This is a genomic window from Aquabacter sp. (assembly GCF_965279295.1).
GTDB lineage: Bacteria > Pseudomonadota > Alphaproteobacteria > Rhizobiales > Xanthobacteraceae > Aquabacter.
In genome coordinates this window covers 676192-731186 of the sequence record NZ_CBDIHQ010000018.1, presented here as the reverse complement: position 1 = coordinate 731186, position 54995 = coordinate 676192, and the positions used below count along the sequence as shown (strand labels likewise).

Below are 54995 nucleotides of genomic sequence, written 5' to 3'. Positions count from 1 at the left end.
TGCTGCGCATTGCTGCCTCCAAACCGATGACCGGAGCAAATTGCGCAGATCAAACACGCCCGCGCAACGCCGTTTGGCGTCAGGCGGGCGAGGTTGGATCAGTTCCGTCCGGCGTCGGTACTGGGATCCCAGCAGATGGCGCCGACGAAGCACTGGCCGTTTAGCGTGGGCACCCACTGGGGCTTGGTGACGTCACCGGCCGGGCAATAGCCGACGTCCCTGACATAGCGGTCATAGGTGGTCGAGCCGGTCGCGAGCAGCGCCGCCCCCGAGCGGGCCATCAGGCTCTGGACCTGCTCGCAGCTCATCTTGCGGCTGTCGGGCATGCCCGCCTGCGCAAGCGCCGCTAGCGGCATCAGGCACGCGGCCGTTGCCGCGCACCCCGAAACCCAATGAATGATTCTGGACATTGTGTTCTCCTTGGGAGCGTTCGCCCCGCTCAGCGCCCGCCGCCCAGGTTGCTGGGGTCGACGCAGGTGGAGCCGATGGCGCACTGCTGCTGATCGCTGGTCTGGACCCATTGTTCCTTGGTCACCTGGTCCGCGGTGCAGGAGGCGGCGTCCTTGACGTAGCGATTGAAAATGTTCGGTCCGGTGCTGAGCGTCACGGCACCCTGGCTGTTCACCATGGCGGTGGCTTGCGCACATGTCATGTTGAGGGTGTTGGGAAAGTCCTGCGCGCTGGCGGCGACCGGCGCCGTCACACTGAAGGCAAGCAGAATCAGGGAGAGGCGGCTTGATTGGCGCATGATTGTCCTCCGAGTCGGTGCGTTTCGCTGGCTTTCGATACCATCTGCGTCCTGATAAGGATCGCGTATGAGCGACGATATTCCCTTCAATCGTAAGTTCGACGTTGCCGCAGGGCAGGTGGACCAAGTGACGCCGAACGTAAGGCGTATTCTTGCACCCAATCCCTCGCCGTTCACATTCACGGGTACGTGCACCTATATCGTGGGTCGCGGGCGCGTCGCCATCATTGATCCGGGCCCGGATGATCCGGTTCACGTCGCCGCCTTGCTGGACGCGGTGCGTGGGGAAACCGTGACCCATGTGGTCATCACGCACACTCATCGCGACCATTCTCCAGCCAGCGCCGCCGTGGTGGCCGCGACCGGCGCGACCACGGTGGGCGAGGGGCCTCATCGCCCCGCCCGCCCGCTGCGCGTTGGTGAAGTGAACCCGCTGGACGTGAGCGCGGACGTCGATTTTATCCCTGATATCGTGCTGAAGGACGGCGACGCTATTGAGGGCGACGGCTGGTCGCTGCGCGCCGTGGCGACTCCGGGTCACACCGCCAACCATCTGGCGTTCGCGCACGAACAGGAGAATCTTCTGTTCTCGGGCGACCATGTGATGGGCTGGGCCACCTCCATCGTCGCGCCGCCTGATGGTTCGATGGGGGATTACGTTGCCTCCCTCGAAAAGCTCGCCCTGCGCTCCGAGCAACTCTATCTGCCCGGCCACGGCCCTGCGATCACCGATGCACCGGCGTTTGTGCGTGACTATCTCAAGCACCGCCGCAGCCGGGAGACCGCGATCCTGCGGGGTCTCGATCGTGCCTCCACCATCCCGGATCTGGTTCGCGGAATCTATATCGGCCTCGACCCGCGCCTCGTGGGCGCAGCGTCCCTGACAGTGCTGGCGCATCTTGAGGATCTTGTGGGCCGGGGGCTCGTCTCGACCGAAGGCGAATTTGCTATCGATGCAATTTTCACGCGAGCGCAGTGAGGACCAGCCAATTGGCCCAGCGCGCATAACCTTCGAGCCTCAGGATAGAGTATTAGCTGATTTAGCCCTCCAGGGTTGTGGGTGATTGGCAGGAACGCTTTGCGAATCTTAAGTTAAAGAAGGGCGAATATTTATTTGTCTACGTATTATAAATTGGTATCTCTGCGTAAATAGTGAGCGTGAAACTTTATTGTAGGAATAGGCGTTCAACTTCTCACAGGCCTGCCTATGGGGAGTGAAAAATGTCGTCCATCCCTTCCGTCCTGCCGCTGAGTTTTGGAGTTTGCTGGCTGATGGTTTCATTGGCCTGCTGCGCGGCACTTTGGGGAAGGTCGCCTGTTAAAGACGAGCGATTCCTGGCACCGACACTGGCGGATCATTACGAGCCTTGGGACAATAATCCCGGTCATTGGAAGGTCGCAGCCGCTTTCAATTCGGAAAGCGCACCCGAATTAGGCGTCACAACGTCAGTCGAATTGCCCGCAGCTTTGCCGATTTCGCCGTCGGTGGCATTGGATGAGAGCGCAATGCCCACAACGGTGGTTCCCGGATTGCGCGTGGTCTGGCTAAATCCGCATCCCCGACGTGCGCCGACGCCGGCGGCAAGCCTGCGGCAGGCGCGGTTCGATTCCTACCAGGGGGAGGCTCAGGGACGCTTTCTGCGCTCTGCCGACAAGTCCGCCATCAACCTCGATATACGCCAGGCGTTTTCGCCCAGATCATGAACGCCGTAGCGTGACGCGGAGCGCACATCTACGCGCGCCCCGCGTTGGGTCGGGCGGACGCGGATGACGATGTCGTTGCGAAAGCCGATGATCGGCGTCTGCGCAACGGCCTCGATCTGGCCATCACGGACCCCGCCGCGCGGTGGCACCGCATCCAGGATGTGCCAGCGCCGCGCTTTGACCAAATTAAGCACCGCATTGAAAGCTTCTTCGGGCGTCGCGTCGAGATCCACCGGCTTGATGCCGGGATAGGCCATGCGCTGAAGCGCGCTGGCGGTATCTCCAGGGTAGGTCACCGGGTTGGCCGCGCTTGGCCGGGCGAAGCCCATGGCGCGGTAGCGCGGGGGATCGACGACGTCGGTGGACAGGTCGGTGAGCGGGGGAAGCATGAGGCCACGCGCCAGCACTGCCGCCGGCCCGGTCAACAGTCCCAGCGTAATGAATAGCGCCCCAATGGCCTTGCCGAGCCCGCGCCAGCCGCTCTCCCAGATGCTGATGCAGGCGGCGATAGCGATGAGCCCCGCAACAAGCGCCATGCCGAGCCCCACCGCCAATGTCGCAACCGCCGGCTCAAACGCCAGGAGGTCGGCGCGATAAAGGGCGGCCGCCAGCGCGATGACCGGAATGGAGAACAGCGCCAGCCGCAGGCTCCATGTCGCGAGCGCGGAAGACCGCTCCTCCACATACAGGCTGCGCTTGATCAGCATGCTGCCGTCTCCAGAAGGCGCGCGGGCAAATCGTCGATGGAATCCACCACCAGATCCGCCTCATAATAGAGATGTTCAACCGGCGCAGGGCCAGTGCGCACCAGAATGAATTTTGCCCCGGCGCTATGTGCGGCCGCAAGGTCGTGCGCGCTGTCGCCGACCACCGCCATGGTCGCCGGCGGTAGGGAGAAGCGCGCCGCCACGGCGCTGATCATGCCGGGACCCGGCTTCGAGCCGTATCCCGAGTCATAGCCGTGCACCGCATCGAGATAGGGCGTGAGGCCGAGGGCGTCGGCCTGCTGCCGGGCATTGGCCTCCGCATCATTGGTGACGACCGCGAGGCGCAGGCCGGCCTCATGCAGCCGGGCCAGCACCTGCGCCGGCTGGCCGATGGGCGTGAGGTGCCGCATGCCCGCTTCGCGGAACAGCCGGTCGATCAGGCCAAGGAACTCCGCATCGGCGGGCCGGCCCAGCGTCTGCGCCCAGAGCGGGCCGTAATGGGCGGAGGAACCGGCGACGAGCGGGGAGGAGGGCAGGAAGCGTTCCTCTTCGGGCAGATATTCGCTCACGTCCTCCAGGCGCTTCAGCGCGGCGGCATCGCCTTGCGCCAGCGTGCGCAGAACGAAACCTGCGGAGGGGCCCCAGGTGCGGTCGAAGTGGACGAACGTGCCGTCCTTGTCGAACAGCAGCGCCTTGAGGCCGCGCATGGAAACCCAATCCGAGACACCGGCCGCAGGATGCCGCCGGTCCCGTGCATCAATCACGAGTGGATGGCTTCTTCAACATCGAAGGCGCAAGCGATGCTGGTAAAGCCGAAGGTGAGGTAAAAATCGCCTCTCCCTTCAAGGGCTTGAAGCGGCTGTGGATTCGCTGGGTGCGAGTGCACGCTTCCCTCGCGTCGATCCTGCTTCTAAGATCACCATGATGCGACGTCGATTTCCCGCCCCCTATATGTCGTCCGCAGTGGCGGCAATCGGCCCGGCCACGCGGCGGGGGGGGCTTTCCGCCGTTGCCTTGGTCGCGGGGCTTAGCCTTGGTTTCGAGATGGCCGCAGCGCAGCCGGTACCCACCCCGCGCCCGAATGCCGCTTCCGCCGGTGCGTCGTCCCCGCCCCGCACCCAGGCCCGTCTTCCGATCGCGAACGTCCCCTTTCCCGAGCCTCGGCCGATGGATCTGGGGGATGACGAGATCGAGGAGGATCTGCCCAGCAATGCGCAAGTATCGCTCGGTCAGCCCGCGCCCGGTCAGTCGATGCCCAGTCAGGGTTCACCGGCGCGCGCCGCCTTGCCCCCGGCGCCCGATGCTGCCGCCGCGAGCGCGGAGGCAGCCGGCCTCGCGCCCGGTCAATTGCCCGCCCTGTGCGCCGGGCTGGTTGAACAGCAGACGATCATCGCGGAGCGGGCTCCCCCTGTACCGCAGGCATCCGGCTGCTCGCTTCCGGTGCCGGTTCGGCTGACCGCGGTGCGGCTGGCGGACGGAAATCTCGCGACGCTCAGTCCGGCCGCCACGCTGCGATGCGAGGCCGCTGTCGCCATCGCCGCCTGGATACGCGAGGATATCGGCCCCGCCGCCGCCGCGCTCGGCACGCGTGTTGAGACCGTCAGGGTGGCGGATTCCTACGATTGCCGGCCGCGCAACCGCGTTAAGGGCGCGAGAATGAGCGAGCACGGCATGGGGAACGCTTTCGACACTTACGGCTATACGCTCGCCGACAAGCGGGTAATCGAGGTCAAGAACGGCACCATGCCGATCGACTTCCAGAACGCCATGAAAGACTCTGCCTGCGCGCGTTTCAGCACGGTGCTGGGTCCAGGTTCCGATGGTTTCCACGAAGACCACATCCATGTGGACCTCGCGGTGCGCCGCCTCGACATCAGGCTCTGCCGCTGGAAGATCAAGACGCCAACCCCGCCGCAGGTCGCCCGCACCGAGCCGGCGGGCCGCAGTGTCGTTGCTGCGGCCCCGCAGAGCGAACAGGCCGGGCAAGCCACCGCGAAGGGCGCCGAGGCCGAGCCGGAAGAGGATGAGGCCGCTGACGTGCCGCTGCCTCCGCGCCGTCCCGCAAGCCTCCCGCGTTCCAGGCCGGTAGCCCCAGCGCCCAGAACCTGAGACGCCCCAAGATCTGTGACCCCCGAGGCCTGAAAAAAGAAAATGCCCGGACGAAGCCGGGCATTTTCAGATCACCAAGGTGGCGCAGCGTTTAGAGAACGACCACCGACGCGCCCACCGGCACGCGATTGTAGAGGTCGATCACGTCCTCGTTCAGCATGCGGATGCAGCCGGAGGAGATAGCCTGCCCCAGCAGTTCCGGCTGGTTGGTGCCGTGGATGCGGAACAGGGTGTCGGTCTGGCCCTGGTAGAGATACAGCGCTCGGGCACCCATGGGATTATGCGGGCCGGGGCCGACATAGGAGGGCAGGCCGGCGATGCGCTGGTGGATTTCCGCCGTCGGGGTCCAGCTCGGCCATTCAGCCTTGCGGCCGACCTTGGCATCGCCACGGAACGCGAGGCTCTCTTCGCCCACGGTCACACCGTAGCGGATAGCGCTGCCGTCGCCCTGCACGAAGTACAGGAACTTCTTGTCGGTATCGACGACGATGGTGCCTGGCTTTTCCTTGCCGGTGTATTCGACGATGTGCCGGGCAAACATGCCGTCCGGCTTCACCTTGGGATAAGGCGCATTGGCAAGCAGTTGCTTGTCGCGAGGCTTGAGGGAGGCCTCGGGCGCCGCTTGCTGCACCGAGGTCACACACCCCGCCAAAAGAAGTCCAAGCAGGACAGCCGCGATCGTTCGCAACGTCATATCCGCCTCGTAAGAATCATGGTGAACGAAAACGCGAGTTGGTTCCGATTAGCGGAATGCGGGCCCGCCTAGAAGGGGCCACAAAGCCGCCTCTGTGCGGTGCGTCAAAGACGTGGCAAAAATGTCTCAACCTCTGCCCTTTCGTAACCCGTTAACTGGTCGTTGGAAGGTTTGGGCAATGCTTCCCACTAAGACCTTGGTGCCGTCGCTGCATCTGCACAGTTTCGACGCAGTTGCACACCATCTGTCTGAGGTCTTCACAAGACGGCGCTTCTGTTTTAGGCAGAGCGCCTAAGTAAGGGAGTTTATGATGTCGAATGTCCAAGGCGTGCAGGAAAAGTCCGTGCGCGCGGAAGCCGGCAAGGACCACTTCACCGTCCAGTCGGAGCAGTGGCGTGAGATCGGGATCACGGCTGTTGCCGCTGCCGCCCGTTATGCCGGCCAGGCGAAGTCGACCGCCGGCGCTGAGCCGAAGAAGGTCGTAACGCTTCGCGATATCGAACATTTCGCGGCCTGATTTTTCTCGTTTGATCGCCTGATCGACCGGCGGCACTGCTGCCGGCCTGGATTGCCGCTCAGGGGCACCCACATGGGTGTCACCGAGGCAGGGCGCGGTGCCGGGGCTGGCGAGGACGGACATGCTGGTTGCTTATGTGGTGTCCGGGGGCGCTTTGCGCCCCCGATCAGTGGACCCCGGCGCGGAAGCTCCCGCCGATGCGGTCTGGCTCGACCTCGTTTCTCCTGAGAATGACGAGGATAAGTTGGTCGAGCGCGCGGTGGGCGTGGAAGTGCCCACACGCGAAGAAATGCGCAAGATCGAGCCTTCCAGCCGTCTCTATACGGAAGGCACCGCGCGATACATGACGCTTTCGGTGCTGTGTGGCGGGGATGCCGACACGCCTTACGTTACGCCTGTCTCCTTTATTCTTGCCAACGGCAAGCTGGTCACTGTGCGCTACGCCTCGCCGCGTCCGTTCACGACTTTTGCGGGTCGGATGGAAAAGGCCTGCCCGGCCAACACCACGGGCGAACTGGTGCTGGTCAATCTGCTGGAATCCATCGTCGACCGCACCGCTGACGTCCTGGAGCAGTCCGGGCAGGATATCGAGCGCCTGTCCAAGCGCATATTCGAGCGCGACGGCAGTCGCAACCGGGATTACCGCGCCATTCTCACTCATGTCGGACGCAAGGAGGGACTGACCTCCTACGCCCGCGAGGCGCTCAATTCGCTCTCCCGCCTTCTTGCCTTTCTCGGAACCAGCGGTGATGGCGCGCCGCTCAAGGGCGACCTGCAGGGCGACATCAAGAGCATGTCGCGGGACGTGCAGGGGCTTTCGGATTACGCGAACTTCCTCGCGAACAAGCTTCAGTTCATGCTCGACGGAACTGTCGGCCTGGTGAGCCTGGAGCAGAACAACATCATCAAGATATTCGCCGTTCTCTCGGTGGTGTTCATGCCGCCGACGCTGATCGCCTCGATCTATGGCATGAACTTCGAGCACATGCCGGAGCTGCATGTCGTGGCGGGCTACCCGGTGGCGCTGGTCGCGATGGTGATCTCGGCGATCACCCCCTACCTGTTCTTCAAGTGGCGCGGCTGGCTCTAAACGTTCTGGCCGCCGTCGATGTGGATTTCCGCGCCGTTGAGGTAGGAGGAGGTCTCAGTGCACAGCACATAGATGATCTTCGCCACCTCGTCCGGCGTGCCGAGCCGGCGCAGGGGGATGTCCGCGACGATCTTGTCGGTGCCCGGAGAGAGGATGGCGGTGTCGATCTCGCCCGGCGCGATGGCGTTCACGCGCACGCCGCGCCGTCCGAAATCCCGCGCCATCTCCCGTGTCAGTCCAGCGAGCGCCGCTTTTGAGGTGGCATAGGCCGCGCCCGCGAACGGGTGGACGCGTGAGCCGGCGATGGAGGTGACATTCACCACCGAACCGCGCGCCGCCTCCAATTCGTTGATGAGGCCGCGTGCCAGGAAGATCGGCGCGAAGAAATTCACCTGGAACACATGCATCCAGGTTTCGCGCTCGGTGTCGAGCGTGCCGAGCCGCACGCCGCCGGCGCCTTTGGGCGAGATTCCCGCATTGTTCACCAGCGCGTGCAGTTCGCCATTGGGCAGGCGGCTTCGGATCTCGGCGATCGCCGAATCCATGTTCGTGGGGTCGGAAAGATCAATCTGAATATGGTCCTCCGGCCCCGCCGCCCAGGGGCACTGCTCGGGAAAGGCATGGCGCGAGCAGGTGATCACGCGCCAGCCGGCGCTGGAGAAACGCTTGACGGTGGCATGGCCGATGCCACGGGAGGCTCCGGTGAGCAGCATGGTGCGTGGCGACTGGTTTGAAGCTGGGGCCATGGGCTCTCAGGTGTTCGGCGCCGCAAAAAATGGCGCGGGCATCAGGGCATTGAGCAGCACAATGCGCGCCGCCGCGTCAAGGATCACGGGAAAAGACGTGTCTTGTCCCATTCGGCGGTCGCGGTCTCGCGCTTGAACACCACGCGGTCGTGCAGGCGGAACGGGCGATCGTGCCAGAATTCCACGGCTCTCGGCACCACGCGGAAGCCGGTCCAGTGCGGCGGACGGGGCACGCTGCCTAACCCATAGCGCGCAGTGGTGGCCGCCACCGCCGCTTCCAGAGCGAAGCGTCCCTCCAGCGGGCGGGATTGCTTGCTCGCCCAGGCACCGATCTGCGACAGGCGCGGGCGGGTGGCGAAATAGGCGTCGGCCTCCGCGTCGCTGACACGCTCCACAGGGCCGCGCACCCGGACCTGGCGGCGCAGCGATTTCCAGTGAAACACCAGCGCCGCGCGCGGCTGGCCGGCAAGCTCCGTGCCCTTGGCGCTTTTGGTGTTGGTGAAGAACACGAAACCCCTAGGGTCAAAGCCATTGAGCAGCACCATGCGGGCATCGGGGAGACCCTCGGCATCCACCGTCGCGAGCGTCATGGCGTTGGGATCGTTCGGCTCGGACCGCTTCGCATCCTCCAACCATGCGGCAAACAAGCGAAAAGGTTCGCCGGCTTGCGTGAAATCATCTGATGTTAACGGGTTTAGGGCTTCCATGGAGAGGTCGGACATGCGTAGGGGCCTTTGCCGTGCGGCGTCATCTGGTACGTGTGTTTCCGGGTCGCGCCGCGCGGCTCTTATATAGGACGGCCATGGGCACGCGCCCAGCGGGCTGTGCTGGTCTTCTGCTTTGCATGCTGCTGCTGCCGGGTTGCGGCGCCATGCAGTTCGGCGAGACCGCTGATCCCATTGTCACAGGCTCCATCAAAGTCCAGCCGGTCTCACTGCCGGTGCCGGCGGGCGATGCGCCTCCCGGGATCGCCACCGGCGATTGGGCGCAGGCGAAGATGGCCCTGGAGCAGGCGCTGTCCTCCCGCGATGCCGCACCAAGTATTCCCTGGGACAACGCTAAGACCGGCGCGCGCGGCACCGCCACGCCGCTCGGGACGGCTGCGGCGGACGGTTGTCGCGATTTCCGCATCGGCGTGGTGGACACGCGCGGCGAGCATTGGGTTCAGGGTTCGGCCTGCCGCGACGCCAAGGGGGCGGTCAGCCTGTCGCAGGTGCGGGTCCTCGGACGCGCTTGAGCAGCGCCGTTGCAATCAGGCAACATATGCCTACATGAAAGGTGCGGCTGGCCGGAAGGGCCCGCCCCGAGGTGATTTTGCATGCGTGATCCATACGACGTTCTCGGCGTTTCCAAGGGCGCCGACGAAGCCGAGATGAAGCGCGCCTACCGGAGGCTCGCGAAAAAGCTGCATCCCGATGCAAACACGTCGGACCCAAAGGCCAAGGACAAGTTCGCGGAACTGACCGGCGCCTACGACCTGCTTTCCGACAAGGAAAAGCGGGCCCAGTTCGACCGTGGTGAAATCGATGCGCAGGGCAAGCCCCGCATGCCGGACTATGCCGGCTCCGGCGGTGGTGCGCGCCAGCGGCCGGGTGGCTTTCCCGGCTTTGAAGGCGACAGTGGTTTCGAGAGTTTTTCGTTCGGCAGCGGGCGCCGGTCCGCTGGCGGATTTGAGGATCTTGGTGATATTTTTGGTTTCGGCCGCCAGAGCCGCGCAGGCTCCGCGCCCCAGCCGGGTGCCAATATCGAACTGACGTTGTCCGTGGGCTTCGAGGAAGCCGTTGCGGGGGCGAGCAAGCGCGTCGTGCTGCCGAACGGCAAGCAGATCGAGGTCAAGATCGCCGCCGGCACGGTCGAAGGCCATCGCATGCGGCTGAAAGGGCAGGGGGAGCCCAGCCCCATGGGCGGGCCGGCGGGCGATGCCTTCGTGACCATCGCTTACGCCGCACATCCCCAGTTCATCCGCGAGGGCGAGGACCTGCACTACAAGGCGGAGGTGCCGCTGGAAGACGCGGTGCTGGGCGCCAAGGTGCGCGTGCCGACGCTGTCGGGGGCGGTGGACCTCAACATCCCTGCGTGGACTTCGAGCGGGCGGACATTCCGCCTGCGCGGCAAGGCACTTCCGAAAGCATCCGGCGGTCACGGCGATCTGCTGGTCAGCGTGAATGTGGTGCTGCCGGCGGCCCATGACGAGGAACTGGAAGCCTTGATGCGCAAACGGCGCGGCGAGGCCTGAGACGCTACGCCGCCGCCTTTTGACGGCCCTGTGACTCGCGGGGGCGGACACCTTCCCTAGGATCGACACGCCGCAATTCGCGGCGTGTCGCGTCTCGGAGGATCCCGCCATGAAAGCCACCTTCCGTCGTCCTGTGATAGTGGCCGCCGTTTTCGTGATGGTGAGTGGGCTCGCGCCCATGTTCGCCCGCGCACAGATGGCCCACGACCACGGCGCGTCTGCCGCCGTCGTTGTCCCCTCGACCGCCGCTTTCCAGGCCGCAGCCACAAAGATGCACAAGGATATGGACATCGCTTACACCGGCGATGCCGACGTGGATTTCGTGCGCGGGATGATTGGGCATCACCAGGGCGCGATCGAAATGGCCAAGGTGGAGCTGAGCTATGGCAAGGACGCGCCGATGCGCCAGCTTGCCCAGAATATCATCGCCGCACAGGAAAAAGAGATCGCCGACATGCGCGCCTGGCTCGCCGCCCGTGGAAAATGAAGGATGATGGGGGCGGCTATCCAAAGCCAATGATTGTGCCGCGCCGGCTGATGGCTCCCGCTTCCCGCCTCCTTGTTCAGTGAAGCTTGGGGTCTCCCAAGCGGCATAGCGGCTTTGCGGTCCGCCGCGCGTCCCAGGCAAAGCTTGATCTTTGCCTTAAAAAACAAAGCCGGCACAGCAAGATCATCTTAACCCTTTGATTATGAATCAATTTGCCTTTCGCGAATCGTTACGCTTTAGTTCAAGCGCCGAGTGTCAATCCGTCTGAAAGGGCGGAAACGGGCATTTTGGGCTGAATGGGCTGTCGCGGGGCCAGTTTTCGCTGATGCGGAAAACCGGCTTTGAGTTGTGCGCTTCCCTTTGCGTTGACGATCCAGGGGGCCCTCATGACGACACTGAATGTCACGCTCACGCAAGCACTGAAGACAGAGTTGTCGCAAGATGGCGTGTATTTTCAGGTCGTCGTCGTTAACGACCACGTTGTCGATACGGTTCAGGTCTACTCGGGCGGTACGCTGGGGCCGGGGCAACTGCCGATACCCGAAACGGTGTCCTTGGATCTGCCGGCTGAGCTGACGAGCGGCAAAGTCTATTTTGTGATCCAGAGCGTCACGCCGGGCACGGCGGCGTACGCGATCACGCAGGAAAGCGACATCAGTTGGACGTTGGCCGCGACCAATAGCTTCCGATATGACAGCTTCGAGGTGAACCTCAGCGGTGCCGGTGGTTTGAACGATGTGGGCAACCTGACCTCCGTGGAAGGCTTCGGCATTCCCATGGACCTCAGCGTGCCCAACCACACCGCCGACGGCACGGCCTATACCGACACGCGCGGCTACGCCGTGAGCGGCACCGACATCTTCAATCTGATCACGGCGACGAGCGCGGACACGACGGTGTATCCGTTCGCGCAAGGGCCGCTGGCAACGTCTCCCCCAATCGACCGGATGGGCATCTCGCCGACCCAGGCGGTGGGGCTCACGCCCCCGAACCCGGCCTTTCCGGCAAGCGATTGGAACACCTACGTTCAATCCCTGCAGGGATCGGCCGCCGCTGAAGTCCAACTCGCTGGGTTCTTCAACGGTGCCGCCGACGCCAACGGCGTCTACCACAATGGCGGATTCTTCAGTTACACGCTGGAGTGGGATTCCGCCCAGAGCGTGTTCTGGCTGAGCCCAACCGCGAACAGCCAGATCAAGGGCTATATCAAGATCACGCCCACGGATCTGGAGAACAGCATCTATTCGACGCTCGGAAACGTCCAGATTTACGCTGATAAGAGCGATTCCGATCCTTACATCATCTACAAGAACACCAATGTCGACGGCAATCCAGCCGACATGAACACGGGTGACAACAACCAGTGGGGCAAGGTTCTCGCCCAGTTCCTGACCGGGTTCACTGCCGGCTATTACGGGGTGACGGGGCAGTCCGCCAACAGCGAGGCCACGACTGTCGATCTGAATAAGAATTGGAACTGGGACCCCACCTACGCATTCGGCAGCAATCTGTCCGATGGGCAGACGCCGATCAGGGTGGATGAATATTCCAAACTGTTTTTCTACAATTCCAACTCATACGGCTCGGGCTATTCCGACGCCCTCATGAGCCAGTACAGCGTCGGCGGCCCGCTCATATCGGTCTACGACCCTTTCACGAGCAATGATGTCGCGAACATCAATCTGACGCTGTATGCGGACGGGGAGACACCGTCTGGGTATGTCGCGCCGAAGATTTATAATTATATCGCGGCGCCTGGAGGCTCGAACCGTTATACCGTGCCGGTGTGGGACGCTGCCACGAGCCTGAGTTCCGTAACGCTGAATTTTCTGGACCGAGGTGTGGTTCTGGGCGACCAGACACCGATCTATTTCAAGATACTTACCGGTTATGACGGCTCCGGAAATCCCATCTGGAATACGGTGCAGCTTGGCTCTGACACGGTTTCGCCCTGGCAGCATTGGAGCATCAGCTATTCCAATGGGGCCTATCAGGTCACCTCGATCGGTACCGAGCCCACCGGCAGCCTGCTGATCGACAAATTCCCGACGTCCGTCAGTGGCACCTCCTGGTATGAGATCGTGGTCGGCTCGGAGGCCACGGCAAAAACCTTCAATCTCTACATCGACACCAATGCGAGCGGCCAGTTCGAGGATGGGGCCGGGGACATCGCCATAGATGGTCTCGCGACGATCGCGGCGGGAGCGGCCAACACCAGCCCGAATTCGCTTCTGACGTTCACCGTCAATTTCGTGGACGGCGACACCACGACATACGATCCCTCGCTTGCGTATCAGCTCAATGACGCAAGCTATGCCGGAAGCGCGCCGAACGCGCCGGTCGCCGGCACGCTCGACGGTTCGACGTTCACTGCTATCGCTGGCCAGTCGAACCAGATCACAAACTCGATTGTCAATCTGGGGCAGGGCGAGATCGCATTCGCCTGGACCGGCGATAACAGTGACGCCGGTACGACGTCGTGGATCTCCGGCCTCACCAACAAAATCAACGGGCTCAATGTCGCCCTGCTCAACATCACGCCTACGACCGGCGATGATTATTTCGCACCGCTTGCCGCCCAGGCCGACGTGGACGGGCAGTGGAAAACCAACGTGATGCAGCAGTTCGGCAATGGCACCTACAACATCACGATGACGGAGTACGACCTCAACGATTCCAGCTTCTCAAATCCGCTCACCGCCGCCAGCAGCCTGCTGACCATCCAGGTGAACATGGCGGACCTTCATCTTCAGAGCACGACCAGCGGCACCGGGGTTCAACTGACGCCAGGGCCCAGCACCACAACCGGAAATTGGATCGCGCTCGATACGGTGTCCTCCAGCCTGCCGCCCGATGCCACGCTCATGCTCTATGCCACCGATGCCTCCGGCACCATGCTCGGCCGCGACGGGGCGCCGACGACCAACCTGGAAGACGCCGTTCTGGGCTATGTCGGGGCGGTGAAGAGCGACCAGGGTGCGTCTACGCTGATCGATGGGCATCAGATGGTGTATCTGGGCGTTGATCAACAGCTCCATTTCGCCCTGATGTCCGGGGAGAACGTGATCGATACCTCACCCGTGGTTCAGGTCACGAACGAGAGCGATGGCTCGGTTCACCTCAACGTCGGCGGGGTGGAGATGACCGCCGTCACCGAGAACACGCTGTCGAATTCGGAGGTGCTGGCCAACGTCCAGCGCATGTACGACCTGCCGCTGGTCTATCTTCAGCAGGGCGAAGCTTTCGACGTGCAGGCGACCGGCAGCTCCGCCAATACGAACACCTTGGGCTTCGTTCATTTCGACATCAACTTCGCCACCGGCGAGGTCAGCGTGGGCGGTGTCGCGTATGGCGACACGCCGGCATTCCAGGCCGCGGTGCGTGCCAATCTCGATGCCGGATATACCTCCGCAGACGGTCAGCACGGCGGTGCTGCCTTCGACACGACCTCGGTCTGGACCGTCGCTGGAACAGACGGTTTTTATGCCCCGGTCCTTCTGACCCAGTCGGGCGACCTGTTCGTGGTCGGCGACGCCAACACCGGCGGGAACGAATATATCCGCACCTTCGGCGCCAACACTTTCGGCTTCGAGGATCTCTCGTCGCTCCAGGGTTCGGACTTCGACTACAACGACATGGTCATGAAGATCACGCCGCACACCGTGGCACCCCCCGACATGTGAGCGACGTCATTTTACGCAAACAAAAAGGGCCCCGCGAAAGCGGGGCCCTTTTTCGTTGGGATGAACTTGTTCAGACCGCGATGCGCTCTGCGCCTGCCATGGGCTCGCGCAGCACATACCCGCGTCCCCACACCGTCTCAATGTAATTCTTGCCGGCAGAGGCGTTCGCCAGCTTCTTGCGCAGCTTGCAGATGAACACGTCGATGATCTTCAACTCAGGCTCGTCCATGCCGCCGTAGAGATGGTTCAGGAACATCTCCTTGGTGAGGGTGGTGCCCTTGCGGAGCGAGAGCAGCTCCAGCATCTGGTATTCCTTGCCGGTCAGATGGACCCGCGCGCCTTCGACTTCGACGGTCTTGGTGTCCAGGTTGACGATCAGATCGGCGGTCTGGATCACCGACTGCGCATGCCCCTTGGAGCGGCGGACGATGGCGTGAATGCGGGCCACCATCTCGTCTTTATGGAACGGCTTTGTGAGATAATCGTCGGCGCCGAAGCCGAAGCCCTTCACCTTGTCCTCGGTGCCGGCGAGGCCGGAGAGGATCAGGATGGGCGTCTTCACCTTCGAGACCCGAAGGTTCCGAAGAACCTCGAAGCCGGACATGTCGGGAAGATTCAGATCGAGAAGAATGATGTCGTATTCATATACCTTCCCGAGGTCGATGCCCTCTTCCCCGAGATCGGTTGTATAAACATTAAAGCTCTCGGACTTCAGCATCAGCTCGATGCTTTGGGCCGTCGCACTGTCGTCCTCGATGAGCAAGACGCGCATGGCAATCCCTTTCCTCGCACCAAGTCGAAAGACGGCATGCCGCCTTAGATGTGCTCAGGCCACAGTGTGATTCGCGCTACGAATGGTGAATCGATAACCGAAACAGATTCTACCGCACAAGACATTTGCCTAAAAACTTTGTGCATTGCGCTGAAGACTAGATTCCACGCCATGCACAGAGGTTTTTTGCATTTAACTTGGCCGCACGTTCCACACTACCCCCGAGCCCCGGGAGCTTCGTCCGATGTTCGCAGATCAAGCGCATTGGGCCTTGCCCGCCGCCTTTCCCTTCGCTGCATCGTCCGAACCATGGATGCATCATTAATGAAGTGGGTAAACGATTGGTTTCCACGGGGCCTGTGTCGCAATTTTTTCGCCTTAGGGTCGCGACGGTAAGAAAAGGGCAACGCGTCCGCGTCATCCTAAGGGCAGGGACCTCCTCCGGGGTCCTACATCGTGTGCTTCGGAGTATTGCGTTCCATGAAGTCGCGTGAACCCCTGATCCGCGCCAAGCGGTTCCAGACCGAGGATGCGCGCCGTCGCCTCGCGCAGATCGACGGTATGATCGCCGAATTCGACCGCATGTCGGGCGAGCTTGAGCGTGACATCTCGGCTGAAGAATCCCGGTCCGGCATTTCGGACCCCCGGCATTTTGCCTATCCTCCGCTCGCCGCCGCCGCGCGGCAGCGCCGGGAGAACCTCAGCCGTTCAGCCCAGGATCTGCGAACGCAGCGCGATGAGGCCTTCGCGGCTTTCGCGGACGCAGAGGCGCAGCTCCATCTCGCGGAGTCAGCGGGGGAGCGTGAGCGCGTAGCGGAAAGCGAAGCCATCGAGCGACGCGCTGCCTGGCGGCAGGGCGAGCCTGCGCGCCTCTAGAGGTTCGCGCTTTGGTTGCGGTGCGGTCGATGTCTCGACTTTGTCTGCTTCCGCAAACATAATAAATTCAATGCGATAGCGCGAACTGCATACGTGAGGCGGCAGGCGGAGGTTTTCGCGTGTCGTTCTACGCTTCGCTGCGATGGTGCGCCAACCTATAAATCACTTTAATACAATTTAAAATATTGTTTTATCTCAATTGGTTGACGGTGGGTCTTAATGTTCAAGCAGTGCGCTAATGCGCTGCTTGAACAGGCTGTATCGTTGCCGGACCGGGTCGCGCGTGAGCAGTCCAGATACGATAAGGGATCTCCTCACCTCCGCTTCAAGCGGAGACCGGACGGCGTTTGCCGAGCTTTATCGGATTACCGTGCCGCGTCTTTATGGTGTTGCTCTGCGCATCCTGCGGCGGGAGGAATTGGCGACGGCGGTTCTGCGGGACCACTTCGTCGCGCTTTGGAGCGATGCAGGTCAGGTCGCAGAAATGCACGATCCCCTAGCGGTAATGGTCGCCCGCGTCCGTACCTCCGCCCTCGACACCGTGCGGGATCTTCCCGAGAGCGGCCTTTCGCTCGAACCCTTCGAGGTGGACGGCGAGGTGGAAGATCCGCTGGCCCGCCCGGAGCGCAGCCCAGACCTGGAACTCTTGCTGGCCTGCCTTGGGCGACTGCCCGAGGAGCGTCGGCGCATGGTGCTCCACGCCTATTACGACGGGTGGAGCCGCGACAGCCTCTCTCTTTATTGCGACGCGCCATCCCATGCAGTGAACACCTGGATGTGGCGGAGCATCGGTGAACTCGACCTGTGTCTCTCGCCATGACATCCGTCGAGGAAGATCGCCGCATCGCGGCCGAATATGTTCTCGGCACGCTCGATGCCGCCGAGCGCACGGCCCTGCGGGCACGAATCGCCGATGATCCTGCCTTCGGGGCGCTGGTGCGCATGTGGGAAATGCGTTTCGCCCCGCTGCACGAACTTGCCGTCACCGCGCCCGCACCGGTGACGCTTTGGAACGAAATCCTGGCGGCGCTGCCGGTCGAACCCGTCGCGGAGGAGACGCCCGCCGAACCTCCTTTGGAGGAAACGGCCGAGAATGCGGACCCATCCCCGGCAGTCCTGGACGACGCGTCCACGTTAGATTCGCCCGTATTTGATAAACCTGAGCCCGATGCGCCGGCTCTCACTGAGCCTCTGGCCCCCCTCCCGGAGGACGTGAGCACGCCCGCCGGCACCCAGCCGGAAGATGGGCAAGCGGACAGCGCGCCGCTCGATGTGCCTGAAGATATATCGACAGATGCCTTCGCGCCGATCGAGGACGAGCGGCCGGAGCCGCCGGCGGTTCATTCGGCCGATGATGCCGTGATCGACGAAGCGGTACTGCTCTCGACGCCGGACGGGTTTGCGGCCGGTTTGCCTCCTTCAGAGCCCGCCGCTGGAGAATCGCAGGCGGGAGAAACCATAGAGTTGCCCTCCGTCGGAGAACCCGAACCGGAGGCCCCGCCGGCTGAACCCGAAGCCTCGGTCGTGCCGCCGGAGGAGACGGTCGTGCGCGTCGCTGCGCTGGAGGAAGAGGCGGTCCCCGCTCCCGAGCCGGAGAAGCCGCCGCCCCCGCGTCTTATCACCCCCGCACCTCCCATCGTCGCGCCCATCGTCGATGAGGAGCCGCACCGCAATCCCTGGCGGATCGCCAGCGGTCTGCTGGCGCTCGCGCTTCTGGCGGGTGGGATCGTGGTTGCCTATCGCGAAACCAAGCGCCCGGTTCCGCTTGGCTTCTTTGCCGTTCTGCATCCCCAGCCGGCGGCAGGCGTCGCGCTGACCGTGGAGCCGGCGGCCGGGATCGTCTCCGTGCTTCAGGTGCCGGAGGCTGCGCCCGACGGCATGCGTTATAATCTGTGGGTGTCCTCTCCAACCCTCGGAACCCGCCGCATCGGCGCCTTCCGGGAGGCGGGCCGGGTCCAGACCCGCGAGTTCGCACCGCTCGGGCGCGCCGCACTGTCGGAGGCGACCTTGATCCTGACCTTGGAGCCCGAAGGGGCGGATGCGGCCTCGCCCACGGGCGAGACGGTGTTCTCGGGGCGGCTGGTTCCGAGATAGTCCACACCGCTTGGCGTTTCGCGCGGCCGCGCATCATGGCATAAGCCCAAGATCTTATCGGCCCCGGACCCGCACATGACCGCCGCAGTCGCGATCGAAAACGCCATCAAGACGTTCGGCCCCCACCGGGCGCTGGCCGGAATTTCGCTTGACGTGCAGCCGGGCGAACTGGTGGCGCTGCTGGGGCCGTCCGGTTCGGGAAAGACCACGCTGTTGCGGGTGGTCGCCGGGCTGGAGAGCCTGGATTCCGGCCGCGTCCTGCTCGATGGGGCGGACGCCTCCACCGTGCCCGTGCGCCATCGCGGCATCGGCTTCGTGTTCCAGAACTACGCCCTGTTCCGCCATATGACCGTGGCGGACAATATTGCTTACGGGCTGCGCGCGCGCCCACGCGCGACCCGGCCATCGGAGGCAGAGATTCGCGCCAAGGTGGAGAACCTTCTCGGCTTGATCCAGCTCGAGGGGTATGGCCGGCGCTTTCCCGCCCAGCTTTCCGGCGGCCAGCGCCAGCGGGTGGCGTTGGCGCGGGCGCTGGCGATCGAGCCCAAGGTGCTGCTGCTGGACGAGCCGTTCGGCGCGCTGGATGCGCTGGTGCGCAAGGAATTGCGCGCCTGGCTGCGCCATCTCCATGAGCAGACCGGACACACCACCTTGTTCGTGACCCACGACCAGGAGGAGGCGCTGGAACTGGCCGACCGCGTCGTGGTCATGGCGCGCGGGCAGGTGGAGCAGGTGGGCACGCCGGACGATGTCTATGATCGCCCCGCATCGGCCGACGTGTTCGGCTTTATGGGCGAGTCGAGCCGGATGTCGGTGGAAGTGAGCGATGGCCTCGCCCGTGTGGGGGGTGATCTGGTCGCCGCCGCCACGGAGCCGGTGCCCGACGGGCCCGGCCTCCTGTTCGTGCGGCCGCACGATGTCACCGTCTCCATGGCCGGAACGCCGGGCGCGGAAGGGACGGTGCTGGGCTTCCGCCGCCATGGGGCCACTCGTCTTCTGGAACTGGATGTGGGCGGCGGACGCGTCGAAGCGACCGTGGCGCCGTCCGCGCGGGTGCCCAATGGGACTAAGGTTTCAGTGCGTCTGGACCGGTCGCGGCTATTTCCCTCCGCCGGTGGGGCGGTGGACTGCCGCCCGCCCCGCGCCCATCAGGTCGGCGAATACGCCATCTGATCCTGCCGCACGGGCGCTGCTCTTGCACTTTTCCCCTATGAGGTTCCCATGAGCGGCGATCACCTTTCTTCCCGCCCGGTCGATCGGGCCCTCGACCCTTCGTTCCGTTTTGGTCAGTCCACCGAGCCGAATTATTCGGGCGCGGCCTCGTTCCTGCGCCGGCGCTACGCCAGGGATGGCGGCGGCGCGGAAGTGGTGGTGTGGGGCATTCCGCTGGATGTCACCGTATCGAACCGGCCCGGCACCCGCTTTGGCCCGCGCGGCCTCCGCACCGCCTCCGCGATCATGGACGGCGACCCATTTTACCCGTTCAACGCCGATCCGTTCGCGGCCATGGACGTGGCGGATGCCGGCGATTGTGTCTTCGATTACGGGCTGCCCCACACGATCCCCGGCGCCATCGAGGCCCAGGCCAAGGTGCATTACGCGCGCGGCAGCCATCTGGTAACGCTCGGCGGCGACCATTTCCTCACCTATCCCATGCTGCGGGCGCTGGTGGACCGCATCGGCGAGCCGGTGGCCATCGTGCAGTTCGATGCGCACCAGGACACCTGGGATGACGACGGCACCCGGGTCGACCACGGCACCATGATTACCCGCGCGGTGAAGGATGGGCTGATCCGGGTCGAGAACTCGGTGCAGGTGGGCATCCGTACCCATGCGCCCGAGACCTATGGCATCGACGTGGTCCACGGCTTCACCGCCGGCGAGATGGGGCCGAAGGCGCTGGCGCAGCATATCGTGCAGCGGGTCGGGGATGCCCCGGTCTATGTCACCTTCGACATCGACGCCCTGGACCCGGCCTTCGCGCCCGGCACCGGCACGCCGGTGTGCGGCGGGCTGATGACGCGAGAGGCCATCTCGTGCCTGCGTCAGCTCGGCGGACTGAACCTGAAGGGCTTTGACCTGGTGGAGGTCTCCCCGCCCTATGATCATGCCGAAATCACGGCCTTGGCGGGCGCAAGCTTGGCTGCGTGCTATCTTGGCCTGCTCGCGGAACGTAAGGCGCAGGGCTTTTCGCTGAAACCCTGAGGCAGAAGAAAGACCGGCCCATGCCCACGGCCCGCTACGCCTACATCATCCCCATTTCGGCGCTGATCTTCGCCGTTCTGGGTCCTTCGATGCGGCTTCTGCTCACGGACGCCTCGGCGATCTTCGCTACCGCTCTGCTACTGGGCTCGTCGTTTTCCGCCGTCCAGCACGCGGAGCGCATCTCGGCACGGCTCGGCCAGCCCTACGGCACCCTCGTTCTCACCTTCTCCGTGACGATCATCGAGGTGTCGGTGCTGGCCTCTTTGATGCTGCACGGCGCCAATAATCCGACGCTCGCGCGCGAGGCGGTGCTTTCCACCGTTATGTTCGTGCTCACAGGGGTGGTGGGCATCTGCCTGCTGGTGGGGGGATTGCGCCACCGCGAGCAGGAGATCCGCCAGCAGGGTGTCACCGGCTATCTCTCGGTCATCATCGCGATTTCCGTCCTCGCCCTGATCTTGCCCGACCAGACATGGGGCGGCCTCAAAGGCGCACCGGCCACGTTGGATGTCACGATCATCATGATCGCGGTGGTGCTTCTGTACGGTTCCTTCCTGTTCATGCAGACCGTCCGCCACAAGGACCATTTCCAGGAGCGCGACGAGGCGGAGGCGCATCGCCCGACCGGCCGCCAGACGCTTCTCGCGGCGGTGTTCCTGCTTCTCAGTCTGGCCGGCGTCGTGTCCCTGTCGACCCCGGTGGCGGCTGGCGTGGAACTCCTGCTGGCGCAGATCAACCTGAGCGACCCGGACGCGGTGATCGGCGCGGTGGTGGTGGGGATGCTTCTGCTGCCGGAAACCATCACGGCGGTGAAGTCGGCGCGACGCAACCAGCTCCAGCGCGCCTTGAACACCGCGCTCGGCTCCGCGCTCGCCACAATCGGCCTGACCATGCCGGCCATGGTTGCCATCGGCTTTCTCATCGACAAACAGGTGGCGCTGCGGCTGGACCCGGGCGACCGAATACAGCTTTTGCTGGCGCTGCTTCTGTCCATCGTCAGCTTCGGCACTGGTCGCACGAACGCGCTGACCGGGCTCGTGCACCTGGTATTGTTCATGGTCTACGTGATGACGCTATTCTCTCCTTGAGATTTGGGCGCGGCGATCGGTGGCGGGGCAGGGGCGGTGGACACCGCGCAGGCGTGGTGGCATGGTCCGGCAAGATCGAGCGAGGCGGAATCCCGTGAAAGAGCTGCTGCTTTACATCTTCGCCTGGTGGCGGAAGGCGACGCCCGGCACCCTGCTGTGGACTCGTCGCTACGGCGAATTGGTGGGCGAAGACGAGTTCGGCAACCGTTATTTCCGCACCCGCAACGGCGAGATCGATCCGCTCCTCGGGTTCGAGCGCCGCTGGGTGCTTTATCCCGGCTATGCCGAAGCCAGCACGATCCCGCCGGGCTGGTATGGCTGGATGCACCACCGCACAGACACCCCGCCGACCGAAGACGCTTACACGCCGCGTGAATGGCAGAAGCCGCACCGGCGCAATTATACCGGCTCGCCGCTCGCCTACCGGCCCAAGGGCTCCGTGCTCGCCGGCCGCGCCCGGCCGCGCGTCACCGGCGACTACAAGGCGTGGACGCCGGGCGAATAGCCCGGTCTCGCTTTTCCTCATTTCCCCGAGATCCTGTTTGCCGCCTCGCACCTTCCTGCCCTCGCGAGGCCGCAATGCGGGTGTTAACGGGCCGTACGGGGCTGATCCGGCGCCGTTGCGCCACGGCGCAGTCCGGCCATGCAGCTTTCAGGTGCCTCCCTTCATGGCGAAGTTTCTCATGGCGAAGTTTCGCTCCGCGCCTTTCCTGATTTCAGCCATGCTCTCCCTGGCGGTGTTCGCTGCGGGACCCGCGCGCGCGCAATACAACGCGCCCATCCAGTCCGCGCCGCTGGCCCCGCCGCCCGGCACGCAGATGGTTCCTCCCAGCAATATTCCAGGCCAGGTCGCTCCGCCGCCGGCGGGGAGCGCGCCCCAACGCCCGCCGCCGGGCGCGCCGCGCCCCGGTGCCCGTGATGCGTTTCCCGGCCCGACCATCGCCACGCCTCCGGCCGCCGGCACGCCTTCGCCTGCGGGAGCGGCCGCCGACGACATGGTGATCGTGCAGCCGCCCCCCGAGAAGGTGGTGAACCCCACCGCCGTGTATGCCGGGCTCGACAAGATCACCGGCCGCATCACCTCATTCGAGGTGGGTATGGGCGAGACGGTGCAGTTCGGCGCGCTCCAGGTGACGCCGCGCGCCTGCTACACGCGCCCGCCCACCGAGCCCACCAACACCGTCAGCTTCACGGAAGTGAACGAGATCACCCTCAAGGGTGAGGCCAAGCGCATCTTCACCGGCTGGATGTTTGCCTCAAGCCCCGGCCTTCACGGCGTCGAGCACCCGATCTTCGACGTCTGGCTGACCGACTGCAAGGCGACGCCGCCCGGCACCGCGAAGCCGGCGGGCCAGAAGTAGAAATCAGCTTCCACCGCCAGCGCCTGCTCCAGCAGACGGTGATATTGGCGCCGCGTCACCTCCGTGGCACCAAAGCCCTGGAGGTGAGAGGTGACGAACTGCGTGTCGAGAAGCTGGAAGCCGCCGGCCTTGAGCCGCGCCACCAGATGCACCAGCGCCACCTTTGAGGCATCGCGCTCGGTGTGGAACATGCTCTCGCCGAAGAACGCGCCGCCGAGCTTCACACCATAGAGGCCACCCACCATCCGCCCTTCTAGCCAAGCCTCCACGGTGTGGCAGCGCCCGCGCGCGAACAATTGGCCGTAGAGGGTGCGAATGCGCGGATTGATCCAGGTTTTCTCACGCCCCGGCTGGGAGAGCGCACAGCCGGCGATCACCCCTTCAAAGTCGCTGTCGATGCGGATCTCGAATCGGTCGGAGCGCACCGTGCGGGCGAGGCGCGTAGGCACATGGAAGTCATCCAGCGGGATGATGCCGCGCCGCTCCGGTTCGATCCAATAGAGGCCAGGGTCCTCCGCGCTTTCAGCCATGGGGAAGATGCCGCAGGCATAGGCCTTCAGCAGCACCTCAGGGGTAATCTCGACGATATGGTCGTGCGGACGGCTCATGGTTTCATGAAAGGCGCGGTTTTGGCGCTGTTGGATGTGGCGCTTTGACGCTCGGGCAGGTCATGCGGTGTTTCGCGCTCGCGGAAAGGAGGTGTAAGGCCGGAATGGGAGCATTCCAACGTAGTCTTTTTGTCATAGACGCGCTGTACTGCCCATGAACGCATCACCTTGCCCGGTACCTCTCAGCGGACCTGCTTCATGCTGTTTCAGCCAGCCGTCGGAAACTCCGCCAACCCGGTCCGCCGGCGCTTTCTCACTGCTTTCGACATCTTCGCCTTCGCCATGGTTTTCGGCCTCCTCGCGCTGTTCACCCACGGCACCGAGGAAACGCTGATCCCCATCAGCCAGATGCAGCAGACGCCGATCTCGCTGGATCCTTCCTCACTCCCCGAATATTCGGTGCGAACCACGCTGCGGATGCTCGCGGCCATTATCGCTTCGCTGATCTTCACCTTCATCTATGGCGCCATCGCGGCCAAGAGCCGGCGCGCCGAGATGGTGCTGATCCCGATCCTCGACATTCTCCAGTCGGTGCCGGTGCTGGGCTTTCTCTCCTTCACCGTGCTGTTCTTCATGGGCCTGTTCCCCGGCAAGGTCCTGGGCGTGGAGTTCGCGGCGGTGTTCGCGATCTTCACCAGCCAAGCCTGGAACATGACCTTCAGCTTCTATCAGTCGCTGAAGACGCTGCCGCGCGATCTCGAGGAGGTCTCCGAGAGCTTTCGACTCACCGGCTGGCAGCGGTTCTGGCGGCTTGAAGTTCCCTTCTCCATGCCGGGGCTGGTGTGGAACACCATGATGTCCATGTCGGGCGGCTGGTTCTTCGTGGTCGCCTCCGAGGCCATCACGGTCGGCTCCACCACCATCACGCTTCCCGGCATCGGCGCCTATGTGGCGACCGCAATCGATCAGCGCGACCTTTCCGCTGTCGGCTGGTCGGTGGCCGCCATGGCGGTGATCATCCTGATCTACGATCAGATCCTGTTCCGTCCCCTGGTGGCGTGGGCCGAGAAGTTCCGCTTCGAGCAGTCGGCCGGCGCGCCGCCGCCGCGCTCCTGGGTGCTCGACCTGGTGAAGCGTGCCCACCTGTTCCAACTCATCCTGTCGCCTTTCGCGGCGCTGGGCCGGGCGCTGGCGCGCATGCCGCTGGAATTGCCGGTTCCCGTGCCTCGCGCCGTCAACCATGCCTGGTCGAGCAAGACCATGGACCGGGTGTGGATGGTGATGGTCACAGGCGTCGCGCTCTACAGCCTGTGGCTGATCGTGCATTTCGTGGGCACCGAGGTCTCGCTGAACGAAGTGCTTCATGTGCTCTGGCTCGGCTTTCTCACTTTGCTGCGGGTCGCGGTGCTGATCTTCCTGGCATCACTTGTGTGGGTGCCGGTAGGGGTTTGGATTGGCCTCAACCCGAAGATCGCGAACGCGGTTCAGCCGCTGGCGCAGTTCCTCGCGGCCTTCCCGGCCAACATCGTGTTCCCGTTCGCGGTGGTGATGATCGTCCGCCTCGGACTCGACCCCAACATCTGGCTTTCGCCTCTGATGATCCTGGGAACCCAGTGGTACATCCTGTTCAACGTCATTGCCGGGGCGAGCGCCTTTCCCAACGACATGAAGGAGGCGGCCGCGTCCTTCCACATCAAGGGGTGGCACTGGTGGACCAAGGTGATCCTGCCGGGCATCTTCCCCTACTATGTCACTGGCGCGCTGACCGCGAGCGGCGGCTCCTGGAACGCCAGCATCGTCGCGGAGGTGGCGAGTTGGGGTAACACGACACTGCGGGCGGAAGGGCTCGGCGCCTATATCGCCGATGCGACGACGGCGGCGGACTATCCCCGCATCACGCTCGGGATCGCCATCATGTCGCTTTACGTCATTGCCTTCAACCGCACCCTCTGGCGCCCGATGTTCACGTTCGCGGCGCGCCGGCTGCGCCTCGACTGAGGAGACCACGATGCTCGAAAACACTACCCCCGTGGCGCCGCCGCTGCTGTCCGTCTCCCATGTGGTTCAGTCCTATCGCAAGGGCGACAACAACCGCATCCTGGTGCTGGACGATGTCTCCCTCTCCATCAAGGAGGGGGAAATCGTCGGCCTGCTCGGTCGCTCCGGCTCCGGCAAGTCCTCGCTGTTGCGTATCATATCCGGACTGACGCCGCCGTTCGCCGGCGAAGTCCAATGGTGCGGCGAGAAGGTGGATGGCCCCAGCAAGGGCATCTCCATGGTGTTCCAGACCTTCGCTCTCTTTCCCTGGCTCACGGTGCGCCAGAACGTGGAGATCGGGTTGGAGGCTATGGGCATCGACGCCAACGAGCGGCGCAAGCGGGCCGAGGAGGCCATCGACCTGATCGGCCTCGGCGGGTTCGAGAGCGCCTATCCCAAGGAATTGTCCGGCGGCATGCGCCAGCGCGTGGGCTTCGCCCGCGCCCTGGTGGTGCACCCGCGCCTGATGCTCATGGACGAGCCGTTCTCGGCTCTGGACGTGCTGACCGCCGAGACCTTGCGCACCGACATCATCGACCTGTGGACCGAGGGCGCATTGCCCATCAAGTCGATCCTCATCGTCACCCACAATATCGAGGAGGCGGTGCTGATGTGCGACCGCGTCCTGATCTTCTCGTCCAATCCCGGCCGCGTCGCGTTCGAGATGCCCATCACCCTCCCGCACCCGCGTAACCGTCTCGCGCCGGATTTCCGGGAATTGGTGGAGGAAATCTACGCCCGCATGACCAACCGCGACGGCCCCGGCGCGCCGCTGACCGGCCTCGCGGTGCCCCACGCCGAGGTAACGCTAACCACCCATCTCACGCCGATCTCCACCAACGTGCTCGCCGGCCTGCTCGAAGAACTGGCGGACCCGCCCTACAACGGCAAGGCCGACCTGCCGGAACTGGCGGAAAGCCTGCACATGCCGGCCGATTCGCTGTTCCCCATCGCGGAGGCGCTGCAGATGCTGCGGTTTGCCGACATCACCGGCGGCGACATCCTGATCACAGAGGCCGGCCGGCGGTTCGTCGATGCCGAGGTGGAGCCGCGCAAGAAGCTGTTCGCGGAACATTTGCTCGCGAACATCCCCCTGGCGGCGCACATCCGCCACGTGCTGGACGAACGCCCGACCCACAAGGCACCTTGGTCGCGCTTCGCCGACGAGCTCGAAGACCATATGTCGGAGGATTTCGCGCGGGATTGCCTGCGCGCCGTCACAAACTGGGGCCGCTATGGCGAGACCTTCAGTTATGACGAGCAGGTGAAGAGATTCAGCCTGGAAGACGACGACTGAGCGGGGATTTCCGGCCCGCATCTATCGGCGAGGTCGACCCTAAAAGAAAACCTCGCCCAGCGGTGCCGGGCGAGGCTTTTTACTCATAAGAGACGAACTTGGATCACCAGCCCGGACGGCAGTGCAGGCCGCCGTAGGGACCGCGCCAGCAATAGCCACCGCCCCAGCCCCAACGCGGGCCGTAACCCGGGCCGTACCACCAGTCGATGAACAGGCTGGCGTTGGTGCCGCTCTTGGGCTGGTCGCCGCCGAGCACCTTGTAGTTATAGACCAGCGTGTCGCCGGTCAGCACCGGGTTGGTCAGTTCGACGACAGCGGTCGTCGGCTTGCCATCCACGGTCACCGCGAGCGTGGCGTTCGGCGGGTCCTTCTCGAAGTCGCTCTTGCCGTCGGTCCAGAACTTCACGAAGCCCGGGGTCGGGGCATCGCCGGTCATGCGCTCAGGGCGATCCGAGAACATCAGCGTCTGCGGGGCAATGCCCTTCAGCGTGATGGTCTTCTCATCCACAGTCACCGAATCCGCAACCTGAACGAACAGCCAGTTCGCCGGCTTCATTTCCTCGGCATTCGCCGGCTTCGCCGGGGCCTGCGCATTGGCGATGCCGACGGCACCGACCAAGGCGAACAGGGCGCCGTAAATCAAGGATTTCATGGCTCTCTCTCCGTGCGGGGATTTCGTTCCTCACCGCGGCGCCAACATATCACCGACATTTCCCATTTCCAGCCCGGAAAGGCACTTCAAACGAATTAGAATGCATTAAATTTAGGAAATACAGGCTGCCTTATAGAAAGCGGAGCAGTGGCGGAACAGCGAAGTCTTGGGCGCGTCAGTAGGCGTTGAAATCTGAAATCCGAAATTTACCTGCAGCAAAGTAAACGCAGATGAGGACCAATTTGTAACATCAAGCACAGCCTTGGCTTCACGCCAACGTCTTGCCGGAAAGGCAAGCGTGCGCCGTTGAGCCGTGCACCGAATAGGTATTTCTAAATCTGCGAGACCAAGACTGCGAGTCGCACAGTTGCATGGCGATTAATGCGTTGATCGCAATCCGCATTGCGTACCATCGGCCACCTCAGATCGGGGAGGGGGCCAGTGCGGAGTGTCGTCTGGGTGAAGGTCGGGCGCGGCTGCGTTATGGTACGGCCTCGCCGGGTGACCTTTTCCTCTTCTTCGCTCCCGAGGCTGAAATGAACGCTGCGCGAACCCTGAAAATAAAAATTGGGCCCGATATTATGGGCCTGCACATACGGGTGTTCGAGCCGGAAGGTTCGGGAAATGATTTGTGGTGTGCTTATGAGAATCATCTGGCCCGAAGGCACGAAAATCATGCGTGCGCCGGGGTGAGATGGCATACACGCATTGTCGAATGCCCTCTGCATGATTGGCGCTGAACTTTACACAAGCAGCTATCATAGGACTGGAGAGCTGATGTTCTGGGAGGGCTGGAAGGGATATGGCTTCCCGGTGACTGCGGGGATCAGGGATTTACTTGTCGGGCACGATGCCGATTTCTTTTAAGCGCGCGAACCTCTTGCAAGTCGCGGCGGCGAGGCCGGCTCGCCGCCGCTATGGGCTCAAGCGTCCAGAAGACCCGCGAGCTTGAGGGCCACACCCTGTGAGCCTTCGACTTTCAGGCGGCCGGTGGAATAGGCCAGCATGGGGCCGATGCGGCCGGTCATGAGTTTGTCGAGCGTGTCGCTGGACAGCTTCAGCACCGCCTCGGCCTCCCCGCTCCCCTCCGAGATATCCAACTGCGGGCCGGTCGCGTCCAGCAGGATGGATGTACCGGTGTCGGTCAGATCGAAGCGCACGCGATGGCCAAGGGTGGAGAGGGCTTCGGTGCGCTCGTTTAGGGTTTCGAGCAGGGAGGAAAGATCAACCATGCGGGGGTCCTTGTGGTGGGGAGAGAAAATCAGAACATCGCTTCGTCGAGCGCCATCATGGCGGACTTGCCGGCCTTGATGGAGCCCCACAGAGCGGCAACCTCAGGCAGAAGCCGGTCGATATAGAAGCGGGCGGTGACGATCTTGGCCTCGTAGAACGCCGTGTCCGCACCGGCATTGCCGCGCTTCTCCACCGCCACCTTGGCCATGCGCGCCCACATGTAGCCGAGCGCCACCAGCCCGAACAGGCGCAGGTACTCGGTCGCCGCTGCGCCGGCTTCGTCCGGGTCCTTCATGCCTTTTTCGGCGACGAACCCGGTGGCGAGCTGGAGCGCGCCGAACGCCTTGCCGAGTGGTGCCACCAGTGGGCCGATCTCGGGGTCGTCGAGGTTCTCGTCGATGAAGGCGAGCACCGGGTGGAAGAAGGAGCGCAGGAAGCGCCCGGCATGGGCGGGCAGCTTGCGGCCCACCAGATCGAGCGCCTGAACCCCGTTGGTGCCCTCGTAGATCATGGCGATGCGGGCATCGCGCACATATTGCTCCATGCCATGGTCGCGGACATAGCCGTGGCCGCCATAGACCTGCATGCCAAGCGACGCGTTGGTGAAACCCAGATCCGTGAAAAGCGCCTTGACGATGGGGGTCATGAGGGCGGTGAAGTCCTCGGCGCGCTGGCGCTCGTCGGGATCGTTGGACCGCTCCATGAGGTCGAGGTTGCGCGCCACCCAGCCGGCCAGGGCGCGGCAGCCTTCGTTATAGGCGCGCATGGTCATCAGGGTGCGGCGCACGTCCGGGTGGACGATGATCGGGTCTGCCCATTTCTCCGGATGCTTGGCGCCGGTGAGGGCGCGGCCCTGAAGGCGCTCCTTGGCGTATGCAACCGCACTCTGATAGGCGGCCTCACCCACGCCGAGACCTTGCGTGCCAACGGAAAGGCGCTCGGAATTCATCATGGAGAACATGGCGCGCATGCCCTTGTGGGGCTCGCCCACCAGCCAGCCTTTGGCGCCGTCGAACGACATCTGGCAGGTGGACGAGCCGTGGATGCCCATCTTGTGCTCGATGCCGGTGCACATGGCGCCGTTGCGCATGCCCGGCTTGTTGTCCGCCGTCGGCAGGAACTTCGGCACCAGGAACAGGCTGATGCCCTTGATGCCCTTGGGCGCGCCGGGCAGGCGCGCCAGCACGAGGTGGATGATGTTCTCGGTCAAGTCCTGTTCGCCGGCCGAGATAAAGATCTTCGAGCCGGTGATGGCATAGGAGCCGTCGTCCTGGGGTTCTGCCTTGGTGCGCAGCAGGCCGAGATCGGTGCCGCAATGGGGCTCGGTGAGGCACATGGTGCCGGACCAGATGCCCTCCACCATCTTCGGCAGGAAGCGTTCCTTCAGTTCCTGCGAGGCGTGGTGGGTGAGGGCGACATAGGCGCCATGCGTCAGGCCGGGGTAGAGGCCGAACGCGAGGTTGGCCGAGCACATCATCTCCTCGATGAATTTCGTTACGCTCGCCGGCAGGCCCTGGCCGCCCCATTCGGGATCGCAGGCGATGCCGTTCCAGCCGCCCTCGACATAGGTGCGGTAGGCTTCCTTGAAGCCTTTCGGCGTGCGCACCACGCCGTTCTCATAGGTGCAGCCTTCGAGATCGCCAGACTGGTTGATGGGGGCGAGCACGCCGGTGACGAGCTTGCCGGCCTCTTCCAGCACGGCATCAATAAGATCGGGCGTGATCTCCTCCAGGCCCTTCATGTCCTTCAGGGCGTCCGATCCGTGCAGTTCGTGCAGCACGAACCGCATGTCGCGCAGCGGGGGCTGATAGACCTGCATGGTGTGTCTCCCGTGTTTTCTATGTCTTTACGGTCTCCCTCCCCCCTTGAGGGGGAGGGCGGGGTGGGGGGTATGGCGCCGCCAAATCCAGCGCCTTCGGAACAAGTGGAGAGATACCCCCCACCCTGACCCTCCCCCTCAAGGGGGGAGGGGAGGTCCAGCGGGGAGAGCGCGCCTCAATTCCGTAGCGGTCGGCCCGTCTCAAGCGTGTGCTCAATGCGCGCCAGGGTGCCGTTGGTACGGATCAGGCGCATGAAGGCTTCGCGCTCCAGTTCCAGTACCTTGGCTTCCGTCACCGGCTCGATATGGTCGGCATTCCCGCCGGAAAGCACGGTCGCCAGGGCGTCCGCCACCACGAGGTCATGCTTGGTGGCGATGCCCCGCTTATGGAAGCCTTCCGCCGCCATAACGAATGCCACCTTGCCGGATGGGCCGGGCAGGGTGAGGTCCTGCGGCACCGGCGGCTTGTAGTCTTCCGCCAGCTTCAGTGCCTTCGCCTTGGCATCGGCAAGCAGGCGGTCGCGGTTCATGGTGATGCCGTCGCTTTCGCGCAGGAACAGCAATTCCCTAGCCTCGGCAGCCGATTTGGAGACGGTGGCGACGCTGACAGTCTCAAACACCTTGGACGGCGCGGGCATGGGTCCCTTGGGGAGGGTTTTTTCCGCCTGCCAGCGGGTCAGCATCTCCTTGCAGCCGCCCCAGCCGGGGATCAGGCCGACGCCGCACTCCACGAGACCGATATAGCTTTCCGCGTGCGCCTGCACCGCGCTTGAGTGCAGCAGCATCTCGCACCCGCCGCCGAGCGCCATGCCGGCCGGGGCCGATACGACGGGGAAGGGCGCATATTTCAGGTCCTGATAGGCTTTCTGGCCGTTGGCGACCAGCTTCTCCACTTCGCCGAACGCGGCGATGTTGCAAGCGAACAGGGCAAGGCCGAGGTTCGCGCCCACGGAGAAGTTCGAGCCCTCATTGTAGATGACGAGCGCCTTGTGCTTCTCCTTCACCAGCTTCATCGCGCGGTTGAGCAGGGTGATGATGCCCTCGTCCAGCGAGTTGCCCTTGCTGGTGAATTCCAGGCACAGCACGCCGTCGCCGATATCCCACAGGGCGGCCGAGCCGTTCTTCATCACGGGCGCGCTGGCAAGCTTGATGTCGGCCAGAAGCAGCACGCCGTCGGGCCGTACGATGTCGTGATAGGCGCCGTCGGTGCCGAGATATTGCCGGCGGCCGTTGTCGACGCGGTAGAAGGGGCTGGCTTCGGCCTTTGCGAGAAGCTCAGGGATTTCCGCGCCGTCCGCCTGCAGGCGGGCGATCAGCTTGCCCGCGCCGATCCGGTCGATCAGCTCGAACGGACCCCATTTCCAGTTGTAGCCGAGCCTCATGGCTTCATCGACGGCAACGATATCGTCGGCGGCTTCCGGGACGAGACGCGCAGCATAGGCGAGGGTGCGCCCCATCACGCCCCAGGCGTAGCGGCTCATCGGGCCATCGCCGGCGATCAGCGCGGCCATATCCCTGCCGGTGTCCTCCGGCAGCGCGGCTTTATCTTCCTTCCGGTATTGCCCGGTGGAGAGGTCGATTGATTCCTTCGCCTTGCCGCCGCCATCGCGATTGAGGCGATAGAAGCCTCCCTTGCCCTTTCGGCCGGTGAGGCCGGTCTTGATCATGGTCTCGATCAGCGGGACATCGCGCAGCAGCGCGTGGAACGGGTCGCTCGCGGGCAGGGCCCGCTTCAGGCTGCCCTGAACGTGGGGCATCAGGTCGAGACCGACGAGGTCGAGCAGCCCGAACACGCCGGTCTTGGGGAAGCCGAAAGGACGTCCCATCACCACGTCGGCCTCTTCCACGGTCAGGCCAAGGTCCAGCGCCTGGATTACCGCCGCCTGCATCCAATAGGTGCCGAGGCGGTTGGCGATGAAGCCGGGGGTGTCCTTGCAGGGCACGATGGTCTTGCCCAGCTTCACGTCGGCAAAGCGGGAGACACGCGCAAGCGTCTCCTTGTCGGTGTCTGTGCCGGAGACCACTTCAAGCAGCCGCATGTAGCGGGGTGGGTTGAAGAAGTGGGTGATGAGGAAATCGCGGCGGAAGCTGTCGGGCGAGCCCTTGGTGAGGTCCGCCAGGGGAATGGTCGAGGTGTTCGAGGACACCGGCGTGCCGGGTTTGCGGGCAGCGTCGATCTTCGCGTAGAGCGCCTGCTTCACGTCGAGCCGTTCAACCACGGCCTCGATGATCCAGTCGCATGCGCTGAGTTTTTTGAGGTCGTCCTCGGTATTGCCGGGCGTGACGAGCCGGGCCGCGCGCTTGGACATGAAGGCGGCGGGCTCGGCCTTCAGCAGCTTCTCGATTGCGCCCTTGGCGATGGCGCTGCGATCCTTCGCGCCGTCCGGCACGATGTCCAGAAGCAGTACCTCCACGCCAGCATTCGCCACATGGGCGGCGATGCCGGCGCCCATGACGCCTGCGCCTATGACGGCGACTTTTTTGATTTCAGCGGTCTTTCCATTGTCGCTCATGGCGCGCCTCACACCCGCTCGAGAACGGTGGCGATGCCCTGGCCGCCGCCGATGCACTGGGTCGCCAGCGCATAGCGACCCCCCTCGCGCTTCAGCAGGGCCGCCGCCTTGCCGACGATCCGCGCGCCGGTGGCGCCGAGCGGATGACCGAGCGCAATGGCACCGCCGTCGATGTTCAGCGTCTCGTCGGCAATGTTGAGCTCACGGGCGCACGCCAGGGCCTGGGACGCGAACGCTTCGTTAAGCTCGACCACGCTGATGTCGCCGATCTCGATCTGCGAGCGGCGCAGCGCCTTGCGGGTGGCTTCCACAGGGCCGATGCCCATGATTTCCGGCGCGCAGCCGGCCACCGCCACACCGCGCAGGCGGGCGAGGGGTTCGAGGCCATGCTTCTCGGCATAGGCCTCGGTACACACCAGAACCGCAGAGGCGCCGTCTGTGAGGGGCGAGGATGTGCCTGCCGTGACCGAGCCGTTCTGGTCGAACGCGGGCTTGAGGCCGGCGAAATCCTCAGCCGTCGCGCCAACGCGGATGCATCCGTCCTTGTCGATGGTCTTGCCGTTGGATGTGATGGCGACGATCTCTGCATCGAGCCGCCCGTCGGCTTGGGCCGTGGCGGCCTTGCGCTGGCTTTCAAGCGCGAAGGCATCCTGGTCGGCGCGGGTGATCTGCCACTTACGGGCGACATTCTCCGCCGTGTCGCCCATCCCCATGTAGGCGGCATGGTTCTGCGCATAGAGCGCGGGGTTCGGCATGGGGTTGAAGCCGGTCATGGGCACGCGGCTCATGCTCTCCACGCCGGCGCAGATGAACACGTCGCCCGCCCCGAGCTGGATCTGCCCGGCCGCCATGTGGATCGCCTGCATGGAGGAGCCGCAGAAGCGGTTCACCGTGACGCCCGCCACCGACTGGGGCAGTTCCGCGATCATGCCGATCAGGCGCGCCACGTTGAAGCCCTGTTCGGCCTCCGGAAAGGCGCAGCCGAGAATCAGGTCCTCGATGTCTTCGGGCTTGACCCCTGTGCGCACGATCAGTTCACGCACCACCTGGGCGGCGAGATCATCCGGCCGCACGCGGGCGAGTTCGCCCTTCTTGGCGGGGGCGAAGGGCGAGCGGGCATATCCCGCGATGACCACGTTCTGCATGGGCTCTCCTGCCATTATCTCTTGCTTGCTGTTTCTTGCTTATCCGGGCCGTCACCCGTGTTCGGCCGATCCTGCGGCCTCTTGTGCTGCGAAATGAAGACGGTGCTGCTGGTCAGACTGCTTTCCGTGACGACCGCCGCGCCGGCCCGGCGGCTTCCAGCGCCGCCAGGGTCTGGCTCTCCACTTCCTTCAACTCGACGATGGTTTCCTCCAGCGCGACACGCTGCTCCTCCAGCAAGGAGAGGCGGGTTCGCACCTTCTTCAAAAGCAACCTGATCTGCTCCGCGTGGGCGGCGTCGACATCGTAGAGGTCAAGGTATTCCTTGATTTCCCGCAGGCCTGAAGCCGAGCCTTTTCCCGCGCAATATCAACATCATCCGCGCGCGGTCGCGCTTGGTGTAGACGCGGATGTTGCCGGCGCGCCGGGGCGCGATCAGGCCCTTGTCCTCATAGAAGCGGATGGTGCGGGCGGTGACCGATAGGTCGCGGCCCAGTTCCGATATCGTGAAAAAAGTGTCGGTGAGCGCGCCTTCGGCGCTACTGCGAACTGTCACGGCGTGACCTCACCTATACGTCATGTATCGGCACTAAAGATACATCCTTTGCCGAAGTGCGCAAGCGGGGTGCCATCTTTGCCGCGCTGCGGTTATTTTAGCGGTAAGTAATATTGCAGCGCAACATGGGTGAATGCAGTCTTGTCATGTCGCCATCGGCATGATTCGAGCGGCGTGCAGTTGATGGGTGATGCGAAGTCGGCGCAGGCAATCTATCAAAACTGCCAGACATCTTGCCCATCACCGCTAAAGGCGTGGCGAGAAAGCAACAGGTGTAACTTGATGAGCATCTACCTGGGGAAAGTCCGTTGACCCACCCGATGGAATAGGCATGCTGACGTATAGGGGATGGGATGAACCATTAAGGGCGTCGGCAGAGCGCTTGGCGATATCCGATCCGAGGAAACGCAGCTTGGGGCGCCCAAATGATACATGCCGCTAGACAGTCCCGCATCGTCAGGGCCGTGCTTCTCGCATCCGTGGCCGTCCCCGTCGCTGGGGTGGCATGGGCTGGCGGCTTCGGGCTGCGCGAGCAGAGCAGCTATTACCAGGGCACGTCATTCGCCGGTAACGCGGCGGGCGGCGCGGGCCTTGCCTCCATGTACTGGAATCCGGCGGCCATTAGCTTCGTCCCCGGCATGCAGCTTGAGGGCAATATCAGCTACATCGCCCCGCACGCCTCCATCGACGTGATCTCCGCGACCGGCCCGCTCGGCAACAACCTTGGCACTCGAGGTGTCGGCGACATCGTCGACAACGCCGCCCTGCCGACCGGCTACGCCAGCTATGCCTGGGACCGGTTCGCCATCGGCCTCTCCGTCACTTCGCCCTTCGGCCTTATCACCGACGCGGCCTGCAACTGGTCCGGCGCCAATTACGGCTGCTACAGCAGCATTTTCGACGTCAATGTGGGCCTGCAGCCTGGCCTACAAGGTCACCGACTGGCTGACCATCGGCGGCGGCGTCAATGCCAATTATATTGAGGCCCGCCTCAGCAACGCGCAGCTTCTCGGCGGCCCGCCCACCTTCCCGCAAGGGTCGGCCACCGTCGACGGCAATGACATCGGCTACGGCTTCTCGCTGGGCGCCCTGTTCACGGTGGTGCCCGGCACCACCGTCGGCATCGGCTATCGCTCCGCGATCACTCAGAATCTTCAGGGTCTGACCAATCTGGAAATTGCCGGCGGCCTCCCCGCCGCGACCCTGGCGGCGACGGCCGGCCTCACGCTGCCGGACCAGGTTACGGGCAGCTTCAGGTCGCAGATCAACCCGCAATGGACCATCCTTGGCACCGTTGAGTGGACCAATTGGTCATCGCTCCAGCAACTCGTGGTGGTCCCGGCCGCCGGCGGGCCCTCGATCCTGAACCTGCAATGGGACGACGGCTGGTTCTTCTCGGGCGGCGTCGAATATCAGTGGGACCCCAAGCTGACGCTGCGCGCCGGTCTGGCATATGAAATCTCACCCGTCACCGACGCCTACCGCACGCCGCGCCTGACCAGACAGCAACCGCATCTGGGCATCGGCCGGCCTGACCTATGCCATCTCGCCGCAACTGAGCATGGACCTCGCCTACACCCACATCTTCGCTCAGGACGGCACCATTTCGCAGAACCCGACCGAGCTTGGCAACGCGACGCGCGGCTCGCTCTATGCGGAATGTCAGCAATGCCTATGTGGATATCGTCTCGGTCGGCGTAAGATACCGCTTCGACGCGCCCCTTCCCAAGACGGTTCTTGTCACCAAATAAGACGGTGCGCGTCACAAGTGAGCGGGGGCGCTCGCGCGGTTGCCGCCTGACCCCAGGCGGCGGCCAGATTCCGAAGACAAGGCCCGATCAACGGGCCGGGAGCGTGATCGCTCCGCTGGCGGCCTGATGGCTGCCGCGAGGCGCACGCTTCCGAGCGGGAGGCCGGATATGCTCGCCGTCGATACTTCTGGCGTCCACACCGGGCCGGTGCATGAGTTGCTCGAGGCGAGCGTCCGCAAGCACGGCTCTCGTCCCGCCATGACTTTCACTGGGCCGCACCTGGACTTATGAGCAGGCTCGGCGTGCTGGTGGACAAGGCGACGGCGGGTCTTCAGCGGCTCGGCGTCGACAAGGGCACAAAGGTCGGCCTGTGCCTGCCGAACATGCCGTATTCGATCATCCTGTACTTCGCCATCCTGAAGGCCGGCGGCACGGTGGTGAATTTCAGCCCGCTCTATGTGGAGCGAGAGCTGGAAAACCAGATCCGCAATTCCGGCACCACCATCATGGTCGTGCCCGATCTCAAGATCATCCATTCACGCGTCGCCGCCATCGCCGATGCGGCGCAGCTAAGCAAGATCATCGTCTGTCCGATGCGCGCCGTGCTGCCCTGGCTGAAGGGGATCGGCTTCGAGCTTTTCAAGCGCAAGGATATCGCGGTTTTTGACCGCATGGACGGCCGACACCTGACCTTCGCGGACCTCACACGCGATGTGGTTCGACCCCGCCCGGTGGACATCACGCCGGATGTTGATGTGGCCGTGCTGCAATATACCGGCGGCACCACGGGCGTTCCCAAGGGTGCGCAACTCACCCACGCCAACATCACCGCCAACGCCGATCAGGTGATCCAGCACGTCTGCACCATTCGCGAAGGCGAGGACAAGGTGCTGGGCGTGCTGCCGCTGTTCCATGTGTTTGCCATGACCAATGTGATGAACGTCCCGATCGCGAAGGGGTGCGAGATCATCCTTGTGCCCCGGTTCAACCTTGCGGATCTGGTGGCCGTCATCGAAAAGGAACGGCCGACGGTCTTCCCCGGCGTTGCCGACCATTTTTACCGCGCTCAACAATTATCCCGGCATCACGGCGCGGACACTGTCGTCGCTCCGCCTGGGTGTCTCCGGCGGCGCGCCGCTGCCGGCGGATGTGCGGGCGCGGTTCGAGGCATTGAGCGGCTGCAAGCTGATCGAGGGATACGGCCTCAGCGAGACTTCGCCGGTGCTGACCGCGAACCCGCCAAACGGAATCATCAAGGACGGCTCGGGTCGGCCAGCCGCTTCCGGGCACCACCATCGAAATCCGCGATCTCCTGGACCCCAGCCGCGTTGTCGGCATCGGGCAAAAGGGCGAGGTCTGCGCGCGCGGGCCGCAGGTCATGATCGGCTATTGGCGCGCGCCGGACGAAACCCACGCGGCCTTCATCGAGGGCGCGTTTCGGACCGGCGGACGTCGGCTATCTCGATGCCGACGGCTACCTGTTCCTGGTGGATCGCATCAAGGATGTGATCCTGTGCGGCGGCTATAATGTCTATCCCCGCATGATCGAGGAGGCGCTCTATCTCCACCCGGCGGTGGCGGAGGCGGTGGCGATCGGCATTCCCGATCCTTACCGGGGACAGGCGCCCAAAGCGTTCGTCACTTTGCGCGAAGGTAAGAGCGCAACGCCGGAAGAACTGCTCTTTTTCCTGCGCGAGCATCTGTCGAAGGTGGAGTTGCCCAAGCAGGTGGAAATCCGGACCAGCCTGCCCAAGACGTTGGTGGGCAAGCTCTCCAAGAAGGAACTGGTGGAAAGAAGAGAAGAAGCGGGCGACCGAAAAGGCCGCTTGATCGCGCAGAGCCGGCTTAGGCACGCGTGCACGGGATATCGCGCGAAGGCAGCAAACAGGCAGGGTAGGGGGGCGACGCGGGAAGGATCAAACCTCCCGCTACGGCAGCCTCAGCAGGCGGTTTGCTCGGGCGCGCTGGCCGTGTATGGTCCGCGCGCCTTGTTCTTGAGCATTCGCGCGAGGAGCCGCACCCTCCCCGCGCAGTTTCACCTTCATCGGCGCCTTGGGCGCCGTCGAGCTATGGATATGAGCGGCGGGAGGCATCTGCCGGCCGCTTGCAGGGGAAGACGCGCGCATGGCCCGCGATATGCTGGACGCAACGCCGATCGAATCGCGCGACGAACTCGTCGCCTGGCTGGAAGCCGGCAACAAGCCGGAGAGCGCATTCCGCATCGGCACCGAGCATGAGAAAATCCCGTTCACCGTCGGCCGGCACGAGCCGGTGCCGTATGAAGGGCCCAACGGCATCCGCGCGGTGCTGGAGGGGATGAAGACTGTTACCGGCTGGGACCCGATCCTGGAAGGCGAGACGATCATCGGCTTGACCGACCCCGTTGGCGGGGGCGCGATCTCGCTGGAGCCGGGCGGCCAGTTCGAGCTTTCGGGCGCGCCGCTGATCCTCGGTTCATGAGACTTGCTCGGAGATCAATACCCACCTGACCCATCTCCGCGAAGTGGCGGACCCGCTGGGCTTGCGCTTCATGGGCATCGGCATGAGCCCGAAATGGACCCGTGCCGAGACGCCGGTGATGCCCAAAGGGCGTTACAGAATCATGGCCGGCTACATGCCCAAGGTCGGCACGCTCGGCCTCGACATGATGTTCCGCACCTGCACCGTGCAGGTGAACCTCGACTTCTCCTCAGAAGCCGACATGGTGCGCAAGCTCCAGGCGAGCGTCGCGCTTCAGCCTGTCGCGACCGCACTGTTCGCCAATTCGCCCTTCACCGAGGGCAAGCCCAACGGCTTCCTGACCTTCCGCTCCGAAATCTGGCGCCACACCGACGCGGACCGCTCCGGTATGCTGCCGTTTGCGTTCGAGCCGGGCATGGGCTTCGAGCGGTATGTGGACTATGCGCTTGATGTGCCGATGTATTTCGTCAAGCGCGGCGATGCCTATGTGGACGTTTCCGGCTCGTCGTTCCGCGATCTTCTGGCCGGCCGCAATTCCCTGCTGCCGGGCGAGACCGCGACCCTGTCCGACTGGGTCAACCACCTCTCCACCATCTTCCCGGAAGTTCGGCTGAAGCGGTTCCTGGAAATGCGCGGAGCGGACGCGGGCCCCTGGGCGGAGCTGTGTGCATTGCCGGCGCTCTGGGCTGGCATCCTCTACGACACGCAGAGCCTGGATGCCGCCCTCGATCTGGTGAAGGATTGGACTGCGGAGCAGCGCCAGACCCTGCGCGACGACGTGCCCCGCCTGGCGCTCGGCGCAGAGATCGCCGGCCGTCCTCTGCTGGATATTGCGCGCGATGTGGTCGCCATCGCGAAGGCGGGCCTTGTGCGCCGGCGCAAGTTGGACAGCCAGGGTCGGGACGAGACGCGCTTCCTCGCGCCTCTGGAAGAGATTCTTGGCTCCCGCCGCACTCTGGCGGAGGTGCTGCTGGAGAAATATGCCGGCCCCTGGCACGGGTCGGTGGAGCCGGCACTTACCGAGCTGGCCTACTGACGACTGCCGCCATGCCGTGCGCATGGCGGCGTCTCTACCGAGGGTGCCGGCGCGTTGCCTGGCGCAAAAGGTCCTCGAGGATTTCAATGTCCGTTCCCACCCCATCCAACGCCAGCATCCGGCCGTTGGACATTGTGCTTTATGTCATCAATGTCCTGATCTTCGGGTGTTCCTGGCTGCCGTTGCGGTTTCAACTCGGCGTGGTCGATCCCTCTGTGTCGGTCGTATGGCGCTTTCTTATCGCCACCCTCTGCATGTTCGCCGTGGTGTTCGTCACGCGCAGCCGGCTGTCATTTTCTGTCCGTGACCATGCGCTGTTCGCCGTGCTCGGGGCGACATTGTTCTCGCTGAACTTTCTGTCGTTTTATTACGCTGGCTTCCACCTCACCTCCGGGCAGATGTCGGTGGTGTTCGCCCTGACGGCGGTGTTCATCCCGATTCTGTCCGCGATCGTGACCCGCACCTGGCCGCAGCCGCGCGTCGTTCTTGGCGCGCTGCTCGGTGTGGCCGGCGTCGCGGTGGTGTTCGGCCCCGATCTTCGGGCTGAAGGGTTTGGCTCCGGGATGCATCTCGGATTGATGTCCGGGCTTGCCGGGACGCTGCTGTTCACGATCGGTAGCATGGCGTCGGTGACGGTCGGCAAGCGGGGGCTGCCGCAGCCTTCGGTCAATGCGTTCAGCATGGCCTATGGCTTTCTGCTGCTGCTGGCGATCGCCGTAATGAAGGGAGCGACGTTCCAGGTGGAATGGACTGCGCGCTACCTCGGCGCGCTGGCCTTTTTGATCGTCTTTCCGACCCTGCTGGGCTTCGCGATCTACATGCGACTTATCAAGCGCATCGGTGCGAGTCGCGCGGGCTATGGAACGGTGCTGTTTCCGATCGTGGCGCTGCTGATCTCCACTGCCTTCGAGCAGTATCACTGGACCTGGATGGCCGGCTTCGGCATCGCCTTGGTTTTGCTAGGCAATGTCGTGGTCCTGCGCACACCGCGCCGGGCGGAATGACTATTCGGCGGCGTCCGCCTCGGTGACGTTGTCGAGACCCTGGATGATGTGCTGGGCGAGAGCATCGGCCAGCAGCGAGGGCTCGTGACGGTTCCGCAGAAGGCCGATGTCGCAAGGGGGCAGCGGCGGGAAGCCATCGGCCGGTCCAAGAACGCGCATGCCCTGGCGCAGGGCAGATTCTGGGAATACCGAGACCGCCAGACCCGACAGAACTGCCGCCGAAACCGCGCCCGCATTTGGGCTCGAATAAAGCACGCGATGGGCGCGGCCCATGGCGTTGAGCCGGGTCACAGCCACATCCCGCCACATGCAGGTGGGTCGGCCAAGGGCCAGCGGCACCGGCGTCTCCTGGTGCGCCGAGTGGCGCGCCGACGACACCCATAAGAGGCGCTCGCGGCGGATCACCTGGACATCTCGGGAGGAATGCTCGGCATAGGTGATGATGGCGAGATCGATTGTGCCATTGCGGATGCGCTCGATGAGATCGGTGCTCGGCTCGCAGATTACGGTGAGTTCCACCGAGGGGTGGGTGCGCGAAAACCGCGCCATGATCTCGGGGAGGTAGCGGTCGGCATAATCGTCCGGCACGCCCAGGCAGACGTGGCCGGAGAGCGTGGCATCCGCGAAGCTCGCCACCGCTTCAAGGTTCAGCTTGACGATGCGCCGCGCGTAATCCAGCAGACGCTCGCCTTCCGGGGTCAATTTGGACGAGCGTCCCTCGCGCGAAAAGATCGGCCGCCCGACCCGCTCCTCAAGCCGCTTCATCTGCATGGACACAGCCGACTGTGTCTTGTGAACCACTTCGGCCGCGCGGGTGAAACTTCCGGTTTCGGCGATGGCGACGAAGGTCCGGAGCTGATCCCCATCAAACAGAATGGTCATGGGATAATCCTGTCATATCACCGATAATGATAAGTCAGATTAATAACATTCGCTAGTTTGATTCATCGCGGCAGTGCAAAACGGGTGCAACGCAGCGTGAGAAATCGGGTGTCCTGCCCGATGTCGAGGAGAGACAGTGCGTTGCGGTTGGAATGGAGAGCATCATGAGCGTTTATGGCGAGACCCGCACAACCATCGTCGCCCCCGTCGGCACGACGTTGGCCCACTTTCTTCTTCAGGCCGCGGGCCTGACCATGAAAGTTGCGCGCGCCATTGAGCGTCGTCATGCCCTCAACCAACTGGGGCGCCTGGACGACCACATGCTGCGCGATATTGGTCTGACCCGCTCCGACGTGCGCGATGCCGCGTCCGAGCCGATCTGGCGCGATGCGACCCATGTGCTTGTCACCCGCTCGGTGGAGCGTCGCGCTGCGGCCAAGCTCCGGGCGCGCGCTTCCCGCTGGGGATGAAGCTGGACGATTCGCCGGGGCGCGTTTAGCCCCGGCCGACGAAGAACGGGCGGTCGAGCCCCCTCGAGACCGCTCACTGGCCCGTGCAGACCGAAATGGTCCGCACGGGCCTTTTTCATTTCTTCTTACGGTCCGGCGGGCCGTTGCGGCCCTGCTGATGGCCCGAAGTGCGGTCCAGCATCTGGCTCCAGAAATCCGCCATCGGATAGAAAGCGGTGAACGGATCGTAGGGCGTTGCATCACGCTTGCCGGAGGCGCCGGGGGGAAAGCCGTTCGCGAACAATTGGGCGAAATAATCCTGCAACGGCCACTGGCCGAGCGCGGGTGGGGCCGGCGGGGGAGGCGGCGGCGGCGCGGCCGATATCGGCTTCGGCATGGCGGCACCCATATTGGCCATGGTTGCGTTGATCATCTCCTGCCAGGGGTTTCCCCCCACTCCGGCGCCGCCCCAGGGAGACTGCACCATCATTTGCGCGAACGCGTCGACCCAGGGATTGCCGGTGGATTTTCCGCGGCCCGGGGAGGCCATCATCATGGACATGCCGTCGATCCAGGGATTGCCCGTGGGGGTCGGCTGGCCGTTGGCGCGGGCGATCATGCCAGCAAGCATCTGGTTTAGCGCTCCGGAAGCGGCAAGCGACTTGGTGAGACCGCCCACCACCAAGGCCGCGAAATCCGGCACCATCTGCTTGACCACGGCGATGCCGAGACCGGTGGAGGCTGCCGCCTGATTGACCACGGCGCGACTGACCTCGGGGGAACCGAACACCGCATCGAGCGCCTGGGAACCGGGTGCGTGCAACTGCGCGGGAGCGGTCGTGCTCTGGTCGTAGAGAGCCCCATAGGGGCCGCGCATCATCAGCGCCATGAGTTGCGCGAGCTTCTCCGGCGACTGCATCGACTTCTGCAGCCCGACCGCGAAGGCCGGCATGACCGCCTCGGCAGCCGTTTGGGCCTGCTGAACTGAAAGTCCATAGAATCGCGCGAGGTTGTCCAGCCCCTGGCCACCCTGCGCCGCACGCAACAACTGAACGAAAGGATCCATGGCCGCCTCCTGCCCGGAACCTTATGCCATGATCTCGCCGAAATCACGGGAAGATGACCGCCGAGATGAAATGCGACGGCATCCGGTCAGCCGGAGAACTCGGTTTCGTGGCTCAGCACGTCCTGAGCCTCCGGATTGAGCGGCTTCGCCGGCTTTTCCGGTTCGGTAAGCGGCTCTGGCTCGAGCTTGCTGGGCGTCATGAGATCGATGCCCGCATAAAGGCCCTCTTCCACCTGCCGCTGGAGACGCGTGCGGTCGCGGGCACGGACATCCGCTACCAGTTCGGCGACCGCCTCGCGCTCCAGGCCGAGCGCCTCAAGCGTGCGCCCGCCGAACGAAAAGGCTGATTCGAGTGTCTCGCGCATTTCGTAGTCCACGCCCTTGCGCAGCAGGTCCATGGAATGGGCTCGGTCATAGCTGCGCACATGGAGCCGGACGTTCGGCATGCTGGCCTGGACGATATCGACGATCCGGTCGGCCGCCTCGCGGTCGTCGACGCACACCGCGATCACTTCGGCCTGCTCGGCGCCCGCCGCACGAAGAACGTCAAGGCGCGTGCCGTCGCCATAATAGATGTGCACCCCGAAACGGCCGGCGCTCTGGATCATCTCCACGTCACTGTCGATGATGGTGACGCCGACCCCTTCCGCGAGAAGGCATTGCGAGACAATTTGGCCGAATCGGCCGAATCCGATGATGAGCACGCGCCCTTCGGCATCGGTGAAATCGTCCGGTTCGGGCTCGACCTCGGCTTTGCGGAAGCGCGGCAGGATGTGGATGATTCCCGCGAACACCAGGGGGCCGATCATCATAGTGAGCGCCGCTGTGGCGGTGAGGAACTCGCTCTGCTCCTTCGAGAGGATGCCGTTCGCCAGGGCGAGCGGAAACAGCACGAAGGCGAACTCACCCGCCGGCATCAGCACCGCGCCGGCCCGCAGCGCGTCCGCGCGGGTGTTGTGATCGGTTCGGTAAAGGCCGAACACCACGCCGAACTTGATTGCGGTGATCATGACCGCCGCGAGCACCAGCGGCACGATGTGTGGGAGCAGGACCGCGAGGTCCAGCGACATGCCAATGCCCATGAAGAAGAACGACAGAAGCAGTCCGCGAAAGGCGTCGATATTGGCCTCAAGCTCGTGGCGGAAGGTGCTTTCCGATAGCAGCAGGCCAGCGATGAACGCGCCGAGCGCCATGGAGAGTCCCACCGACGCCATGAGCCCGGCAGACCCGAGAACCACCAGCAGCGCCGCCGCCGTCATCGCCTCGCGCGCGCCGGAGCGGGCGAGGAGGCGGAACAGCGGGTTCAGAAGGTAGCGTCCCGCCAGGACGATGCCTGCCACGGCGGCGATCGCCGCGCCCGCCTGGAGCGCGGTCGCCATGGGGTCGCTGGCGGTGCTCGACGTGGCTGGCGCCAGCAGCGGCACCAGAGCCAGCAGCGGCACGATGGCGATGTCCTGGAACAGCAGGATTGAGAAGGCCCGCTGCCCATACCCGGACGAGAGTTCGCCCCGCTCGTTGAGAAGTTGCAAGGCGATGGAGGTGGCGGACATGGCCAGCGCCATGCCGGCAATGATCGCGCCGGCAAGGCCCAGGCCCAGGCTCCAGCCCACCACGGCGATCACCAGGCCAGTAACAAGAAGCTGCGCGGTGCCGAGCCCGAAGATGTAGCGGCCCATGGAGAGCAAGCGAGAGGGCTGAAGCTCCATCCCGATCAGGAACAGCAGCAGGACCACACCCAGTTCGGCGATCGTAATCACGACGCTCGGGTCGGCGACGTTGAAGCCCACCGGGCCGATGGCTATCCCCGCCGCGAGGTAGCCCACCACGGGAGACAGACCGAGTCGCTTGGCGATCGGCACCGAAATGACCGCTGCCGCGAGGAAGGCGAGGCCGGCGATAAAGAGTGTGTGGTCGTCCCCGTGCATTCCGGCTCCGTCTCCGCCACGCCTGCGCTCAAGGCTCGACCGACCTTCTGCGCAGGGAGAATGGCCAAACCAAGCCCGACCGTAAAATACCTAACCGTCAGGCGCGGCGCGGATGGCGGGCTATTTAAGAGCGTCGAAGCCGGGGCCGAATCCGTTGAGGCTGACCGGGATGCCGATTCCCTCTTCCGGGGTCTGGAAAATGATGAAGGTCGCCTGCTTGCCCTGCCTCAATCGGCCGATCAGCGTATCATCCATCACCACTTCGGCGACGCAACCATTGGGCAGGCAGCGCACGAAGCCGGCGCGGCCGACGTCCGCATCGTCGATCTTGAGGCCGAGCCCTGAGGGAATGAGCACGCCGAGCGGCGCCAGCACACGCAACAGCCGGCTTTTCTGGTCGGCGGTCTTCAGGATGATGATGGTGAGGCCGACGTTCGGGCGGTCTTCCGCCTGAACGCTCTGGAGCAGTACGCATTGCTCGCCCTGCGCGCCGGGGGGCGTGTCGCAGCGAATCTGCCAGTCGTTGAACACCTGCTTCACCACGCCCTGGGCATGGGCCGGCGTGCCGGTGAGGGTAGCGAGGATAAGGGCGGCAAAAGCCAGCAGGCCGAGCGCCTTGCCCTGCCGTGAAGCGATAGCGACCGACCCGCGGGCCTCGCCCGCCGACAACGTGAACCCCATGGACACCGGCTCCGAAACTTGGCGGCGACGCCGCTTCTGAAGAGGACGGGACGGATCGTTCAGGCCCGACCTTCTCGCTTAAAAGGCTGACAATCCTTGTCAAGGATGAGGCAGCCCTTTTGGCTATAAAACCTTTCCCGCAGCTTTCCGCGCGCAGGTGGAAGGGGCATGCGCGCTTTTCGCCGCCGCGTCCAGAAGGCCCCAGCGTAAGGCGTGGCACGGCGTCGCGAGAAGCCGGAGTCGGGCCGACCTTCTGTCGCATCGTGCGCTGCCGGGACGCAATTGCGGGGCGGTAGGATTTGTGTTTGAAGTAACTTCAAGAAAGGCGCCCTCCACTCCAGGGGGCGGGTCCGGTGTTGGCCGGACGATGTTGAGCACAGGGTCGGCAGCGGCGGCGCCGCTCAGGGAGAGAAAACCACATGAGGTCCTTCGTTCGCACCGCCGCTCTCGCCGTGGCCTTGCCGGCTGCCGCGATCCTGTCGAGCGCGGCTGCGTGGGCCGGAATGGGCCAGCCTTCCGACTGGCAGATCGGCTTCCAGGATGCCGCCACGCCTGTCATGGAGAGCATCCACTCCTTCAATCATTTCCTTCTCATCATCATCACGGCCATCGTGCTGTTCGTGACAGTGCTTCTGGCCGTCGTGGTCGTGCGCTTCAATGAGAAGAAGAACCCGGTTCCCTCCAAGACCTCGCACAACACGCTCATAGAGGTGGTCTGGACCGTGGTTCCCGTGATGATCCTGGTGGCGATCGCCATCCCATCATTCCGGCTGCTGCACCTTGAGCTGAACATTCCGCAGCCCGACATCACCATCAAGGCTGTCGGCCACCAGTGGTACTGGTCCTACGAATACCCCGACAACGGCGCTTTCGGTTTCGATTCCCTCATGATCCCCGAGAAGGACCTCAAGCCCGGCCAGCCGCGCCTGCTGGCGGTGGACAATGAGGTGGTGGTCCCCGTCAACAAGACGGTGCGTGTGCTGGTGACCGGAGCGGATGTGATCCATTCGTTCGCCGTGCCGTCCTTCGGCATCAAGATCGACGCCCTTCCGGGCCGCCTGAACGAGACTTGGTTCAAGGCCACCAAGGAAGGCGTCTATTACGGCCAGTGCTCCGAGCTTTGCGGCCGTGACCATGCGTACATGCCGATTGCGGTGCGTGTGGTGAGCGAAGACGCATTCAACGCCTGGGTCGCCCAGGCCAAGCAGAAGTTCTCCGAGGCGCCTGTGCCCTCGCAGCTGCAGTTCGCCGACGCGACGCGGTGACGACATTCCCACGCCCGGCGGCTTGACCGGGCGCCCGAGGGCGTCCCGCTGGCGGGGCGATCAAAGGACGAGACGGCGACGTCTGCATATTGAGGACAGTGCTCATGGCCACCGAGGCGCACGCGGACATCGATCACCACATCCCCACGGGATGGCGGCGTTGGGTGTTTTCGACCAACAATAAAGACATCGGCATCATGTACCTGATCTTCGCGGTAATCGCGGGGATCGTGGGCGGCGCCTTGTCCATCGCCATCCGCATGGAATTGATGGAGCCTGGGCTTCAGTATTTCAAAAATCCGCAGACCTTTAACGTCTTCACCACAGGCCACGGCCTCATCATGATCTTCTTCATGGTGATGCCCGCGCTAATCGGCGGCTTCGGAAACTATTTCGTGCCGCTGATGATCGGCGCGCCGGACACCGCGTTTCCCCGCATCAACAACATCGCCTTCTGGCTGATGCCCCCGGCCTTCGGCCTGGCCATCATTTCGTTGTTCGTCGAGGGCGCTGCCGGTTCCAACGGCTTTGGCGGCGGCTGGACCATCTATCCGCCCCTCTCGTCCAAGCTTGGCCATCCCGGTCCGGCCATGGACTTCCTGATCTTCGCGCTGCACATCGCTGGCGCCTCGTCGATCCTGGGCGCGATCAACCTCATCACAACCATTCTCAACATGCGTGCGCCGGGCATGACGCTGCACAAGATGCCGCTGTTCGCCTGGTCGCAGCTTGTCACCGCGTTCCTCCTGCTGCTGTCGCTGCCGGTGCTGGCGGGCGCCATCACCATGCTGCTGACGGATCGCAACTTCGGCACCACCTTCTTCGATCCCGCCGGCGGCGGCGACCCGATCCTGTTCCAGCATCTGTTCTGGTTCTTCGGGCACCCCGAGGTCTACATCCTCATCCTGCCCGGCTTCGGCATCGTCTCGCACATCATCTCCACCTTCTCGCGCAAGCCCGTGTTCGGCTATCTCGGCATGGCCTACGCCATGGTTGCGATCGGCGCGGTGGGCTTCGTGGTGTGGGCGCATCACATGTACACGGTGGGTCTCTCCGCAGCGACGCAGTCCTACTTCGTTGCCGCTACGATGATCATCGCGGTGCCCACGGGCGTGAAGATCTTCTCCTGGATCGCCACCATGTGGGGCGGCTCAGTTCAGTTCCGCACCCCGATGATTTGGGCGATCGGCTTCATCTTCCTGTTCACCGTCGGCGGCGTCACCGGTGTGGTGCTTTCCAACGCCGGCATCGACCGCTCGCTCCAGGACACATATTACGTGGTGGCGCACTTCCATTACGTGCTGTCGCTGGGTGCCGTGTTCGCGATCTTCGCCGGCTACTACTACTGGTTCCCGAAGATGAGTGGCTACATGATCCCGGAATTCTGGGGCAAGCTGCACTTCTGGGTCACGTTCATCGGCGTGAACATGGTCTTCTTTCCGCAGCACTTCCTCGGCCTCGCCGGCATGCCTCGCCGCTATGTCGACTATCCCGACGCGTTCGCCCACTGGAACTTCGTATCCTCGATCGGTTCCTACATCTCGGGCGTGGCGGTGATCATATTCATCGTCGGCAACGTGGTTGCCTTCCGCCGCAAGGAGCTGGCGGGCGACAATCCCTGGGGTCCCGGCGCGACCACCCTGGAATGGACGCTCAGCTCTCCTCCGCCGTTCCACCACTTTGAAGTGCTGCCGAAGATCAAGTGATCGTCCTTCGCGGATGATGAAAGTTCGGCCGGCGCGGCACTCCCGCGCCGGCCGCTTTAGGGGCGGGTGGCGAACGTCGCGACGCGGCGTGGTATCATGACGGCGGACCCGCTTGACGGGCTCCCCCCAGGACGCCCCGAAGGGCAGGTAGATATGAGTGATGTCAGCGCGAGCATGAACCAGCCGGGGGTTACCCCCGATATCGACGTGGGAATGGCCTCCCCGCGTGATTACCTTGCCCTGCTCAAGCCCCGCGTCATGTCTCTGGTGGTCTTCACGGCCCTTGTCGGCCTGGTGCGTGCGCCGGATCATGTCCATCCGGTGATCGCCTTCACCGCTATTCTCTGTATCGCGGTTGGCGCGGGCGCAGCCGGCGCCCTGAATATGTGGTGGGACGCCGACATCGACGCGGTCATGTCGCGCACCCAGAAGCGGCCGATTCCTGCTGGCCGCATGGCGCCTCAGGAGGCGCTGGCATTCGGCCTGACGCTTTCCGCCTTCTCGGTGGTCGTGCTCGGCCTGTTCGTGAACGTGCTTTCGGCCGCGCTGCTCGCCTTCACGATCTTCTTCTATGTCGTCGTCTATTCCATGTGGCTGAAGCGTTCGACGCCGCAGAACATCGTCATCGGCGGGCTCGCCGGTGCCCTGCCGCCGTTGGTGGCCTGGGCCGCAGCCTCCGGCACGGTGAGCCTGGAAAGCCTGCTTCTGGTCGCCATCATCTTCTTTTGGACCCCGCCCCACTTCTGGGCGCTGGCGCTCTACCGCGCCGATGATTACGCCCGCGCGGGCGTGCCCATGCTGCCGGTGACGGCTGGGCCGGACGAAACCCGTCGGCAGATCCTGCTCTACACGCTGTTCCTGGCGCCGCTTGCGGTTTTGCCCTTCGTCCTGGGGTATGCCGGCATCGGCTATGCGATCATCTCAGGAGTGACGGGAGCGGGCATGATCTGGCTTGCCGTCTCGGTCTACCGCACGCGAACCGGGGATGAGGCTGTGCGTAACGCGCGCCGGCTTTTCGGATTCTCCATCCTTTATCTCTTCCTGTTGTTCGCCACGCTGCTCGTCGAAGCCTTGGTGCCGGGGATCTGATGGTGACTGACCTCAAGAATACCCCCCCAAACACGCCCGAGCCGCCGCGCTTGGATGGCGTTGTGCTGACGCCGGAACAGAAGCGGCGGCGCCGGGCACGATCCATCGCGGTTGCCTCGGTGCTCGGTTTCCTGGTGGTCCTCTTTTACGTAGTGACCATCGTGAAGCTGGGGCCGAACGTTTTGAACCGGCCGCTGTGAGGCCGCAATGGAACGGCTGGAGACCGACAAGGTGAAGACTGACGAGGAGCGCAAACTGCGGGTGCGGGGCATCTCCCGGCACAAGCTGGTCGCCGCTTCCTGCGCGCTGTTCGTCGCCGCCATGGTGGGCGCGGCTTATGCGGCTGTTCCGCTTTACGCCATGTTCTGCAGCCTGACCGGATTCGGTGGCGCCACCCGCTATAGCGCGGCGGGGCCGACCTCCACGTCCGAGCGGGTCATCACGGTGCGCTTCGACGCCAATGTGGCTGCTGGTCTCCCCTGGGTGTTCAAGCCGGAGCAGACCTCGGTGGACGTCAAGGTGGGCGAGACCAAGCTGGTCTATTTTCGAGCCGAGAATCAGTCCAAGACGCCGACCTACGGCAATGCCACCTACAATGTGACGCCCACCCAGTCCGGCTTCTATTTCGTGAAGATGCAGTGCTTCTGCTTCAATGAGCAGACGCTGGAAGGCAGCGAAAAGATCGACATGCCGGTGGTGTTCTACATCGACCCCTCCATCGAGCAGGATTCGGAGATGAAGAACGTGCGGACCATTACGTTGTCCTACACATTTTTCCCCGCCAAGGCGCCCGCGCCCAAGGCGGCGTCGGCTGAGAAGGTCGGCGGCGGCGGCGGGTGAGACGAAGAGTCTGGAACGAATACAGGGCGGGACATTAGGCCGCCATTGCGGCGGGGCGCTTGCCCCGTTAGGAAATACTGAGCTGGAAGGGGAGGCCGCCTGCGATGGCCGAGGCACACGTCAAGCACCACGACTACCACATGGTGGATCCGAGCCCGTGGCCCATCATCGGGGCGATTTCGGCGTTCATCCTGACCGTCGGCGCGGTCGTGTGGATGCACGGCGGCACCGTGATCCCCATGATCGTCGGCTTCATCGGCGTTCTCTACACCTTCTTCGGTTGGTGGCGGGACATGCTCCGCGAGAGCAAGACTGCCGTTTATACCCCGGTGGTGATGATCGCATTCCGCTATGGGATGATCCTGTTCATCGCCTCTGAAGTCATGTTCTTCGTGGCGTGGTTCTGGGCCTTCTTCGACGCGGCGCTGTTCGTGGGCGAGGGCATCAACTACCAGCGCCTCGACGTGACCGGCGGCGTGTGGCCGCCCCACGGCATCGAATCGCTCGATCCCTGGCATCTGCCGCTGCTCAACACCCTGATCCTGCTGACCTCCGGCACCACCGTGACCTGGGCGCACCATGCGCTCCTGGAAGGCGACCGCCAGGGCCTGAAGTGGGGCCTGGTGTGCACTGTGCTGCTGGGCGTGCTGTTCAGCTCCTGCCAGGCATTTGAATATGCCCACGCGCACTTCGCATTCTCGGGCAACATCTATGGCGCGACCTTCTTCATGGCGACCGGCTTCCATGGCTTCCATGTGATCGTCGGCACCATCTTCCTCTTTGTCTGTCTGCTGCGTGCCGCGGCCGGCCAGTTCACCCCGGAGCGTCATTTCGGCTTCGAGGCGGCGGCTTGGTATTGGCACTTCGTGGACGTGGTGTGGCTGTTTCTGTTCACTTTCGTCTATGTCTGGGCGGTGGGCGGCAGCTCGGGCCACGGCGGATGAACCCTTGATCCCTGGGATCGGCGGACGGGGCGGCAAAAGCCGCCCCGTTTGCGTTTGACGGACACGCGCGCATGGCTCTGGCACCCTATCACGCCCCGATTTCTCCGGTTTCCGCCGGGCTGAGGTGTCGCTGCCCGCGCTGCGGCAAGGGCAAGCTGTTCAAGGGCTTTCTGGACACCGCGCCGCGCTGCGAGGCCTGCGGGCTCGATTACGCCTTCATCGATGCGGGCGATGGGCCGGCGGTGTTCGTCATCCTGTTCGGCGGCTTCGTGGTTGTGGCCTTGGCGTTTTGGGTCGAAGCCAGATGGCAGCCGCCGCTCTGGGTTCATGCGATGCTGTGGATGCCCGCCATCCTGCTCGTGACGCTCGGTTTGCTGCGTCCTTTCAAGGGGGTGCTGATCGCGCTTCAGTATCGCAACCGTGCAGCAGAGGGGAAACTGGAGCAGCGTTCGGGCGAATGAACAGGCGCGGCCTCGTCATCCCCACCGTGTTCGCGCTCGGAACCTTCGTGTTCCTCGCCGGGCTCGGGACCTGGCAATTGGAGCGGCTGGCCTGGAAGAATGGGCTGGTCGCCCAGGTGGAGCAGCGCACCGCAGCCGCGCCTAGACCGGCTCCCGGCCCGCGAGACTGGCCGGCGCTTGACCGCGAGCAGGACGAATACCAGCCCGTCACCGCCACGGGGCGTTTCGACCATAGCCGCGAGACACTGATCTACACCGTGCTGTCCGACGGCAAGGGGCCGTTCAAGGGACCCGGCTTCTCGGTGATCACGCCGCTGATGCGGCCCGACGGCAGCGCCATCCTGATCAACCGCGGCTTCGTGCCCGAGGATCGGCGCGATCCCGTCACGCGTGCCGAAGGGCAGGTCCAGGGAGATGTCACGGTCACCGGCCTGCTGCGGCTCGCCGAGGAACCGAGCTGGTTCGTGCCCGCCAATGATCCTGCGCGAAATGCATGGTATCGCCGCGACCCGCTTGAGATCGGCGCCGCGCGCGGTCTCAAAAAGGTGGCGCCGTTCGTGATCGATGCCAATGCAACCCCGAATCCCGGCGGCCTGCCGCAGGGCGGGGAGACGCGGCTCGCCTTCCCCAACAAGCATCTGGAATATGCCCTCACCTGGTATGGCCTCGCCGCGACGCTGGTGGGTGTCTACATCGCCTTCGTCATCACGCGCTGGCGTGCCGGGCGCGACGCAGAGCGCGGTGGAAAAGCATCCTCCGCCGGTTAGGATGATCCCTCACGCTTAAGGGGACCATGATGGCGCAGGCGGACGTTCTCGTGCTTGGTGCCGGCATGGTGGGCGTCTCTACGGCGCTTCATCTGCGCCGGGCCGGTCTTTCGGTGGTTCTGATGGACCGCCGCGCGCCAGGGGAGGAAACCTCCTTCGGCAATGCCGGGGTGATCGAGGGAAGCGCGCTGTTTCCGGTCTCGTTCCCGCGCGACCTCGCTATTCTGGTGCGCCACGCCCTCAAGCTGGCGCCGCAAAGCAATTACCGGCTTGGCGCGCTGCCCGGCTTCATGCCGTGGCTGCTGGCTTATTTCCAGGCGTCCGGGAAGGCCGGCATGGCGAAAACAGCGCGTGACATGCGCCCGCTGATGTCACGCGCTCGCGCCGAGCACCGGGTGTTCGCCGAAGCCTCCAAGGCCACCGGACTGCTGACCCCCACCGGCTGGGTGAAGATCTATCGATCCGAGGCGGATTATGCCTCCGCCGCTGCCGAGCGCGAACTCGCACGGGCGCTGGGCGTGGCCTATGAAGAACTGGACGCGCAAGGCGTGCTGAAACTGGAGCCGCATCTGCGGCCGGATTTCCTGCGAGGTTCCTTCTGGCCGGACTGCGACAATTGCAGCGATCCCGGCGGTCTCGTGAAGGCATATGCCAATCTCTTTGTGCAAGAGGGCGGCATTCTCTTGAAGGGGGATGCCCGCAGCCTCGCGCGCAACGGCACACGCTGGCGAGTTGATGCGCAGGCGGGACCGGTGAGTGCGGATCGCGTGGTGCTGTGCCTGGGGCCCTGGAGCATGGACCTGTTCGGTCTGCTGGGGCTCAAGCTGCCGTTCGCGGTGAAGCGCGGCTATCACGTCCACCTCGCACCCGAGCCCGGCATCACGCTCTCTCGCGCCGTGGTGGACCGCGCCGGCGGCTTCTGCCTGCAATCGACCAAATACGGGGTGCGGGTGACCACTGGCATCGAATTCGCCAAGCGCGATGATCCACCGGACCGGCGGCAGGTCGATCTGGTGGTGCCGCTCGCCCGCAAACTGCTGCCGCTTGGTGCTGTGCGTGAAGCCGAACCCTGGCTCGGCCGCCGCCCGGCGTTTTCGGATTCAAAGCCGGTTGTCGGTCCAGCGCCGGGCCAGCCGGGGATGTTTCTCAATTTCGGTCACAGCCATTGGGGCTTCACTCTGGGACCGGTCACCGGCCTGCTTTTGACCCAGATGATGACCGGCGCCGCCACCTTCACCGATCCGACGCCCTACGGCGTTGAGCGGTTCAACGCGTGAAATAAAGCTTGGGCTGCCCGGCGCTGCGCATGTAGCCCCAGAATGCCGCCGCGCCGACGCCCTGCGCCAGCAATCCCGGCAGCAGGGCCGCAAGGTCGCCCACCGACAGATCGCCCTGGGCGATGGCACTGCGGATCGCAAACTGGCAGAGCGCGGTCACCGCGAACCAAAGAAAGAACAGGCCGGGGGCGACGGTGAGGGCGGCGGCGCGTCGCATCACCGTGAGCACCACGAAGGAAACGGCCCAGATGAAGAGGACAAACTGCGGAATGAGGCCATAGCGCAAAACCTGCGTCGCCATGGCATCGCCCGATAGCGAATCGACGACGGCGGACAGCGCCGCCTGCGGCCCCAGCGCGGAAATCAGCGTGAAGATGCCGGCCAGTGGGATCGCCGTGATGCCGCAGGCGCACCAGAAGATGATGGCGAGCAGCCCCTTCAGGGAAGGCAGCGACGGGTCGCGGCGCCGGCGTACGG

56 protein-coding genes and 4 pseudogenes (2 of these 60 only partly in view) are annotated in these 54995 nt (G+C 64.1%); 38 read left to right on the top strand and 22 right to left on the bottom strand.

Annotation, left to right across the window (positions count from 1 at the left end; genetic code table 11):
- The 3 genes from ADADO0_RS21390 to ADADO0_RS21380 form a co-directional block, all read right to left on the bottom strand.
- A protein-coding gene (locus ADADO0_RS21390; protein WP_511307202.1) for a hypothetical protein crosses the window boundary here: on the bottom strand, positions 1-10 show its start. The gene continues 551 nt to the left of window position 1, outside the view; the window shows 10 of its 561 coding nt (coding positions 1-10); the start codon lies at positions 8-10; its stop codon lies off the left edge, out of view.
- A gap of 88 nt (positions 11-98) precedes the next feature.
- A complete protein-coding gene (locus ADADO0_RS21385; protein ID WP_511307201.1) occupies positions 99-410 on the bottom strand; it encodes a hypothetical protein in 312 nt (103 codons plus the stop codon).
- A gap of 29 nt (positions 411-439) precedes the next feature.
- Positions 440-748, bottom strand: a complete 309-nt coding sequence (locus tag ADADO0_RS21380; protein WP_511307200.1) for a hypothetical protein — start codon at positions 746-748, stop codon at positions 440-442.
- Positions 749-815: 67 nt separating this feature from the next.
- Between ADADO0_RS21380 and ADADO0_RS21375 the strand changes: the two genes are divergently transcribed.
- Entirely contained in the window at positions 816-1727 is a 912-nt protein-coding gene (locus ADADO0_RS21375) for an MBL fold metallo-hydrolase (protein WP_511307199.1), read from the top strand.
- A 646-nt stretch (positions 1728-2373) separates the two neighbouring features.
- On the opposite strand, the gene ADADO0_RS21370 is transcribed toward ADADO0_RS21375, so the two are convergent.
- Together ADADO0_RS21370 and ADADO0_RS21365 are read right to left on the bottom strand one after the other, a co-directional pair.
- A complete protein-coding gene (locus ADADO0_RS21370) occupies positions 2374-3159 on the bottom strand; it encodes a DUF1499 domain-containing protein (protein WP_511307198.1) in 786 nt (261 codons plus the stop codon).
- Positions 3153-3866: an HAD family hydrolase gene (locus tag ADADO0_RS21365; protein WP_511307197.1), complete on the bottom strand. Its 714-nt coding sequence runs from the start codon at positions 3864-3866 to the stop codon at positions 3153-3155. The genes ADADO0_RS21370 and ADADO0_RS21365 overlap by 7 nt, the downstream gene beginning before the upstream one ends.
- A gap of 214 nt (positions 3867-4080) precedes the next feature.
- Here ADADO0_RS21365 and ADADO0_RS21360 point away from each other — a divergent pair, with 214 nt between their 5' ends.
- Positions 4081-5268 carry an extensin family protein gene (locus tag ADADO0_RS21360; RefSeq protein WP_511307196.1) on the top strand — a complete coding sequence of 396 codons (1188 nt, stop codon included), beginning with the start codon at positions 4081-4083 and terminating at the stop codon, positions 5266-5268.
- A 91-nt stretch (positions 5269-5359) separates the two neighbouring features.
- Here ADADO0_RS21360 and ADADO0_RS21355 read toward each other — a convergent pair whose 3' ends face one another.
- Positions 5360-5962 (bottom strand): L,D-transpeptidase, encoded by a 603-nt coding sequence (locus ADADO0_RS21355; protein ID WP_511307195.1) that lies wholly within the window; start codon positions 5960-5962, stop codon positions 5360-5362.
- A 310-nt stretch (positions 5963-6272) separates the two neighbouring features.
- On the opposite strand from ADADO0_RS21355, the gene ADADO0_RS21350 reads away from it, so the two are divergent.
- Both ADADO0_RS21350 and ADADO0_RS21345 read left to right on the top strand, forming a co-directional pair.
- Positions 6273-6479, top strand: coding sequence for a hypothetical protein (locus tag ADADO0_RS21350; RefSeq protein WP_511307194.1), 207 nt, complete (start codon positions 6273-6275; stop codon positions 6477-6479).
- A gap of 121 nt (positions 6480-6600) precedes the next feature.
- Positions 6601-7569 (top strand): magnesium transporter CorA family protein, encoded by a 969-nt coding sequence (locus ADADO0_RS21345; protein WP_511307193.1) that lies wholly within the window; start codon positions 6601-6603, stop codon positions 7567-7569.
- Here the strand turns inward: ADADO0_RS21345 and ADADO0_RS21340 are convergent.
- Both ADADO0_RS21340 and pdxH read right to left on the bottom strand, forming a co-directional pair.
- Positions 7566-8315, bottom strand: a complete 750-nt coding sequence (locus ADADO0_RS21340) for an SDR family NAD(P)-dependent oxidoreductase (RefSeq protein ID WP_511307192.1) — start codon at positions 8313-8315, stop codon at positions 7566-7568. The genes ADADO0_RS21345 and ADADO0_RS21340 overlap by 4 nt on opposite strands.
- An 83-nt stretch (positions 8316-8398) precedes the next feature.
- Positions 8399-9022 carry a pyridoxamine 5'-phosphate oxidase gene (pdxH, locus tag ADADO0_RS21335; RefSeq protein ID WP_511307246.1) on the bottom strand — a complete coding sequence of 208 codons (624 nt, stop codon included), beginning with the start codon at positions 9020-9022 and terminating at the stop codon, positions 8399-8401.
- 95 nt (positions 9023-9117) lie between these two features.
- On the opposite strand from pdxH, the gene ADADO0_RS21330 reads away from it, so the two are divergent.
- The 4 genes from ADADO0_RS21330 (at position 9118) to ADADO0_RS21315 (ending at position 14721) form a co-directional block, all read left to right on the top strand.
- Positions 9118-9552 carry an RT0821/Lpp0805 family surface protein gene (locus ADADO0_RS21330; protein ID WP_511307191.1) on the top strand — a complete coding sequence of 145 codons (435 nt, stop codon included), beginning with the start codon at positions 9118-9120 and terminating at the stop codon, positions 9550-9552.
- A gap of 81 nt (positions 9553-9633) precedes the next feature.
- Complete coding sequence (locus ADADO0_RS21325) at positions 9634-10551, top strand: DnaJ C-terminal domain-containing protein (RefSeq protein ID WP_511307190.1); 918 nt, start codon at positions 9634-9636, stop codon at positions 10549-10551.
- Positions 10552-10729: 178 nt separating this feature from the next.
- The gene (gene copM, locus ADADO0_RS21320; protein WP_511307245.1) at positions 10730-11038 is read left to right on the top strand and encodes a CopM family metallochaperone; all 309 of its coding nucleotides are present in this window, start codon (positions 10730-10732) and stop codon (positions 11036-11038) included.
- A 386-nt stretch (positions 11039-11424) separates the two neighbouring features.
- A complete protein-coding gene (locus tag ADADO0_RS21315; RefSeq protein ID WP_511307189.1) occupies positions 11425-14721 on the top strand; it encodes a hypothetical protein in 3297 nt (1098 codons plus the stop codon).
- Between the two features lie 70 nt (positions 14722-14791).
- Here ADADO0_RS21315 and ctrA read toward each other — a convergent pair whose 3' ends face one another.
- Entirely contained in the window at positions 14792-15493 is a 702-nt protein-coding gene (gene ctrA, locus ADADO0_RS21310; protein WP_511307188.1) for a response regulator transcription factor CtrA, read from the bottom strand.
- A 480-nt stretch (positions 15494-15973) separates the two neighbouring features.
- Between ctrA and ADADO0_RS21305 the strand changes: the two genes are divergently transcribed.
- From ADADO0_RS21305 to ADADO0_RS21270, 8 genes are all read left to right on the top strand, one after another.
- Positions 15974-16369, top strand: a complete 396-nt coding sequence (locus ADADO0_RS21305) for a flagellar export protein FliJ (RefSeq protein ID WP_511307187.1) — start codon at positions 15974-15976, stop codon at positions 16367-16369.
- Between the two features lie 283 nt (positions 16370-16652).
- Positions 16653-17189, top strand: coding sequence for a sigma factor-like helix-turn-helix DNA-binding protein (locus ADADO0_RS21300; protein ID WP_511307186.1), 537 nt, complete (start codon positions 16653-16655; stop codon positions 17187-17189).
- Positions 17186-18463: a hypothetical protein gene (locus tag ADADO0_RS21295; RefSeq protein WP_511307185.1), complete on the top strand. Its 1278-nt coding sequence runs from the start codon at positions 17186-17188 to the stop codon at positions 18461-18463. Before ADADO0_RS21300 ends, ADADO0_RS21295 begins: the two co-directional genes overlap by 4 nt.
- 75 nt (positions 18464-18538) lie before the next feature.
- The gene (locus tag ADADO0_RS21290) at positions 18539-19636 is read left to right on the top strand and encodes a sulfate/molybdate ABC transporter ATP-binding protein (protein WP_511307184.1); all 1098 of its coding nucleotides are present in this window, start codon (positions 18539-18541) and stop codon (positions 19634-19636) included.
- Positions 19637-19684: 48 nt separating this feature from the next.
- Positions 19685-20668 (top strand): agmatinase, encoded by a 984-nt coding sequence (speB, locus tag ADADO0_RS21285; RefSeq protein WP_511307183.1) that lies wholly within the window; start codon positions 19685-19687, stop codon positions 20666-20668.
- 20 nt (positions 20669-20688) lie between these two features.
- A complete protein-coding gene (locus ADADO0_RS21280; protein ID WP_511307182.1) occupies positions 20689-21756 on the top strand; it encodes a calcium:cation antiporter in 1068 nt (355 codons plus the stop codon).
- A 94-nt stretch (positions 21757-21850) separates the two neighbouring features.
- Positions 21851-22261, top strand: a complete 411-nt coding sequence (locus ADADO0_RS21275; protein ID WP_511307181.1) for an NADH:ubiquinone oxidoreductase subunit NDUFA12 — start codon at positions 21851-21853, stop codon at positions 22259-22261.
- Positions 22262-22424: 163 nt separating this feature from the next.
- Positions 22425-23117 (top strand): DUF2155 domain-containing protein, encoded by a 693-nt coding sequence (locus ADADO0_RS21270; RefSeq protein WP_511307180.1) that lies wholly within the window; start codon positions 22425-22427, stop codon positions 23115-23117.
- Here the strand turns inward: ADADO0_RS21270 and aat are convergent.
- A complete protein-coding gene (aat, locus tag ADADO0_RS21265) occupies positions 23027-23725 on the bottom strand; it encodes a leucyl/phenylalanyl-tRNA--protein transferase (protein ID WP_511307179.1) in 699 nt (232 codons plus the stop codon). The genes ADADO0_RS21270 and aat overlap by 91 nt on opposite strands.
- A 198-nt stretch (positions 23726-23923) precedes the next feature.
- Between aat and ADADO0_RS21260 the strand changes: the two genes are divergently transcribed.
- A complete protein-coding gene (locus tag ADADO0_RS21260) occupies positions 23924-25663 on the top strand; it encodes an ABC transporter permease (RefSeq protein WP_511307178.1) in 1740 nt (579 codons plus the stop codon).
- A 10-nt stretch (positions 25664-25673) separates the two neighbouring features.
- Positions 25674-26999 (top strand): ABC transporter ATP-binding protein, encoded by a 1326-nt coding sequence (locus ADADO0_RS21255; protein WP_511307177.1) that lies wholly within the window; start codon positions 25674-25676, stop codon positions 26997-26999.
- Between the two features lie 103 nt (positions 27000-27102).
- Here ADADO0_RS21255 and ADADO0_RS21250 read toward each other — a convergent pair whose 3' ends face one another.
- Positions 27103-27651, bottom strand: a complete 549-nt coding sequence (locus tag ADADO0_RS21250) for a hypothetical protein (protein ID WP_511307176.1) — start codon at positions 27649-27651, stop codon at positions 27103-27105.
- Between the two features lie 699 nt (positions 27652-28350).
- Here ADADO0_RS21250 and ADADO0_RS21245 point away from each other — a divergent pair.
- On the top strand, positions 28351-28518 hold the full coding sequence (locus ADADO0_RS21245) for a DUF6968 family protein (protein WP_511307244.1): 168 nt from the start codon (positions 28351-28353) through the stop codon (positions 28516-28518).
- Positions 28519-28574: 56 nt separating this feature from the next.
- On the opposite strand, the gene ADADO0_RS21240 is transcribed toward ADADO0_RS21245, so the two are convergent.
- From ADADO0_RS21240 to ADADO0_RS21215, 6 genes are all read right to left on the bottom strand, one after another.
- Complete coding sequence (locus tag ADADO0_RS21240; protein WP_511307175.1) at positions 28575-28883, bottom strand: SCP2 sterol-binding domain-containing protein; 309 nt, start codon at positions 28881-28883, stop codon at positions 28575-28577.
- A gap of 29 nt (positions 28884-28912) precedes the next feature.
- Entirely contained in the window at positions 28913-30703 is a 1791-nt protein-coding gene (locus tag ADADO0_RS21235; RefSeq protein WP_511307174.1) for an acyl-CoA dehydrogenase C-terminal domain-containing protein, read from the bottom strand.
- A 176-nt stretch (positions 30704-30879) separates the two neighbouring features.
- Positions 30880-33216 (bottom strand): 3-hydroxyacyl-CoA dehydrogenase/enoyl-CoA hydratase family protein, encoded by a 2337-nt coding sequence (locus ADADO0_RS21230; protein ID WP_511307173.1) that lies wholly within the window; start codon positions 33214-33216, stop codon positions 30880-30882.
- A gap of 8 nt (positions 33217-33224) precedes the next feature.
- The gene (locus ADADO0_RS21225) at positions 33225-34361 is read right to left on the bottom strand and encodes a thiolase family protein (protein ID WP_511307172.1); all 1137 of its coding nucleotides are present in this window, start codon (positions 34359-34361) and stop codon (positions 33225-33227) included.
- 112 nt (positions 34362-34473) lie between these two features.
- A complete protein-coding gene (locus tag ADADO0_RS21220) occupies positions 34474-34632 on the bottom strand; it encodes a hypothetical protein (RefSeq protein WP_511307171.1) in 159 nt (52 codons plus the stop codon).
- Positions 34633-34672: 40 nt separating this feature from the next.
- Positions 34673-34915, bottom strand: a complete 243-nt coding sequence (locus ADADO0_RS21215) for a MerR family transcriptional regulator (protein ID WP_511307170.1) — start codon at positions 34913-34915, stop codon at positions 34673-34675.
- 425 nt (positions 34916-35340) lie between these two features.
- Between ADADO0_RS21215 and ADADO0_RS21210 the strand changes: the two genes are divergently transcribed.
- The 9 genes and pseudogenes from ADADO0_RS21210 to ADADO0_RS21170 all read left to right on the top strand — a co-directional run bounded on the left by ADADO0_RS21210 (position 35341) and on the right by ADADO0_RS21170 (position 41166).
- The gene (locus tag ADADO0_RS21210) at positions 35341-35898 is read left to right on the top strand and encodes an OmpP1/FadL family transporter (protein ID WP_511307169.1); all 558 of its coding nucleotides are present in this window, start codon (positions 35341-35343) and stop codon (positions 35896-35898) included.
- Positions 35822-36349, top strand: a pseudogene (locus ADADO0_RS21205) (OmpP1/FadL family transporter); the annotation flags it as partial. The gene ADADO0_RS21210 and the pseudogene ADADO0_RS21205, both read left to right, overlap by 77 nt.
- 79 nt (positions 36350-36428) lie before the next feature.
- Positions 36429-36716 carry a hypothetical protein gene (locus ADADO0_RS21200; RefSeq protein ID WP_511307243.1) on the top strand — a complete coding sequence of 96 codons (288 nt, stop codon included), beginning with the start codon at positions 36429-36431 and terminating at the stop codon, positions 36714-36716.
- 237 nt (positions 36717-36953) lie between these two features.
- Positions 36954-37685, top strand: a pseudogene (locus ADADO0_RS21195) (AMP-binding protein); the annotation flags it as partial.
- Positions 37639-37881: pseudogene (locus ADADO0_RS21190) on the top strand (AMP-binding protein); the annotation flags it as partial. The pseudogenes ADADO0_RS21195 and ADADO0_RS21190, both read left to right, overlap by 47 nt.
- 79 nt (positions 37882-37960) lie before the next feature.
- On the top strand, positions 37961-38194 hold the full coding sequence (locus ADADO0_RS21185) for a hypothetical protein (protein ID WP_511307242.1): 234 nt from the start codon (positions 37961-37963) through the stop codon (positions 38192-38194).
- A gap of 13 nt (positions 38195-38207) precedes the next feature.
- Positions 38208-38903: an AMP-binding enzyme gene (locus ADADO0_RS21180; RefSeq protein WP_511307241.1), complete on the top strand. Its 696-nt coding sequence runs from the start codon at positions 38208-38210 to the stop codon at positions 38901-38903.
- Positions 38791-40162: pseudogene (locus ADADO0_RS21175) on the top strand (glutamate--cysteine ligase). Before ADADO0_RS21180 ends, ADADO0_RS21175 begins: the two are co-directional and overlap by 113 nt.
- Positions 40163-40248: 86 nt before the next feature.
- Positions 40249-41166, top strand: a complete 918-nt coding sequence (locus ADADO0_RS21170; RefSeq protein ID WP_511307168.1) for a DMT family transporter — start codon at positions 40249-40251, stop codon at positions 41164-41166.
- On the opposite strand, the gene ADADO0_RS21165 is transcribed toward ADADO0_RS21170, so the two are convergent.
- A complete protein-coding gene (locus tag ADADO0_RS21165) occupies positions 41167-42048 on the bottom strand; it encodes a LysR substrate-binding domain-containing protein (RefSeq protein ID WP_511307167.1) in 882 nt (293 codons plus the stop codon).
- A gap of 164 nt (positions 42049-42212) precedes the next feature.
- Between ADADO0_RS21165 and ADADO0_RS21160 the strand changes: the two genes are divergently transcribed.
- Positions 42213-42518: a DUF1127 domain-containing protein gene (locus tag ADADO0_RS21160; protein ID WP_511307166.1), complete on the top strand. Its 306-nt coding sequence runs from the start codon at positions 42213-42215 to the stop codon at positions 42516-42518.
- 115 nt (positions 42519-42633) lie between these two features.
- On the opposite strand, the gene ADADO0_RS21155 is transcribed toward ADADO0_RS21160, so the two are convergent.
- The 3 genes from ADADO0_RS21155 to ADADO0_RS21145 all read right to left on the bottom strand — a co-directional run bounded on the left by ADADO0_RS21155 (position 42634) and on the right by ADADO0_RS21145 (position 46169).
- Complete coding sequence (locus ADADO0_RS21155; protein WP_511307165.1) at positions 42634-43563, bottom strand: DUF937 domain-containing protein; 930 nt, start codon at positions 43561-43563, stop codon at positions 42634-42636.
- Positions 43564-43649: 86 nt separating this feature from the next.
- The gene (locus tag ADADO0_RS21150; protein ID WP_511307164.1) at positions 43650-45488 is read right to left on the bottom strand and encodes a monovalent cation:proton antiporter-2 (CPA2) family protein; all 1839 of its coding nucleotides are present in this window, start codon (positions 45486-45488) and stop codon (positions 43650-43652) included.
- Positions 45489-45608: 120 nt separating this feature from the next.
- Positions 45609-46169 (bottom strand): invasion associated locus B family protein, encoded by a 561-nt coding sequence (locus ADADO0_RS21145; RefSeq protein ID WP_511307163.1) that lies wholly within the window; start codon positions 46167-46169, stop codon positions 45609-45611.
- A 419-nt stretch (positions 46170-46588) separates the two neighbouring features.
- Here ADADO0_RS21145 and coxB point away from each other — a divergent pair, with 419 nt between their 5' ends.
- The 9 genes from coxB (at position 46589) to ADADO0_RS21100 (ending at position 54518) form a co-directional block, all read left to right on the top strand.
- Positions 46589-47434 (top strand): cytochrome c oxidase subunit II, encoded by an 846-nt coding sequence (gene coxB, locus ADADO0_RS21140; RefSeq protein WP_511307162.1) that lies wholly within the window; start codon positions 46589-46591, stop codon positions 47432-47434.
- 104 nt (positions 47435-47538) lie between these two features.
- Positions 47539-49140, top strand: a complete 1602-nt coding sequence (gene ctaD, locus ADADO0_RS21135) for a cytochrome c oxidase subunit I (RefSeq protein ID WP_511307161.1) — start codon at positions 47539-47541, stop codon at positions 49138-49140.
- A 174-nt stretch (positions 49141-49314) separates the two neighbouring features.
- A complete protein-coding gene (gene cyoE / locus ADADO0_RS21130; RefSeq protein WP_511307240.1) occupies positions 49315-50229 on the top strand; it encodes a heme o synthase in 915 nt (304 codons plus the stop codon).
- A gap of 50 nt (positions 50230-50279) precedes the next feature.
- The gene (locus ADADO0_RS21125; protein ID WP_511307239.1) at positions 50280-50429 is read left to right on the top strand and encodes a cytochrome c oxidase system small membrane protein; all 150 of its coding nucleotides are present in this window, start codon (positions 50280-50282) and stop codon (positions 50427-50429) included.
- Positions 50430-50436: 7 nt separating this feature from the next.
- Positions 50437-51069 carry a cytochrome c oxidase assembly protein gene (locus ADADO0_RS21120; RefSeq protein ID WP_511307160.1) on the top strand — a complete coding sequence of 211 codons (633 nt, stop codon included), beginning with the start codon at positions 50437-50439 and terminating at the stop codon, positions 51067-51069.
- Between the two features lie 104 nt (positions 51070-51173).
- Positions 51174-52013 (top strand): cytochrome c oxidase subunit 3, encoded by an 840-nt coding sequence (locus ADADO0_RS21115; RefSeq protein ID WP_511307159.1) that lies wholly within the window; start codon positions 51174-51176, stop codon positions 52011-52013.
- 71 nt (positions 52014-52084) lie between these two features.
- Complete coding sequence (locus tag ADADO0_RS21110; RefSeq protein WP_511307158.1) at positions 52085-52474, top strand: DUF983 domain-containing protein; 390 nt, start codon at positions 52085-52087, stop codon at positions 52472-52474.
- Entirely contained in the window at positions 52471-53241 is a 771-nt protein-coding gene (locus tag ADADO0_RS21105) for an SURF1 family protein (protein WP_511307157.1), read from the top strand. The genes ADADO0_RS21110 and ADADO0_RS21105 overlap by 4 nt, the downstream gene beginning before the upstream one ends.
- A 29-nt stretch (positions 53242-53270) precedes the next feature.
- Positions 53271-54518: an NAD(P)/FAD-dependent oxidoreductase gene (locus tag ADADO0_RS21100; RefSeq protein WP_511307156.1), complete on the top strand. Its 1248-nt coding sequence runs from the start codon at positions 53271-53273 to the stop codon at positions 54516-54518.
- Here ADADO0_RS21100 and ADADO0_RS21095 read toward each other — a convergent pair.
- Positions 54508-54995: the 3' portion of a hypothetical protein gene (locus tag ADADO0_RS21095; RefSeq protein ID WP_511307155.1), read on the bottom strand. 25 nt of this gene lie beyond the right edge of the window; 488 of the gene's 513 nt are visible here — the last part of the coding sequence; its start codon lies off the right edge, out of view — the gene reads right to left on this strand; the stop codon is at positions 54508-54510. The two genes, ADADO0_RS21100 and ADADO0_RS21095, sit on opposite strands and share 11 nt — an antisense overlap.

Excerpts from the sequence above, each read along its gene's own strand:
- ADADO0_RS21385 (WP_511307201.1), bottom strand. The coding sequence starts at position 410 with ATGTCCAGAATCATTCATTGGGTTTCGGGGTGCGCGGCAACGGCCGCG.
- ADADO0_RS21380 (WP_511307200.1), bottom strand. The coding sequence starts at position 748 with ATGCGCCAATCAAGCCGCCTCTCCCTGATTCTGCTTGCCTTCAGTGTG.
- ADADO0_RS21375 (WP_511307199.1), top strand. The coding sequence starts at position 816 with ATGAGCGACGATATTCCCTTCAATCGTAAGTTCGACGTTGCCGCAGGG.
- ADADO0_RS21370 (WP_511307198.1), bottom strand. The coding sequence starts at position 3,159 with ATGCTGATCAAGCGCAGCCTGTATGTGGAGGAGCGGTCTTCCGCGCTC.
- ADADO0_RS21365 (WP_511307197.1), bottom strand. The coding sequence starts at position 3,866 with ATGCGCGGCCTCAAGGCGCTGCTGTTCGACAAGGACGGCACGTTCGTC.
- ADADO0_RS21360 (WP_511307196.1), top strand. The coding sequence starts at position 4,081 with ATGATGCGACGTCGATTTCCCGCCCCCTATATGTCGTCCGCAGTGGCG.
- ADADO0_RS21355 (WP_511307195.1), bottom strand. The coding sequence starts at position 5,962 with ATGACGTTGCGAACGATCGCGGCTGTCCTGCTTGGACTTCTTTTGGCG.
- ADADO0_RS21350 (WP_511307194.1), top strand. The coding sequence starts at position 6,273 with ATGTCGAATGTCCAAGGCGTGCAGGAAAAGTCCGTGCGCGCGGAAGCC.
- ADADO0_RS21345 (WP_511307193.1), top strand. The coding sequence starts at position 6,601 with ATGCTGGTTGCTTATGTGGTGTCCGGGGGCGCTTTGCGCCCCCGATCA.
- ADADO0_RS21340 (WP_511307192.1), bottom strand. The coding sequence starts at position 8,315 with ATGGCCCCAGCTTCAAACCAGTCGCCACGCACCATGCTGCTCACCGGA.
- pdxH (WP_511307246.1), bottom strand. The coding sequence starts at position 9,022 with ATGGAAGCCCTAAACCCGTTAACATCAGATGATTTCACGCAAGCCGGC.
- ADADO0_RS21330 (WP_511307191.1), top strand. The coding sequence starts at position 9,118 with ATGGGCACGCGCCCAGCGGGCTGTGCTGGTCTTCTGCTTTGCATGCTG.
- ADADO0_RS21325 (WP_511307190.1), top strand. The coding sequence starts at position 9,634 with ATGCGTGATCCATACGACGTTCTCGGCGTTTCCAAGGGCGCCGACGAA.
- copM (WP_511307245.1), top strand. The coding sequence starts at position 10,730 with ATGTTCGCCCGCGCACAGATGGCCCACGACCACGGCGCGTCTGCCGCC.
- ADADO0_RS21315 (WP_511307189.1), top strand. The coding sequence starts at position 11,425 with ATGACGACACTGAATGTCACGCTCACGCAAGCACTGAAGACAGAGTTG.
- ctrA (WP_511307188.1), bottom strand. The coding sequence starts at position 15,493 with ATGCGCGTCTTGCTCATCGAGGACGACAGTGCGACGGCCCAAAGCATC.
- ADADO0_RS21305 (WP_511307187.1), top strand. The coding sequence starts at position 15,974 with ATGAAGTCGCGTGAACCCCTGATCCGCGCCAAGCGGTTCCAGACCGAG.
- ADADO0_RS21295 (WP_511307185.1), top strand. The coding sequence starts at position 17,186 with ATGACATCCGTCGAGGAAGATCGCCGCATCGCGGCCGAATATGTTCTC.
- ADADO0_RS21290 (WP_511307184.1), top strand. The coding sequence starts at position 18,539 with ATGACCGCCGCAGTCGCGATCGAAAACGCCATCAAGACGTTCGGCCCC.
- speB (WP_511307183.1), top strand. The coding sequence starts at position 19,685 with ATGAGCGGCGATCACCTTTCTTCCCGCCCGGTCGATCGGGCCCTCGAC.
- ADADO0_RS21280 (WP_511307182.1), top strand. The coding sequence starts at position 20,689 with ATGCCCACGGCCCGCTACGCCTACATCATCCCCATTTCGGCGCTGATC.
- ADADO0_RS21270 (WP_511307180.1), top strand. The coding sequence starts at position 22,425 with ATGGCGAAGTTTCTCATGGCGAAGTTTCGCTCCGCGCCTTTCCTGATT.
- aat (WP_511307179.1), bottom strand. The coding sequence starts at position 23,725 with ATGAGCCGTCCGCACGACCATATCGTCGAGATTACCCCTGAGGTGCTG.
- ADADO0_RS21260 (WP_511307178.1), top strand. The coding sequence starts at position 23,924 with ATGCTGTTTCAGCCAGCCGTCGGAAACTCCGCCAACCCGGTCCGCCGG.
- ADADO0_RS21255 (WP_511307177.1), top strand. The coding sequence starts at position 25,674 with ATGCTCGAAAACACTACCCCCGTGGCGCCGCCGCTGCTGTCCGTCTCC.
- ADADO0_RS21250 (WP_511307176.1), bottom strand. The coding sequence starts at position 27,651 with ATGAAATCCTTGATTTACGGCGCCCTGTTCGCCTTGGTCGGTGCCGTC.
- ADADO0_RS21240 (WP_511307175.1), bottom strand. The coding sequence starts at position 28,883 with ATGGTTGATCTTTCCTCCCTGCTCGAAACCCTAAACGAGCGCACCGAA.
- ADADO0_RS21235 (WP_511307174.1), bottom strand. The coding sequence starts at position 30,703 with ATGCAGGTCTATCAGCCCCCGCTGCGCGACATGCGGTTCGTGCTGCAC.
- ADADO0_RS21230 (WP_511307173.1), bottom strand. The coding sequence starts at position 33,216 with ATGAGCGACAATGGAAAGACCGCTGAAATCAAAAAAGTCGCCGTCATA.
- ADADO0_RS21225 (WP_511307172.1), bottom strand. The coding sequence starts at position 34,361 with ATGCAGAACGTGGTCATCGCGGGATATGCCCGCTCGCCCTTCGCCCCC.
- ADADO0_RS21210 (WP_511307169.1), top strand. The coding sequence starts at position 35,341 with ATGATACATGCCGCTAGACAGTCCCGCATCGTCAGGGCCGTGCTTCTC.
- ADADO0_RS21180 (WP_511307241.1), top strand. The coding sequence starts at position 38,208 with ATGATCGAGGAGGCGCTCTATCTCCACCCGGCGGTGGCGGAGGCGGTG.
- ADADO0_RS21170 (WP_511307168.1), top strand. The coding sequence starts at position 40,249 with ATGTCCGTTCCCACCCCATCCAACGCCAGCATCCGGCCGTTGGACATT.
- ADADO0_RS21165 (WP_511307167.1), bottom strand. The coding sequence starts at position 42,048 with ATGACCATTCTGTTTGATGGGGATCAGCTCCGGACCTTCGTCGCCATC.
- ADADO0_RS21160 (WP_511307166.1), top strand. The coding sequence starts at position 42,213 with ATGAGCGTTTATGGCGAGACCCGCACAACCATCGTCGCCCCCGTCGGC.
- ADADO0_RS21155 (WP_511307165.1), bottom strand. The coding sequence starts at position 43,563 with ATGGATCCTTTCGTTCAGTTGTTGCGTGCGGCGCAGGGTGGCCAGGGG.
- ADADO0_RS21150 (WP_511307164.1), bottom strand. The coding sequence starts at position 45,488 with ATGCACGGGGACGACCACACACTCTTTATCGCCGGCCTCGCCTTCCTC.
- ADADO0_RS21145 (WP_511307163.1), bottom strand. The coding sequence starts at position 46,169 with ATGGGGTTCACGTTGTCGGCGGGCGAGGCCCGCGGGTCGGTCGCTATC.
- coxB (WP_511307162.1), top strand. The coding sequence starts at position 46,589 with ATGAGGTCCTTCGTTCGCACCGCCGCTCTCGCCGTGGCCTTGCCGGCT.
- ctaD (WP_511307161.1), top strand. The coding sequence starts at position 47,539 with ATGGCCACCGAGGCGCACGCGGACATCGATCACCACATCCCCACGGGA.
- cyoE (WP_511307240.1), top strand. The coding sequence starts at position 49,315 with ATGAACCAGCCGGGGGTTACCCCCGATATCGACGTGGGAATGGCCTCC.
- ADADO0_RS21120 (WP_511307160.1), top strand. The coding sequence starts at position 50,437 with ATGGAACGGCTGGAGACCGACAAGGTGAAGACTGACGAGGAGCGCAAA.
- ADADO0_RS21115 (WP_511307159.1), top strand. The coding sequence starts at position 51,174 with ATGGCCGAGGCACACGTCAAGCACCACGACTACCACATGGTGGATCCG.
- ADADO0_RS21110 (WP_511307158.1), top strand. The coding sequence starts at position 52,085 with ATGGCTCTGGCACCCTATCACGCCCCGATTTCTCCGGTTTCCGCCGGG.
- ADADO0_RS21105 (WP_511307157.1), top strand. The coding sequence starts at position 52,471 with ATGAACAGGCGCGGCCTCGTCATCCCCACCGTGTTCGCGCTCGGAACC.
- ADADO0_RS21100 (WP_511307156.1), top strand. The coding sequence starts at position 53,271 with ATGGCGCAGGCGGACGTTCTCGTGCTTGGTGCCGGCATGGTGGGCGTC.